A 57,671-nucleotide genomic window follows, 5' to 3' on the forward strand; every position below is an offset into this window, starting at 1 on the left:
AGTAGAACTCACTTCGCCGGAATCTGACAGAATATCGGTCGAATTTCGCGGCAAGAGAGAGGGCAAACAGATCGTGATCCGAATTCTCGAACTCGATGGCAAGCAGGATTTTGGGGAGGTGCGCGTGCTTGTATCTCAGGGTGACATTTCCAGAACATCAAAGACATCGACAGCGAGCACTGTCTCCTTCGAGCTGACCGATTCGGAATCAGAAGTCGATATCAGGTTATTCAGGTGAGAGCAATGTCCCTGTTAGAATTTGCCAGAGAATTTGCGCGCCTCAAGTCTGACCTGGCGGCTTGCAACATTCCTGATGTCCAGCTCGTCCGGCTTGTAGATTTCTGGCCAACCCTCCAGCAAAACGCTGACAATCCTTCCTATCAAAGCTATGTCGATGAGCTCGTACCCATCATATTGCATTTAATCAACGAAGAGAGCCTATATGATCTGACAATAGAAGAGTTGCAAACGATACAGTCGATGCTGCAGCAACTGCACCTTCTTGAACGGCTGACACCGCTTCACGACAGACTTGCTGAGCGCAACAGAACAGTCTCTGAGCAGTTGGCGATGCGATACTTCTACGCTGGGTCGATTGAAGATGGTCTGCACGTTGTCGCAGAGATGTCCGGCGGCACTATTCAGACCAGATTTCCGGAAGATGTCGACGACCTCAGCGAATTCGAAGCGTTCCAAGCGATGATGGAGCACGTACGCGGTCGACACAGCTCGCTCGACGCATTCCTGAGCAGTCTCCACGAGAAATGGCAAACGCAACGCGAGTCAATCTCTCAGGAGAGAATCTACGCGCTGTTTGTCGACAGAGACGATTCCGGCCGTGCATGGCGCGGAAGGATGAAAGCGTTGTCAGGAAAGGTAGAGCTGTTTGGGAAATCAGCGACTACCGACGAGATAACGTTCGATAATCAGATCAAGTCACCAGATGATCCGTTTATCGGGGTTGCATATCAGTCACTCGAAGCCGTGCGGCAATTGATAAAACGCTCTGGATTCAGAAGACAATGCGAAGCGTATTATCATGCGCATTTCGGCGTCAAGAATAGTAAGCAGACATTCACCGGCGATTCGATCGGTTTAGCGATTGGACTGCTGACATATACGCAGCTTCTGAAGCCTGAGATCCTGCGTCAGGATAACTTCATTGCATCCGATATCGCAGTTACCGGCAGTATCGACAGCGGCGGCACGGTCAACTCTGTCAATGACGCCACTCTCAATCTCAAGATCGAGCGGTCGTTTTTCTCTCCTGTAAGGCATTTGGTCGTACCCGATGCAAACTTGCCTGTCGTTCGGGATCATCTTGAGAAATTGCGCGAGCAATATCCACGACGCCGTCTGAAACTGATCGGAGTCGAATCCCTGACCGACGCAATCGAGAACCGAAATATCATCCGCGAAGAGAAAGTTGGCCTGGGGGTATATGTTGCACGGAAGACACTCCGCCGTACACGCTCAACCAAACTCCAAATCCCAATTCTTCTCGCCCTCGGCTATCTCCTGCTATGCTTGATATATCCGAAGGCGTGGGTGGGGTTTGATTGGAATCCGCAGTATGTGCGAGTCACGGAGAGGGGATTTCAGGCTTTGAACAGGGATTCGATAGAAGTCTGGGCCGTTGAATATGAATGCGAGTCAATTCGCGCAAGCTCCAAGTGGGAGATAGGCGATATTGATGGTGATCTACTAAACGAGATTGCGTTCATTCCAAATATTTCAGCAGCTAATCCCTGCGAGAGTAATACAATATTGTGGGTATATCAAGATGATGGCAGTCTCATGTTTCAACGCAGCGCCGTTTTGGCTGACAATATCCTCGGAGATTCAAGCCGCGAAGTGCCTTGGGCAGCTGGGGGAATCGAATTCGTTCAAGGCAAAGGGAATCATCTTGTAGTAGCATCCATCCTCAGGTCCTATCCGTCTCAAGCGCATATAACCCTCTGGAGTTTGAGAGGAGAACTGCTGGGTTGGTATGTTCATCCGGGCATGGTGCAAGTCAGCGAAGACCTGTTTTCGACAGAACGCACAGGGCAACTCGTTTTTCTTGGCATTAACAACGTCATGGGATGCGCATCAATGTTCGCATTACCGATAGACTCTACTGTCGGGTTCTCTCCGCCCCATGACTGTCGATATTACGATTCCTCCTCATTCGTGCCCGGCAGTCAATTGAGCTACATTCTCTTTCCTCAGACAGACCTCAGCACTTCATATCAGAATGAATATAATGGGCCAAACAAGTTGTGGGTATTCCAGAATGGCAGCACGGCAGCTGACATCACTGAACACATACCTGATCAGGAATCTAACATTTGCTATGACTTCGATGCGAGTTACAGGATTGCTGGCGTTTCAATTAGTGACGGGTTCAAACAGAGCAGAAATATCCTGGTAAGCGATGGGAAACTCAATCCTGTCGACTGGCAATCCTATTCAAACACCTTGCGAGACGCCGTTACTTATTGGTCCGCTTCTGGGTGGGTGACCGAGGGCAAACTCCGCGCTCTTGAATCTCTCTCAAAATAGTTTCTACAGATTGTTCCTCTGGTACCTATGCATATGGTAGAAGAAAGGCGCGCGCAAGGTGCTTGTACAACAAACTAACTACTGCGAGGAGGTATCAATGCAACACACTAAGATCCTTTCTATTATCTCTGCTCCGATTCCAGAGGTGTTGCTGGTACTCACGATTCTGTTTCTCGGTGCGCAGAGCGGCTATGCCGATGGCGCACTCTTCGACCCGGCAATCAACTATCCCGTCGGTAGCAACCCCATTTCAGTTCTTGCCGCCGACCTTAATGGCGATAGCATTCCTGACCTTGCTGTGGCCAATCACCACTCAGATAATGTATCTATCCTGCTCAACAGCGATAGTACGTTTCAGGCAGCCATCAACTATGCAGCCGGTAATGGACCCTTTTCAGTCTTCGCTGGCGACCTTGATGGTGACGGCTGTAAGGACCTGGCCGTTGCCAATGCCGTTTCAGACGACGTGTCTATCCTGTTGAACAACTGCGAAGGCATATTTACTCAGAATGGTGCATACGCAATTGGTGATCACGCCTATTCGGTTTTCGTTGCTGACCTTGATGGTGACGGCCATCTTGACCTGGCCGTGGCAAACGCAGCGGCGGGCACCTTGTCCATCCTAATCAACAACGGTGACGGCACATTTCAAGATACTATCAACTATCCAGTTGTTGGTGGCCCCTATTCGGTCATTGCTGCCGACCTTAATGGTAGCGGCCATCTTGACTTAGCGACGGCCAATCCCGGGACGGACAACGTGTCCATTCTCTTCAACAACGGTGATGGTACCTTTCAGGATACCATTAACTACCCAGTCGGTGATGCCCCCTTTGATGTCTTTGCTGCCGACCTTGATGGTAACGGCCATCTTGATCTGGCGACGGCCAATCAACAGTCGGACAACGCATCGGTACTGTTGAATCATGGTGACGGTACTTTTTCGGATGCCGTCCACTACCCAGCGGGTGATGGGCCGCAGGGAGTTACTGCCGCCGATTTTGACGGCGACGGAGATTCTGATCTGGCGGTGGCGAATCCTTTGTCGGATGATGTGACTATCCTATTGAACAACGGTGATGGTACATTTGCTCTGGATTCCGCGTACACGGTCGGTAGCCATCCCTGGGGTATCTTTGCTTCTGACCTCGATCTGGACGGTGATTCCGACTTGGCGGTGGCCTGCTATTACGACAACAGTGTCTCGATTCTTGAAAACCTGACCGGGCCGTATACCCGACCCGACACCCTCTTCGTCGGTAATTCGGCTATCGAGCCGAGTTGTATGGAAGCTGAATTGCCAATCTATCTGGCCAACCAGGAACCGGTTAGCGCGGGACATATTGTCCTCGACTATAGTGAAGCTGGATGGCCGTTCCATCCGTCAGATGTTAGTTTTGCTGGTACTCGTGTGGAGTCGTGGAACCCCACGCTGGGTGTAATCGATTCGACAACAATGACTATCGACATTGGATTTTTCAACTTGAGCGGAACCCCTCTCGATCCTGCCGACGAGATTACGAGAGATATTCCGATCGCTAAGATCATGTTCAATGATGAGTGCGCATTCGCAGGTGAGATGTGGCTGCAGCCACCGGATACAACGACTCTGTGTGCTGAATTCGATTGCTTCAGCACTTCGCTCGTTGATACGCTCGGTGTACTATATGCGCCTGATGTCACATTCGATTCAACTAAGATCTCCGGCTATGTGCCCGGTGACGCCGACGGTTCATGTACTGTTGACATTGATGATGTTGTCTATGTAATCAACTACATCTTTATGGGCGGACCAGCGCCTGTTTGTGAAAGCAAAGCAGGTGACGCGAACGGAAGCTGCGGCATCGACATCGATGATGTTGTCTATCTCATTGCATACATCTTTGCAGGAGGGCCGGAGCCGGTACCGTACTGTTATATCCCACTGCCATTCGAAAAGACCATCGTCGGTAACGCAAGCCTCTCCATCGCAGGCAATGCGAACGAAGAGAGTTCCACAATCTCTCTCACCGCCGACCGCGATGTGCAGGCTATTCAGCTTGAGTTTGCTGTCGGTCATGACGTTGTGAATGTTCGTGTCGAGAGTCTTGTCGATGGTATCGAGACGTTCTACGGATATTCTGGTGGTGTGCTTCGTATCGGGCTGCTCGATCTGTACGGCACCCACATGATTCCGGCTGGAAGCAATGACATAGTCCAAATCACCGGTGCAAATGGCAAGCTGGAATTGACAAATTCGATCATCGTCGCAAAGGGGGGCGGGCATCTGAATTCATCTGTGAGCGAGCAGGCATCAAGTGGAATCCTGCCGCTTAATTTCGCGCTGAATCAGAACCACCCCAACCCATTCAATCCAACAACCGAGATCAGCTTCAGTCTGCCATCCGACTCATACGTCAAACTCGAGATTCACAACATCATGGGTCAACGCGTAACAACCCTCGTAGATGATTACAAACAGGCTGGTTATCACACAGTGACATGGAGTGGTCGCGATGATGGCGGAGCATCTGTTGCTTCGGGAGTATACTTCTATCGAATCGAAGCTGGAGAATACTCTGATTGCAAGAAGATGCTGCTGATGAAATAAAGTCCCTGGGGAACCGGGACGTCCTGCGTGAGGCAGGGACAATGCGGCGGGCTGGTAACAGCCCGCCGCAGCCATTCAAGCAAGCTTTGCGAGACTGTTCGCACGAGCTGCTGTCTCATTATCCACAAATTCAGGCGGCGTCAATTTGTGGACTCGAACTCCGCTATCGCCGCCTCTTACTGCAACTACAGTGGAAAGCGCGTGACAGTCAGCGAGTTGCGTTGACGGAGACCCCACAACTTCCTGAACCGTGCCAGTTTTGTGACCAGCTGACAGCATTTTTCTGAAAATCTTCCGATGTCGCAGCAGGAACCAGGAGTGGCTTCCGAAGATTCAGCATAGTCTGTTTCAAGCTCGCAGTGTCATCCATAATGCGAAATTCGACCGATAATGAAAAAGCCGGCAAATAGCGCTTGACTGGGATTGTCGACCTTCCTCCGTTAATAATCTTACACGCTGGCAGATTTGCCGCTTGGCGTACAATTATATGCTTTGAACCGGTGGGGACCTGCGTCAACCGAAATTCACAAGTGTGATTTGGCAAAACTGATGAATACAATCTGCAGGCAGATTCACTTACGGTCATAACGAGATCTCACCACTATAATGACTTGACTAACAGCTGATTAGTTCTTAATTTTGAATAGATAAACTTGTCCGATATTTATCACGGCAGGAAAAGCTGACTTATGATCCACGGATCTTCCGCTCGATACTTACAGTCAATCGACAGGATTATGTTGATGGCGGTTGCCATCGTTGCTGTTTCGCCAATGATGTCATCGGCCGCGGTAGAGCCATATGACCTCAATCTCATACAAGTCTACGTCACACGCAATCATGGAAACTTTCTGGTAGCGGACTTTGATGGAGATTCACAACCTGAATTTCTGGAATTGAGCAGTGATAGGCAGACATTTTGTATCAGAGAGTTCAGCTCCACAGAGTTTCTCGCCAATCGTTGGCTTCATCACGGTGAGGAGGACCCCAACGTGTTCATGAAACATCTCCTTGCGGCTGATGTGGACGGTGAAAGGGGGGATGAGCTAATCAGCCTGATGCAGGACATAAGCGGGGACAGCGCTTGGATCAGAGTAACCTCTTATTCAGACGAACAGCATCACGTAATCTGCAAGACAAAGGCGATCATAGGGAGCGACATTCGGTCCCGAAAATCATGGCGTGGCCCGGGCTGGGATGGTGAGTTAGATGCCTGCTATGTGGTTGATCTCGAAAATGACGGTGACAAAGAACTTGTCGCTGTCTGCGCGGTAGGCTTCGACTGCTATCCGAGAGGCCTTTTCGTTTATGATTTTCCTTCAGGAGATTTGATCTGGTCCTTCCCGACCGCTTCTAATATCGGACAAGTGGAATTCGCGGATGCCGACGGCGATGGAGAGTCCGAGGTTTATCTTGGGACTTATGTTACCGCGAATGGATGCTTTGCCCGCGAAGTAACGGACAATTCAGAATTCCTATACGCGGTTGATTATAATGGTGATTCTCTGTGGGCAGAGGATCTCGGCGGAAGCATGGATTTTCATGCCAGTAGATTTGCAATTGCTGACGGGGATGGAAACGGCACAATTGAGCTATATATGACTCACTTGCTTGATAAGGCATCAGGGTTTGACGAACATGTCAGGAAACTCAGCATATTGGATTTGAGGACCAGCCGGCAGTTGGCTCAGCATAGCTTCGATCCTCCAGATGCTTTCGGAGATCTCGTCGTTGCCGATCTTGATTTGGACGGCACGATGGAAGTCTTAACGAACAACGGCCCGACCGTGCTCGATGGAACAACTCTGAATCAGATCTGTCAAGGAGAATCCATCAGATGGAGAATCCTCGGCGTCGTGGATATCGATGGTGACACGACAAACGGATTGGAAACCGTTCTAAGGCGCGAAGATTCATTGGTAATCCTTGACAGGAATATGAAGCCGCTTGTCCGTTACACGACCGATGGTAATGACAGAATCGAGCTCGCAATCCATTTTGCAAATGAGAATGGCGAGCATTTCTTGGGAGTAGTTACGGGTCGGCAAGTGGAAGAATGTTTCGGAGAGGATCTTCGGGTTTTCAAGATCGAGAAGTATGTGGCTCCGGAGACTCTCCTCGGTTATGATAAGTGGCGCATGCCGGACTGGTTTAGTGTCTCCATTGCGCTTATCATAGGCGCAATCGCCGGTGTCTTTCTAATCAAAGTAAACGGTCGACTCAGAACTCGTTTTAGGCGATCTGAGGGAATCGGCGAGTATGATTCATTGCTCGATTCACTGGCGACGTTTGAGCATGGCCAGTCGGCAGGACGGAATCTTGAGCGCATCGAATTCCTTCTCAACAATCTTCCGCCAGATGATGCCAGACTGAAGCCGATCGTGCCGCGTGTAATGTCTGCGCTTGAGACTTACAGTTCATTCACGAGTGGGCAATTGCGTGATGTGGTTGAAAGATCAGCGAGATGTGAAGAGTTTGCCGTCAAGGCGGCAGATATTCACAACCTGGATCTGGAGCTGACCGCAATACTGTCAGAATTCGACATAGCCGATCCTATCTCCGGATTCAGATTGAGAAAAGAGGAGATGATCGATTTGACCGTCAAACTGAAACAGTCGGTTCGCGATATCAGAATCGGAGTGATGTCGAAGTTGTCGGTCGATCTTGTGGAAACGGTGAACAACGTGATTGGTTCGCTGTCGGCTCAACTCAAGAATAGCGGCATCAGCATCACAAAACTCGGCGTGACGGGGGATATAAGCCGTGCGGTCTTTTTTTCTCGGCCTCATCTGGTCTCGATAATCGAGGAGATATTCTCGAATGCTTCCGCAAGCATGCGGGATTCATCGGTCAGGAACATCGGTATCGCAATCTCGATCGTCGCTGATACGGTTGCGTTGTCGATTTCGGACACGGGCGGCGGGATTCTGGCTGAGAATGCGGAGGTGCTTTTTGACAGGGAGTACTCTACGAAGCAGGATAAAGGTGGCTATGGCTTGTTCTATGTCAGACAACAAATCGAGCGATTCGGTGGAAAAATCACCATTCGCAACAACAATGACCGTCCCGGGGCAACTGTGACAATAACGATGAAGCTGGTTCCTAATGAATGATCGCAACTTGAGAGTCCTCATTATTGATGATGACGCAGACTTTCGCGAAGATCTTAAATTGCTTCTGCCGGCCGCTTTCGAATCATTGATGGCTTCGTCCCTGGCAGCCGCCACAAAGCTGCTCAATGATCGCGAGATAGACTTGGTGTTTCTCGACATTGACCTCGGCGGGGATATCAATGGTCTGGAGTACCTCAAAAAGATCAAAGCAGACCAGCCGTACCTTCCCGTTATCATGGTTACCGCTGATCGCAGTGTAGACTCGATCGTTCAGGCAATGCGGCTTGGCGCCTCCGATTATGTCGGCAAAAGCCCCGATCTCGACAAGCTGGAATTGTCAATCACAAGAGCGCTATCTGAAAGCTCGCTGCTACGCAGGCTGGACCTGCTCGAAAGTGACCTCGGACATCGTGTCGGAGATCTCATAGGTGAGAGCGAAGCTATCAAAACGATCCTGAAGGAAATGAAAAAACTCGGTGCTGTCCCATCAAATGTCCTGATTACCGGTAAGAGTGGTACGGGCAAGGAGCTTGTCGCAAGGGGCATTCACAAGCTATCTGACCGCCAGAAGCAGCCGTTTGTAGCCGTCAATTGTGCTGCCCTATCGCGCGAACTGATTGAAAGCGAGCTGTTCGGCCATGAGAAGGGAGCCTTCACGGGAGCTGTTGGGCGAAGATCGGGGAAGTTCGAGCTTGTCGGCAGCGGCACGTTGTTTCTCGATGAGATCACCGAGATACCGGTCGAACTTCAGGCGAAACTTCTTAGAGCGATCCAGGAGCGAGAGTTCAGCAGGGTTGGTGGCAACAGCATTATCAAATTCGCAGGTAGGCTACTGGTGTCTTCTAATCGAAACATCCCTCAGGCGATTTCAGATGGACACTTTAGGGAGGACTTGTACTATCGCATAAATGTTTCCTCAGTGTACATTCCGCCACTTGCCGACAGAAAAAGCGACATCCCGGTGCTTGCCAAGCATTTCGTTTCCAAGTTCTCCAGGGAGATGAAAAAACCTATCTGCTCCATCAGTGAGAGAGCTGTCGAACATCTTTCGAGTTATGACTGGCCGGGAAACGTAAGAGAGCTAGCAAACGTCATCGAAAATGCAGTAGTGCACTGCGACGACTCCGAACTGGATCTGCACCACTTCGGTCCGTTCATCTCTCACTGCGAATCACTACCGGAGAGATATGAAGAGGCTAAGCAGCTCGCTCTCTCCCGGTTTCAGAGGGATTTCATCTCGGCTGCTCTCAGTAGACACGGCGGAAACGTGACAAAAACTGCCGATGAGATTAGTGTTTCTCGACAGGGACTTATCAAAATGATGGAGACATGCGGGCTTTCGACGAAGTAGTCTGTACCCGCAGTTTGAACTTCCTTCCCGGTTCTGCAATCAACAGTGGCATCTCCACAGATTAGAATTGTAAACTGCAGTTTCCATATCGTCCACTTCAGTTGACAATCTTAAGCAAATAACGGCAGACATCATCTGACCACCTGATTGTTAGTCTGCTCTAACTGTATGCCATCTAGTGCATTGCTGAAACCCCCTGCCTTTGCTTCGCCCACCTCCGTGTTCGGCACAGAGTTTGCAAAGAATGAAAATCAAGAGGAAGTGAGATGAAACTTGAAAGACATACAGGAGGTGAGATTCAAAAAACCAGGTTTTGAGATTACCGGATGAGTGAAAACAGGAAAGTAAGGAGGAAGGAAAGATGTTAGCAACGGATTATCAATGGGTAGGATCACAGCTGAACAGACTACCGGGTATCCTGACAGTGCTTGTCAGTTTCGTCTTGCTGTCTCTTTCGGGAGTAGCTTTCTGCGAAACTGATTTCGATTTGGTGGAGACTATCGGCATAGAAGACAAGCCAGAGGCAATGGTGATTGCCAACCTGGACAGTGATCCGGAAACCGAATTCGTCGTCGTGCTTGGCTGGAGCGGAATTGTGAAGGCCTACGACAATGACGGGACCATACTCTGGACACAAACTACCGGATGGTACGGGTCGATCAATGCCGGTAATCTTGATGGCGATCCGATGGATGAGATCGCGGTCAGTTCGGCCGATCATCATTTGTACGTCTATGATGACGATGGTTCAGTAATCTGCGTGCAAGCAATTGACAGGCTCGGCCATGACAAAGCAAACTTTGCGGACATCGATGGGGATGGCGATAACGAACTCGTGTTCAGCGAGTGGGACAGTAGTGTCTATTCAGCGAGTCCGGCAAAAGTATATGCCTTCGATCCGGAGACATGCACGATCATCTGGACATACACGCTTCCTGATGATGCTGTCACCCATTGCAGTGACATAGATGGTGATGGCGCGGCAGAGATCGTTGCGTCGAGCAGAGGAGACGCAATCTCACCGGTCATGGTCCTTCTTGAAGGAGATGGCACACCAGTCTGGACAAAACCGGGTCAGGCGTGGACTGTCCGGTTCTGCGATATGGACGGGGACAACGAGAACGATCTGGTGACCAACGTTGGTGGCATCAGCGCTTACAATTATGATGGTGTTGATCTCTTCAGTTCAAGCGCAAAGGGTTTTCTGGTTAATATGTTCGATCTTGATGGTGATGGCGAGATGGAATTCCTCGGCATCGGTTTGTCCTCGCGTGATTCTATCTATGCAACTAACCTCGACGGAACTGAACTCTGGTCCGCCACCCTCTCATCACAAGTGGGATATGCCGAACCTATATCTCTCGGAACAGGGTCGACAGCCGGTGTCACAGCTGCGCTGCGCGATGGCGATTCACTGTTCGTGCTCTCTGGCCTTGATGGTTCCGTTCTTTGGAAGAATGCACCGGATGGTGCTACGGAACGTTTTCGAATCCCATCAGGCTCAGCGGATTTTGATGGTGATGGTCTCACTGATATGATTGTCGGTAATGATAACGACCTGATCTATATGTTTCATCAGAGTAGTTCGAGCACCCTTCTTGGCTGGCCAACGCTTTGTCACGATCTGCAGCACACGGGCAGCACTTCTGACTCACTGCAACCCCCGCTCACATTGCTGGACAGCTTCACAGTCAGTACGGGAAGCGCGTCGTTCTTGTCGGGAGAAGTGATTGTCGATGGAATGGCCTATGTCGGGGGAATTTCAGACTGCGTTTACGCGTACGATCTCACAACCAACGAGATCGTATGGGATTTCTGCGATAGCGAGAGACGAATAAGGACCCCATGCGTGACTGGTGAGTATGTTTATGTAACAGCTAGCAAGACAGCCTCCTCGGGCAGCAGGCTCTATAAACTCGACAAAGGCACTGGCGCTCTTGTCGATTTTGTGGATGTGCCGGGCGAGCCGGAACCCCCTTGTGTGGCCAATGGCATCGTTTATGTTGGATACTCGCACTACTGGTCGGGGCCGTTCGGTTTGCTTGCAGTGGATGCAAACGATCTTCATACACTATGGAACTACACAAATCCGACCAATCACGGTTTCAGCCAACCGGCTGTTTCAGACGATGGATCGAGACTCTTCGTATCTGACGGAGGGGGCAGACTCCTGTGTCTCGATGCGGCCACTGGTGTGCCGTCCTGGTCGTTCTCTTCCGGTCACTCTTGGGGCGTGAATACGCCAACATATCATAATTCGACGGTGTACATGGTTGCCGGGTATAGTAACATCAATGTATACGCCCTTGATGAATCTAACGGAAATCTCTACTGGCAGAAACATCTTGTGTCAGCGGGCTATCCTTCTCAAACGCAGGCACTATATGACGGTAAGTTCTTCGTGAGCGCAAACGAGACATTGTACGCCCTTGACTGCGATGACAACGGCGAGATTATCTGGACATTCCAGAGAGACGGTGGATGCTACTCACCATCGGTGGCTTCGGGTATTGTCTATGTCTCGACCGACAGTCCGGCAAAGCTCTACGCACTGAATGCGTACACCGGGGACAGTCTGTGGTGTCATTCCAGCGGACAGACGGGCCCGCAGATGTCTGGACCGGCTATCGACGGCGGGCATCTTGTGACATGCTTCTCCAACAGCAATCAGTGGAGCGTGTATCATTATACGGCTGACCTTCCGATCCCACCTATCTCTGCCGAGACTGAAATGACTCCAGATCCAGTGTACATATACTGGGAATTTGCTATGGATCCGAAGATGGACACGATATATGTCGGCAATTTCAGCGGTGGCTACTCCGCGTCAGACGTCGATACGACGAGCCTGCTGCTGAACGGTTCGATTGCACCGATCGAAGTCAACACTGTTCCTGCAATGAGTGGGTACACTGGCGAAGTCCTCGAATTGATTTTCCCGCTAGCCAATGTGATCTCCTGCTATCCGCCGCCTTTAGACACAACGATTCAGGATTACACAGTAACAGCGCAACTGAATGATGATCGCAGCCTGAGCGCATCGGGATCCTTCACGTTCATCGGCAAGATTCGCGGTGATGTGAACTACGACATGCATGTGAATCTTCTCGACATCACGGTTCTTGCCAGCTACATTTTCAAGAGCGGCAATCCACCATGTCCAATCGAATCCGGCGATGCTGATCTTTCAGGTGATATTGATATTGATGACGTCGTGTCTCTGATTGCCTATATCTACTGCGGAGAGCCATGGCCTGCCCGGATTGAACACGCTATCAACTCAGAAGCGAAGGACGCTTTCGCCGCCGCTCAGATTGTTGTGATCCCTGAAGATAGCTATACTCGTTCCTCTCAGATGATCAGTGTGGATTCAAGAGTAGCGGTGCGTGGTTATCAGTTCGAATTTGAAGGAGCGGATTTCCGAGGTGTTTCTGTCAGGTCTTTTGTACCGGGAATGGAGTTGTTCTATGGAATTGTCGATGGTCGCCTGAAAGTCGGTCTGTTCGATATCGAAGGTCAGGCTATATGTCCCTCTGGAAATCACGACGTGATTGAAGTTGAGAGTGCCGCCAATTCAAGAGTAAAGCTTCTGAAAACAATACTCGCCTCGGATGGTGGCGGCAGCACAACCGTTATTTACAGGGATGCATTTGATCAGCCCGTGCTACCGTCGGGATATAAGCTGAACCAGAACTATCCGAATCCGTTCAATCCGGTTACGATGATCAGCTTCTATATGCATAAGGCGGGCAACTATACGCTGACCGTATACAACGTTGTGGGGCAGATAGTCGACAAGATCGAAGGCACCGCGACCCAAGTCGGCGAAGTCTCTGTCGAGTGGGATGGTCACGATAAGGCCTCAGGCATATATTTCTACAAACTCGATACTGAAGGCTTCAGTGAAACCAAAAAGATGGCCCTGGTGAAGTAGCATCGGTCGAGCTACAGCTCACCTGTGGTAAGGCACCGGCGGCGCCGACATGGCGTCGCCGGCCATTAGTTGCAAGCAAACAGAATCTGAGACTCAATAAACGATGGAAACCTCATGAAAGATGAATCTACCGTCAGGGAGTGCTCGATTCTTGTAATTGACTCCGAGCCTGAGTTTGCAGAGGATCTATCCGTCTTGCTTCCTTCAGAGTATGATGTCGAGATTGCCGGCGGGTTGGGTGCGGCAATCAGGTCAATTCGTGACCATCGCCCCGACTGTGTACTTCTGGATGCACAAACACCTCTGGAGAAGGACGGCGTAAGATGCTTCGAAGGGATGGATCAAATTACGCTTCTTAGAGAGAAATGTACGGATATGGATATTCAGTGTCCGCCTCTCATATCCATGTCGGCACGCCTTGCTGACGTCGAAGACGCACCACTTGAGGCTAGACCAGAGGCCCAGATAGGAAAACCGCTCGACATTGATGAGCTGAAAAAGATAATCAAGAGGCTGACGACGTTCTAATTGTGAAGCAGAATATGGCCGAATCAAGCTCATAGTACATCTTACAGTTGATTTGGCAAGCTTAGCTGACTTCACAGAACCTCCACACTTCTGCGTTATAGAGATTGGAAAGGTCACCCATTTGCTCAATACGCGTTGACAGCGCCAGTAAATCCCGCAACGACCTCATGGCTGCCAAATTCACTCTGTCCTTCAAATCGTCCCCAAAACTCGCCTCACTTCCGACCAACGATACCGAAAAGTTCTCTCGGTGAACCGGAGCTCACCATTGGGCTTAACCTCGTTCAATTTCAATCCTAAGGCTGAGCCCTCTATTCCATCAATTTCCCAAAGTCCAAATTATAAGATATGCACATCTGCCCCAGAAATCCCTTGCAATCCCGATTCAACATCACGTATATTATGTGGAAGTAAATATGCGACGACCGTTGGGGGTGGCGCAAAGTCATCGCCTGAGATCATACCCCCCAACCTGATCCGGATAATGCCGGCGGAGGGAAACGGTGTCATGAGTGTGATTACTGTAAATAGTCCGTCAATTCTCTCATTTGGGAGAAGGCGGATTTTTTTTTGGAGGTGTTATGTTTAGAGCGATCGCAACCATTGTACTGATGCTTGCCGCTTTCGCCAATGCGAGTGGTGAGGCAATATCGGGAGTTGTAACCGATGCCGACGGCAACCGACTTGCCAATGTCAATATCACGATCGGTGGAACCAGTTACAATCCGACTGCCGAGAATGGACAATTTAATATCGAACTACCGGGCGCCGACGGTTTGAATATCACGTTTTCGCATGTCGGTTTCAGGCCTGTGATGAAGGAGGTCAATCTGGATGAGGCGCTCTACATCATTCTTGAACGTTCCACCTATGTCGCCGACGGTGTCACCGTACACGCAAGCAGGCTTGATGATTCGAATCCTGCGCGACCATACACAGATTTCACCAGCGATCAGATCAATCGCGACTATCTGATCAGCGAGTTTCCACTTCTACTCGAAAATACGCCGAATCTCTTCTCGTACGCTGATGCCGGTGGTGGGATGGGTTACAGCTACCTCAAGATTCGTGGCTTTGATGATAAGAGAATTTCTGTCTATATCAACGGTGTACCGCTCAACGATCCCGAGGACCAGGCGACATATTTCGTCGATCTGCCCGATTTCGCCGCAGAGGTGACCGACATCCAGATCGAGCGAGGCATAGGAAACTCGTCCTATGGAGACGCCTCATTCGGCGGGTCGGTCAATATAGTGTCAGCTGCGCTGGACCGTCCGCGAAAGGTCTCTCTTTCCGCCGGTTACGGAAGCTATCTGCACGATGGTGCGGTGATTGGCGATGTCCGCAAGCAGGCATTCGAATATTCATCCGGTCTGGTCGATGGCAGGTGGAGTTTCGCTGGACGATACTCGAAGATGTTCAGTGACGGGTACCGCGAGAACTCGTGGTATGATGGCTGGTCTTACTTCCTGTCTGTTTCGCGACTCGATCCGAATATGACGACAACATTCAACACATACGGCGGTCCAATGCAGATGCACCTTGCCTACTATGGCAGTGATCGTGCGACGCTCGATGCAGACCGCCGGGATAACTATCTGACATACCCGAACGAGACCGACAATTTCAATCAGCCGCATTATGAGATTCACAATGCCTATCATCTTAACGAAAGGATGACTCTGAGTAACACTTTGTACTATATAAGAGGGCGCGGTTATTACGAGCAGTACAAAGAGAGTCGAGATTTCGAAGAGTACAATATCCCGCCCATAATTTATGAAGATACCAACGGGAGCCCTTCATCAGCATATGGTGAGGGTGATCTCGTTCGTCAGCAATGGGTTGTAAAGAATCAATACGGCCTCAATCCACGGCTCGACATCAAACATGATTCGGGCGAGTTTTCGGTCGGGGGCGCGTTTTATCTCTTTGACTCGGAGCATTGGGGCCAAGTGGTGTGGGCCGAGGGTGTGACATCAGATATGATCAGTCCGCGCCACAAATACTATGAGTATTTCGGGGACAGATTCTCCGGATCGATATATGCCAGCGAGAGATACGATCTGACAGACAAATTCAATCTGAATGCGAGTCTTCAAGCGAGATTCATCCAGCAAACCTTCGATCAGACTCTGATGGGTGCTTTTGTCAGCGACAATGATTATGATCTCAACTGGCTGTTTCTATCACCCAGGGCGGCGATCAGCTACAAACCGGACAATCGGTTCACATTCTCGGTCAGTGCCGCTGTCTCATCGCGCACACCGGACGATGCTTCTATATATGATGCGAATGATCCATATGCTGTGCCGTCGCTCGGTATCAAGCCTGAGCGAGTTTACGATTTCGAGCTGGGTGGATCTTTCAGGACCGGTGTAGCGAATGCAGGCGTCAATCTCTACTGGATGGAATTCGGGAACGAGATAATCCCGGCGGGTGGATATACAGATGACGGGGTCCCGCTGACCATAAATGCGAGCAGATCGGTGCATGCCGGGATTGAGACGACGGCCGGATACAAACCCCTCGACTTTCTGTCACTCAGCGGCAATCTCTCCGTAACCTACGATAGGGCAAGAGATTTCAAGGTCAGCCAGATTCTCTATGATAATTCGAGCGACTGGAATCAACTGGGCACGGTCACAGTCGATTACTCCGACAACCCCCTGCAGGGATTCCCAACATATCTCGGGAATATTCTGGCTGACTTGCAGTTTGACCGGTATCGACTTGCTCTCAGAAGCAAATTCGCGGGAAGGCAGTACATCGACAACGCCGGTATCAAGGCGATATCGGTTGAACCTTTTGTGACATTCTCGGCATCAGCATCGGCTGCTTTGAGCAATCCCGCCGGAGTAGGACGGCTTCTGCTGTCAGGGAGAGTAGACAATATTTTCAACCGCAAGTACGAGACTTCGGGATTCTGTGAATTCTACTCTTTCCGGGATTCACCCGCCATCACAGGCGCATACTACATCCCTGCGGCGGAGACGTCATTTTTTGTGCAACTGAAGCTCGAACTGGAATAGATATTGACGGCAATCGATTATGCAATTGTAGTTGCCTATCTTGTCGGGCTGGTCGCCGCAGGACTCATCCACCGAGCACGCAGGGATGAGAGCGCGGCGTCGTTCATAATCGGCGGGCGTACTCTGACTCTACCGGCATTCGTTGCTTCTCTTGTCTCGACATGGTATGGCGGAATTCTCGGTGTTGGAGAGTATTCATACCTGTACGGCCTGTCGACCTGGCTGGTGTTTGGCTTGCCGTACTATATTGCGGCGCTGATATTTGCAATCTTCCTTGCGAGGAAAGCGCGCGAATCCGAAGCACTGACCATTCCCGACAGACTTGAGAAGACATATGACAAGAGAGCCGCCGGAATCGGTTCGGTAATCCTCTTCATCATGACCGTACCGGCGGCATATGTACTCATGATTGGCATACTGGCAGAGGTTCTGTTCGGTTGGCCACTCTGGGTCGGCATCGTTGCGGGGACACTCTTCTCATTAATATATGTCCATTTTGGAGGATTTCGCTCGGTCGTGCGAACCGACATATTGCAATTTGGGCTGATGTTTATCGGATTTGCGGTCTTGCTGATAGTAGCGGTCACTGAATTCGGTGGCCTCGGATATCTGCGGAGCCATGCACCGGCAGATCACTTCACATGGAACGGCGGGAACAGCGGGTGGTATGTCGCTGTCTGGTATGTGATTGCGATGGCCACTCTCATAGAGCCGTCGTTCTACCAGCGCTGCTTTGCGGTTCGTAAGGTCTCCACAGCTCGCAATGGTATTCTGATTTCGATAGGATGCTGGGCGGTTTTCGATTTCATGACCACATCCTGCGGTATCTATGCCAGAGCAGCCATTCCGCAGCTCGAGAACCCAATGTCTTCGTTCCCGGAGTTGGCGTCACTGATTCTTCCGGCAGGCCTGTTGGGAGTTTTCATGGTCGCTCTCCTTGCGACCGTGATGTCGACTATAGATTCGTACTCGTTCATAGCAGCATCGACATTCGGAAGAGATATCGTATGGCGATTCTTCGGAGTACCTGATGGGAGAATCACCTACTGGACCAGATGGGGATTGCTTCTTTCGACTGTGCTATCAGTGGCAGCGGCGCTGTTCTTCGACTCCATAATTGATATCTGGCATCATTTCGGATCGGTCGGCACTCCGGCGCTGCTTGTTCCGCTGTTCACATCTTATGTGGGAAAGCGAAGGATGTCGCCTGAATGGACTGCAGTATCCATGATTTGCTCGGGGCTATTGTCGCTGGTGTGGCTTCTCTCCAAAAGCCTGATGGTATCCGGCGAGTACTGGTTCGGCTTGGAACCGATTTTCCCGGGGCTGGTGCTGTCTTTGCTTGTTTTCATGTTCAGAGCCCGATCTATTGAGTGACTCAGATTAGTCCCGGCCGATGGTGCCCGTAAGTTCAGAATCGCATTTTTCGATTCGAGAATGAAATGCGTCATGAGACTTCAGACAGCTTGACAAAATGGGAGAGATTTGTGTAACTTGTAATTCCTGGAACGAGGTGGCATATGTCCCCGCCTCGGCATGGAGGAAAATGTTTACTCTGGCGCATATATGAGGAAGAAGTAGATGAAGGATATGAAACCTGAAGATATCAAGGTCATTCTCGCTACTGACTGCGGCTCGACTACTACCAAGGCAATCTTGATCGAACTCCGGGACGGAGAATACCGACTGATAGTCAGAGGCGAAGCTCCAACCACCGTTGAGGCTCCGTTCGAAGATGTTACAATGGGAGTACTGAATGCGGTGCAGGAAGTCGCCGAACTCTCCGGACGAACACTCCTCGATGAGAATGACAGGATCATAACCCCACGGAATGATAACGGCACAAAAACCGGAACTGACATATACATCTCGACTTCATCTGCCGGTGGCGGTTTGCAGATGATGGTTGCCGGCGTTGTTCGTTCGATGACGGCCGAGTCCGCCGAACGAGCCGCACTCGGTGCCGGTGCGATTGTGATGGACGTGATCGCCTCCAACGACAAGAGACTTCCGCATGAGCAAATCGAGCGTATCAGACACCTTCGCCCCGACATGATCCTCCTTTCCGGTGGCATCGATGGCGGAACGACAACTCACGTCGTGGAAATAGCTGAGTTGATCGGCGCTGCCGATCCGAAGCCGAGACTCGGTTCCGGCTATCTGCTTCCGGTCATATACGCTGGCAATAAGGAAGCGAGAGATGCGATCACCAAGACGCTGGGAAAGAAAGTCGATCTCGGCATTGTTGACAATCTCCGCCCTGTACTTGAGAGAGAGAATCTGCTTCCGGCGCGCGAGAAGATTCATGATCTTTTCATGGAACACGTGATGGCTCAAGCACCCGGTTACAAGAAGCTGATGACCTGGACAGATGCTCCTATTATGCCGACCCCGGGAGCTGTTGGAGCGATTATCAAAACCATCGCTGATATCGAAGGCATCGAGGCTTTGGGCGTTGATATCGGCGGAGCGACCACCGACGTCTTCTCGGTATTCCAGGGAGTATTCAATCGGACAGTCTCCGCTAACCTTGGTATGAGCTATTCGGTATCAAACGTATTCAAGGAAGCGACGCTGCCGAATGTCATGCGCTGGGTGCCGTTCCACATGGATGAGCGCGACCTGCGCAACAGGGTGAAGAACAAAATGATCCGTCCGACCACGATTCCACAGTCGATGGAGGAGCTGATTTTTGAGCAGGCCATTGCACGGGAAGCACTGAGGCTTGCATTCGTGCAGCACAAGAGTTTCGCGACTGTGCTCAAAGGCGTCCAGCAGCAGCGTACTATCGCCGATGCCTTCGCTCAGAGTTCATCGGGTTCGACTCTTGTCAACATGATGTCGCTGAACATGCTCATCGGCTCGGGTGGAGTTCTTTCGCATGCTCCCAGACGGCAACAGGCGGCCTTGATGATGGTCGACGCATTTCAGCCGGAAGGTATCACGCGACTCGCAGTCGATTCGATCTTCATGATGCCGCAGCTCGGCGTGCTATCTGTAGTGCACAAACATGCCGCAACTGAGGTGTTCGAGAAAGATTGTCTTATCCATCTTGGGACATGCATCGCTCCGGTCGGCGATCACAAAGGCACAAAGGCCCTCTTGAAATATCGCTTCGAATTGCCGGGTGGCAAGACGGAAGAGGGTGAACTGAACGCCGGCGATCTGAAACTCATCAAGCTCGGCTTTGACGAGGAAACGGGCCTGGCATATAAGGCTAAGGCTGTCCTTCAACCCGAACGGTCCCAGGATGTTGGGGCGGGTAAAGGACACGATGTCGAAACCACTGTCTCGGGTGGAGTGGTCGGGATAATCCTCGATGGCAGAGGTCGGCCATTCACCCCGCCGGAAGAAGACAGGATGAGAGTCGAAAAGCTCAAAGAATGGATCACGGAGTTGAATATATACCCCAATGAGGCAATTGAGCGCGGTTAGTCCTACTGGGAGATCTTTCTGATGTCGAGCTTTTGATGAATTTGATAATATTTCGTCCATGCTGAATAGGAGATTGGATAATGACACACGCATATACGCCCGGTTTAAAGGTCACCGAAATGGTGACCATTTCAAAACGGCGGATTCTACCGCTGAAGGGCGATGTTGTTGTTAAGGTCGGCGACAAAGTTGCCCCAGACGATGTGGTGGCTCGCACCGATCTTCCGGGAAATGTCGAGCCGATAAATATTGCGAATATCCTCGGTGTGCCGCCGGAAGATGTTGGTGAATGCATGCTGAAGAAGGAGGGGGACCAGATCGCGAAGGGCGAGACTATCGGTATGACCAAGAGTTTCTTTGGTCTTTTCAAATCTGAGGCAAAGTCAAAGATAGACGGTTCCATTGAAAATATATCCAATATCACCGGGCAGGTATTACTGCGCGGCCATCCGATTCCCGTTGAGGTGAAAGCTTATCTCGACGGTGTCATCACTGAAGTCATTCCCGAAGAAGGCGTGGTTGTTGAGACCAGTGGGTCCTTCATCCAGGGTATTTTCGGCATCGGCGGAGAGACTCACGGAGAGATCAAAGTCGTCGCTGAGAACAACTCTGTCGTTTTGACCGAGAGTCTGATCGATGCTTCCTGTGAAGGGAAGATAGTCGTCGGGGGTTCGATCGTGACCGCAGGAGCGATCAAGAAAGCCATCGAAGTGAAGGCGAAGGGGATTGTTGTCGGTGGACTCGACGACAAAGACCTGCGTGAGTTTCTCGGTACAGATATCGGCGTTGCCATCACCGGTTCGGAGAACATCACCGTAACGGTTGTTATCACCGAAGGCTTCGGTCAGATCAGTATGGCAGGCCGTACGTTTGATCTCCTCAGATCTAGAGAAGGCGAAATGGCATGCATCAACGGCGCGACTCAGATCAGGGCCGGTGTGATTCGTCCAGAACTTGTGATTCCGTCGAAGAATCCTGATGCAGATAAGGCAGCCGGGCGCACAACCGAGTCAGTTGGGTTGGCTGTGGGCTCGCCTGTTCGTGTGATTCGACAACCGTACTTCGGTCAGCTCGGAACAGTGGTCGACCTTCAACCAGAGTTACACCAACTCGAATCTGAATCGAAAGCGCGCATTCTCACAGTGCAGTTCAGCGAAGGTAATAAAGTGATCGTTCCTCGTGCCAATGTCGAGCTAATCGAAAGGTAGAGACTGATTTTTGACTTGACTTAAGATTTGCCGAGGCATAGATTGATCTAGCTTTGGGACGTCTCTTACTAAGAAAGTGTTACAGTGGAATATTTCATTCTCGTTTTATCAACTGTGAACTGCTGACTTTGCTAATATCCGACCGTCGAGATAACTTCGACGGTTATTTTTGTGTGGCGACTGTATGCCTATGAAAACTTCGACACTACTCGCGTTGCTTCTATTGTTGCTCACAACTTCTGCCTTCGGGATTATTGTTGATGAGGATACTACGGATAGCATCAGCGCACCCGTTTCGATGGTGACTGAGGAGGCTGTCCGTCCCCAGCCGGCTCTCAACGTCATTGGCAAGGATACCCCGAACGACAATGGCGGATCGATTCAGGTGAGTTGGGATCTTTCGCCGGATGATGCCAAAGGGATGGTCGCTCGTTACGACGTCGAGCGGAAGCCCGTTGGAGCTCCTGATTCTCAATACGAGGTCATCGGTGATGCCACCGCCGGAGGAACATCAATCACCGACAATTATCCCGAGAGCGGTAAGAGTTATGTTTACAGAGTAGCTGCGGTTAATTTTGCGCCAACTGTCGCCGGCGGGAAGGTTGAAGTCACTTCGTTCTCCGCTGAGTCTGCTCCTGCCAAAGCTTCGGCACAATGGTTCAATACCAATCGAACGGTCGTTTTGATTTTTGCGATTGTGTTGGGATTCTTGATTCTGTGGTATATCGCTCAGGCCAAAGCCGGCAAAGAGTTGTTTATCCGCAGGATTGCGGGGCTGGAGGCTGTCGATGAAGCGGTTGGACGCGCCACTGAGATGGGTAAGAAAATTTTCTACATTCCAGGCACACAGGACATGGAGAATATCCAGACGATCGCCGGTGTGACGATTCTTGGCCGCGTGGCGAAACTCGCAGCCGAGTATGAGACCCAACTCGATGTGCCTGTTTCGAGATCGCTGGTTATGGTGACCGCTCGTGAGATTGTCAAAGAAGCGTATTTGAATGCGGGGCGCCCGGACGCGTTCAACGAAGATATGGTTCATTATCTCACCGACGATCAATTCGGTTATGCCGCTGCTATCGACGGCATGGTGGTCAGAGAGAAACCGGCGACGATGTTCTACATGGGCGCGTTCTATGCCGAGTCTCTGATTCTTGCCGAGACAGGTAATTCTATTGGCGCAATTCAAATTGCCGGAACGGCGATGCCTGCGCAGTTGCCGTTCTTCGTCGCCGCCTGTGACTACACATTGATCGGCGAGGAGCTGTTCGCGGCGTCGGCATATCTATCGAAAGAGCCGAAACTTCTCGGGTCGCTTAAAGGTCAGGATGTTGGCAAAGGTTTGATTCTGGTTGTGATTTTGATCGGCGTGATAATCCAGACACTCGGTGTCTATGACGTCCAGAGTCTTCTCAATATTGTGGCGGAATAGAATATGAGACGAGAGATTCCTCTGGTAATAACTTCGGTAGTAGGGATTGCATTTGTGATCCAGTATTTCATTCCGCACAGCCCGTTTGACAGATTTGAACAGTTGTTTTCCGATTGGTTCTTTATCATTGCAGCTTGCGCCATATGGCTCGGCGCTCTCAATCTTCTCAAGCTTTCAATAATCAAGATTCAGAAGAAGAAGAAGGACTGGCAATATGCGGTGATTATCGTTGCCTCCTGGTTGGCGATGGCGATCGCTGGATTCGCCGGTGGCAGAGATTTCCAGATTCCCGGGACCGGATTTGACTGGCTCTATGTGAATATCTATACGCCACTTTCGGCGACAATGTTCGCGATCCTGGCGTTCTTTGTAGCGTCCGCATCGTATCGAGCATTCAGAGCAAGGAATGTTCAGGCGACTCTTCTGCTCTTGGCGGGTTTTCTTGTCATGATGGGGCGGGTTCTGTTCGATGACATCCTGTTTGGTCCGTTCGTGCAGGATTTCACACCCCTTTCCGATATTTCCTCATTCATTATGAACTACCCGAATCTGGCCGGCCAACGTGCTATTATGATCGGAATTGCACTTGGAACCGTATCTACCGCATTGCGGATTATGCTCGGCATTGAGAGGTCTTACCTCGGAGGAGGTGACTGATGGGTTTCTGGAATAAGATGCTGATGATCGACCGCAGGTGGATATTTCTCCTTGTGGGACTATCACTTTTGATACCGATGTTTCTTTCGTCAGACTTCAAACTGTCGATTTCGGACGAGGTGCGGGGCATTTTCGACGCTATGGAGAAGCTTCCCCCCGGCTCCAGAGTGCTGATGACATTTGATTACGATCCTCCATCGGCGCCGGAACTTCAACCGATGGCTGATGCGGCAGTGAGGTACTGTTTCAAGAAGGATCTGAAGATCATAATCATGGGTTTATGGCCACAGGGGCCTCAGCAGGCGGAAATGTCCCTACAAAGGGCATTTGAAGTCCCTGAGATCGCAGCAAAGAATCTTCAATATGGTGTCGATTACGTCAATCTCGGATTTCAAGCTGGCAACGAGTTCGTTATTCAGCGCATGGGCACAGATTTCAAAGAGGCGTTTCCGAAAGATGTTCGCGGAACAGTCTACGAAGATATTCCTATGCTGAAAAACGTCAAGAATTTCTCGAACGTAGATTTTGTATTCAACCTCTCTGCCGGTTATCCCGGTACGGTCGAGTGGGTGCAGATCGCCGCGGACAGGTTTGATGTCCTTCTCGGTGCAGGCAACACAGCCGTACAGGCTCCTCTCGCATACCCATATCTCGGTGGCGGCCAGCTTGTCGGGTTGCTCGGAGGCATGCGTGGTGGTGCTGAGTTCGAAAAAGTAACAGGATTTAAGGCAAAGGCGACCACTTTCATGCTGTCACAAACATTTGCGCATGGAATCGTGATTTTCTTCGTCGTGATTGGCAATATAGCCTATTTCATGACCCGCGGAAGGCAGGAGTGAGGAAGCGATGCATTTTGACATAGGCATTTGGATCGGAGCATTTCTGACTCTCGGGATAATCTCCTTCCTATATAAGGATAATCCGTGGTACAAGATCTGCGAGGCGATATTTATAGGCATCTCTGCAGGTTACTGGATCGTGTCGCTCTGGTGGCAGAATCTGGTGTCGAAACTATGGGACAATCTCTGGCCTGCGCTGGTCGCTCTCGGTCACGGAGAGATTCAGTATAATCTGCTCTATTTGGTGGCCGGGATTCTCGGCATCATGATGCTGATGCGGCTTGTGCCGCAAATCGGATGGATATCACGATGGCCTCTCGCGCTCGTGATCGGCGCAACCGCAGGCCTGCAATTCGTAAACTACCTCGTCTCCAACGGTGTTAAACAGATATATAATACGATTGTCCCGCTCTTTGGACCGATATCCGATGCGGGAGGGATTGCCCCTGTCGCGAGTGTCTGGGCCGGTCTCGGAAATACTTTGATTCTGGTCGGGACATTCACAGGACTGGTCTATTTCTTTTTCTCGAAAGAACACAAAGGTCTTTTCGGTGGTGCGGCGAAGGTCGGCACTTGGTTCCTTATGATAACCTTCGGTGCCTCTTTCGGCTACACCGTGATGAGTCGTATGTCGCTCCTGATCGGGCGCATAGACTTTCTGGTGAACGACTGGATTCGCGGAATTTTCAGCTAATCCGATGCATCGTAAGAATAAAACAATCATAGTTTTGGGCATTGTCGCATTTGTGGCATTCGCTTGTCCCAACCTTTTAGCCCAGGATATGCCCGACAGTGCGGCTGTCGATTTGACGCTCGACTCAATAGCAGTCCTTGATGATGTGCAGGTTGCTACTGGTCCGGCGCCGGCGAGACTCGACATCGTGCGTGATGCCGAGGGGGATCAGGGCAGCTCCGTCACTCTGACATGGCATCTATCACCCGATGACGGATCCGGGGCAGACAACGTCACTGGTTATGAGATATTCCGAGCCGAATCTCCCGAAGGTGAGTTCGAATCCGTCGGCACTGCCTCGAAAGGGATGTCGCAGTTTGAAGATGCGACAACCACTGACGGAGTTACATATTACTACTATGTAGCAGCATTCTCTGACGCGGGATCGACGCCCTCCGAAATATCTGCGGGCGTGCGGTCATCACCGCAGTGGTTCAATTCCAAAGATGCTAACACGCTTGTAATCGGCTTAATCATTTGCCTCTCCGTCATCTATTTCATCTTCCATGCGCAGAAAGGGAAGAAATTCTTTTTGCGGAAAATTGCCGGCCTTGAGGCTGTCGATGAGGCAATTGGTCGCGCAACAGAAATGGGTCGCCCGATTCTCTTCATCCCCGGCATTATGGATATGGATGATGTCCAGACTGTTGCAGGGATCACTATACTGGGACGCATTGCGCGTACAATAGCAGATTACGACACTAAATTGAATATGCCCGTCTCGCGTTCAATCGTTATGACTACCGCACGCGAAACAATCAAGCAAGCGTATGTCGCTGCCGGTCGACCCGATGCATTCTCCGATGACATGGTTCACTATCTCACCGACGAGCAGTTCGGATATGTAGCTGCGGTCGACGGGATCATGGTTCGTGAAAAGCCGGCGACATGTTTCTATCTCGGAGCATTCTATGCCGAGTCTCTTATCATGGCAGAAACGGGTAATTCGATTGGAGCGATTCAGATAGCAGGAACGGCTATGCCGGCGCAGCTGCCGTTCTTTGTTGCTGCGTGTGATTATACGCTTATCGGAGAGGAACTATTCGCAGCGTCAGCTTATCTTTCAGGTGAACCGAAGCAGCTCGGATCACTCAAGGGGCAGGATGTCGGCAAGATCATCGCCATGGTTGTGATTTTGATTCTGTGTGGACTTTTCACCTTGGCGGCGATAACCGGTTCGGCGGACATTCTTGAACTCGGAAACACTCTTCAGGGCTGGTTCTCAGCAAGTTAGCAGGTTATGCGCAGAACAGTACCATTATTTATAACATTTATCGTCGGCACAGTGCTCGTGCTTGCCGAGTTCATCCCACACAAGCCGTTTGGTAATCTCGGTGATGACTTCTCGCTCTATTTTGATATTATCGCAGTGTTCGCATTCCTGCTGGGTGGCGGTAATCTTATCAGAGTGCATGTCACCAAGATAAAAAGGAAGCGCAAAGACTGGATATTCTCGATTGTGACGCTCGGTGGTTTTCTTGTTATGCTCGCGGCAGGGCTTCTGAAGATCGGCAATCCGGGCGGCATACAGGGTGATGTCGCGGTAATTGGATCGCTGTTTAGCGATCTGTACATGTTCATCTTCACGCCGTTGCAGGCATCGATGTTCGCACTACTCGCCTTCTTCGTCGGATCGGCATCATACAGAGCATTCAGAGCAAAGAACAAAGAGGCTACGATTCTGCTGATAGCAGCATTTGTGATCCTGCTTGGAAGAACGCCGCTCGGCCTGTGGGTAACCGGCGGCCTTCAGGACACATCGCTGGCATTCCTGCAGATTCCGAATCTGGCTAACTGGATTATGGATGTGCCGAATCTGGCGGGACAGCGTGCCATTATGATTGGGATTGCGCTCGGAGTAATATCGATGTCTCTGCGCGTGATTCTTGGTGTCGAACGTACATATCTTGGACAGGATAATGATTAGAGACGATTGCCATGAGTAACGGAACAGAACAGAAAAGCATTGTAGAGCGATTACAGTTCATCGATAGGCGAATCATATTCGTCTTTATCGGACTTGCCGTCGTGATTCCGTTGCTGTTTGGCGTATCACTTGAAGAGGAGACGACTCCTATTGTCCAGAGGCTGTTTGATTTTGTAGATGCACTTCCGGAAGAGTCGAGAGTGCTGCTGTCATTCGACTATGGTCCGACAACGGCTCCTGAAATTCAGCCGATGATGGACGCTATCCTGCGACAATGCGCCGAACGAAAGGCGAAGCTATATATGATGGCTGTCTGGGCGACCGGTCACAACCTGACTGGCGAGACAATCGCTAAAATACTGAATCCGGAATATCCGGAATATCAATACGGCATCGATTATGTCAATCTTGGATACAAAGCGGGTAACCAGGGTCTGATTCGATTGCTGTATGTTGATTTTAAGAGGATGTATTCTACTGATGCCGCCGGAACTGCAATCGACTCCATTCCGATGATGGAAAACATCAACAGCCTGAAGAATTTTGATCTGATCATTTCATTCGGTGGCGGGTTCCCCGGAATCAAAGAGTGGATTCTGTATGCGGGCGATCCGGGAAAGATCCCGGTGGGCGGCGGGTGCACGGCTGTTTCCGCTCCGCTCCTATATCCGTACTACCCGAATCAGCTTGTTGGATTGCTGGGGGGAGCCAAGGGTGCTGCGGAGTATGAGGCTGCCCTGTTGAAAGCATATCCCAAATTCAGAGGCCGCAAGATGGCCGGCATGAGCCTGATGATGTCGCAGACAGTCGCTCATCTGGTAATCATGCTCTTCATCCTGTTTGGAAATACATTGTACTTCCTGTTAAGAGCTAGTGGGAAGGGGCGGAGTTGATGAACGGTAAGCAGGCGGCAAGTTATGTAGTTCTGGCGATTGTGATTGTCGCGTTTGCTGTGAGCATTGTCCTCAAAGGACTGCTCGTGACTGTCGGCGCATTCCTTACGCTGTTCATATTCTCATTTCTATACAAAGACAATCCGTACTATAAATTCGCTGAGCATCTATTCGTTGGCGTGAGCGCTGCGTATTGGATGTGCATGGGATTCTGGGGAACGATGGTTCCGAACCTGTTCGGCAAGCTCTATCCTCCAATGGTAGGGCCGGTCATGCCCGCACTCAAAGATAATGCCGCCGAGCCGTTCATGCTGATCCCGCTGATTCTCGGCATTCTTCTTCTGCTGAGGCTTTCATCGAGTGTCGGGTGGATTTCGAGATGGGCTCTGGCGTTCATTGTCGGCACGACTGCCGGACTGAATCTTATACGATACCTGAGGTCCGATTTTATCCAACAAATCAACAATACTACTTTTTCGTTATATGCAACCGGTGCTACCGGATTCAATCTTGGCGAGACCCTCTCCAACATCGCGATTTTCGTCAGCGTTATGACGGGGCTCATATATTTCTTCTTCTCCAAAGAGCACAAGGGTGCATTTGGGGTTGGCGCGCGCACCGGCATAATTGTTCTGATGGTTACATTCGGAGCGTCATTCGGTTACACGGTCATGGCGCGTATATCCCTGCTGGTCGGGAGGATGCAGTTCCTTTTCGGCGACTGGCTTGGCATGATGCAGTAACAAAACAGTCTTTTCGATAGAAGGTGCATATGGAGACTAAATGGAGACTCGCAGCAATTGTCATAGCACTCGTCATGATCCTGGCGCCGGCTCTTCCGGCTCAGGATGAAGGCGAGATGGCTGACAGTATGCCTGCCGAGATTCAGATGGAGCCGCCTCCGGCGCCGGAGCTTGTCTTGGGAGAGGATGTTCCAAACGACGGAGGCCACAAGCTCAAACTGACTTGGGGTTATCCTGCCGAATGGAGTGATTCCGTCGCCAGATTCCTGATCTTCCGTGGAGATGCTCCGGATGGGGAATTCAAGTCACTCGGTGAAGCTGCCAGAGGAGTCACGACGTATCTCGACATCGGCAGCAAGATCAAGGACAACTCGGATTATATGGCCAACGATCACGACTTTTATTACAAAGTTATCGCTGTTGCCAACAATGGAACTGAATCCGAGCCGGCAATCGGAGGGCCGTTCCAGACAAGTGGCCAGTGGTTCCACTGGGGCAAGGTTCCGGTTCTTGTAGGTGTGGTGCTATTCGGGTTCTTCACAGTCCTCTTCATTAACGCCGCTCGAAAGGGCAAAGAGCTTTTTGTCCGGCCATTGGCCGGGATCGAGGCTGTTGACGAGGCAATAGGGCGCGCAACTGAAATGGGTAAGCCAATACTCTACGTGCTCGGCATAGGCACGGCTGCCGATATTGCCACAATCGCGTCGTTTACGATTCTCGGAAGAGTGGCGAAGAAGGTGGCCGAATATCAGACCGATCTGATCGTCCCTTGTTATGAGCCGATTGTTATGAGCGTTGCACAGGATGTTGTCAAATCTGCCTATATGGAGGCCGGTAGACCGGATCAGTATAGCGACGACCAAGTTTTCTTCGTCACCAACGCTCAGTTTGCGTATGTCGCCGGAGTCAACGGTATCATGGTTCGTGATTTGCCTGCAACGAATTTCTACCTCGGCTACTTCGCCGCTGAATCTCTGATTCTGGCCGAAACCGGCAATTCGATCGGGGCGATCCAGATCGCCGGTACCGATCAGATCACTCAGATTCCATTCTTCGTAGTAGCGTGCGACTATACGCTCATTGGTGAGGAGTTGTACGCCGCTTCTGCCTACCTCGGCCGAGATCCGCTTCTGCTGGGGTCGCTGAAGGCCGAAGACTGGGGGAAGGGAATCCTGATGGTGCTGATGGCAGTTGGTGTTCTGGCCACCGCTTTTGGCTGGAATGCTATACGTGAACTTGTTAGAGTAATACTGTAGGGGAGGATAACTGAATGAAACGAAGAATCCCCCTGTTGATCGTGTTCCTGGTCAGTCTGTTTATGGTCGTCCAGTACTACGTCCCGCTGGATAGCTGGGCCTGGATGTATCAATATTTGATTGACTGGACGATCATCATCGGCGTGTTTGCACTGCTACTCGGCATCTGGTCTCTTTGGCGAGTGAACTTCAACAAGATTAAACAACGGGCGGAGAACTGGGAATATGCTGTCATTACACTGGCCGGATTGTTAATAATGATGATCGTCGGCTTTGTTCCAGGCTGGGGAAACCTTAACAACTATGTGTACGAACATTTCTTCTATTATATTCTTGTGCCGATTCAGGCGACCATGTTCTCGCTGCTGGCGTTTTTCATATCGTCCGCGGCTTTCCGCGCATTCAGAGCTCGGTCGCTGCTGGCGACGCTGCTGCTTTTCGCCGGTCTCGTGATCATGATCAGGTTCGTTCCGATGGGTCAGGTTTCGAGCTATATCTCGGATCTGTCGGGATGGATTCTGAGAGTACCGAATCTGGCTGCCAAGCGTGCGATCATCATCGGTATCGGGCTCGGCGCAATTGCGACCGCATTCAAGATAATGTTCGGAATCGAACGTGCCTACCTCGGCAGGGATTAAGGAGATATCAGCTATGAACATATTCGATAAGATGGTAGCTCTCGATCGGCGCTGGGTGTTCCTTTTCCTCTTTGTCGTAGTCGCTCTCGCCTATTTCTTGAGAAACCACTTCACGGTCGATATAGTGACCACAAGAGAAGTCAGGTCTATCTACAACTTCGTAGAGAACCTCGAACCGGGCGACAAGCTTCTGATTTCGTTCGACTACGACCCGAGTTCGCTGGCCGAACTGCATCCGATGTCCCGCGCGATTATCACGCAGTGCTACAAGCGTAAAGTGAAGGTTATCGGCGTTACACTCTCCCAATATGGGGCGGGGATGGTAGAAGAAATCTTTCGAGAAATCGGAGACGTTGCCGAGCAGGAGTATGGAAGGGAGATCGTTTACGGTGAAGATTACTGTTTCATCGGTTACAGGCCCTATCCTGCATTCGTGATACTGGGAATGGGAGAAAACTTCAGAGTCTTCTTCCCGCGCGATTACTATGACACTCCTCTTGATGATCTCCCGATTATGAAGGGTGTGAAGAACTACGATGATGTCAAAGCAGTACTTGCGATAACATCGGGTACGACCGCAGATTTCTGGGTGATTTACGGGAACGCCCGTTACAACATGCCGCTTGCGCTCGGAGTCACAGGTGTTATGGCGACCGACTACTATCCTTATCTCGGTAATGCCCTGTTTGGATTGATAGGCGGTTGGAAGGGTGCTGCCGAATACGAGAAGCTGGTCGGCAGGCCCGACAAAGCGACTGCGGGGATGCCCGCACAGGTCGCTGCGCACCTGACGATTGTACTGTTCATCGTGATCGGAAATATTGGATATCTCCTGTCACGCAAAACTAAAAAGAAGTTGGGATAGGGAAGGAGAATAGATATGGAAGACGGCGCGACAGTTGAATTGCTCTGGACGACTCTTGCAGTGTTTTTGACGCTGGCAACGTTCTCCTTTCTTTACAAGGACAACCCGTTCTACAAGTTCGCGGAGCATCTTGTGGTCGGTGTTGGTGCGGGCTATTTCGTGGTGCTTCTCGTTCTCACGAGCCTGAAGCCGAAGCTGTACGATCCGGTACTCGCGGGAGAATGGTGGTACCTCATTCCGGGTATCCTTGGCATGATGATGTGGATGAGATTTTCGAAGAAGCTCTCCTGGGTTTCGAGGTATCCGATTGCGTTCTATATAGGGACATCGGGAGTTGCTATTCCTCTCTATATGTACAACAACATCAATAGACAGCTATCATCGACGCTAGATCTCTCATTCGGCTTTGGATCTATGACCGAAGTCTGGAGTATATTCATAGTAATAGGTGTACTTACCGGCCTTATGTATTTTTTCTTTTCGAAAGAGCACAAAGGCTCGTTTGGTGGAGCTGCTAAGGTTGGTATTTACGTTCTGATGATTGGATTCGGGGCGAGTTTCGGCTACACTGTGATGGCGCGAGTCTCGCTATTTGTGCAGCGCATAGCGTTTCTTGAAGAGTGGAAGGATATGCTTATAAGATATTTCAGTTGAGTTTTTCGCATTGCGCATTGCTTGGACGAGGCTGTGCATGAAGGCAGGGTTGGCTCCTTTAGAGGGGGAGCTTCCGTATATTTCTCTCCTGCAGCTAGTTCGGGCTGCGATAATTTGATGCAAAAAAGTTACACTGCATTGCAGAATACTGTTGACAGGCTAAACACTTAGCCTTAAATTAGTTGAACAGCAAGGCTGCATTTTTGGGATTCTGTGCCGTAAGGCATTTGAGTGAGGGAGCTTAACGGTTTCCTGAATTGATCCAAAACCAAGGACGGTACTATGGGGAAAATCCACATTTCTAAGCCAAAGCGCCGTAAGAAGAAACGGATGACACCCGAGGAAGCAAAAGCCGCCCGCGCTGACTATCAAAGGAAGTACTATCTGGCACACAAGGAGAAAGCCAAAGAGTACCAGAGACTGTACAACCTGACTCACAAGAAGAAGCAGCGGCTTAAAGGCGCAAACGGGGTCGAGTACTCCAGGGAGAATCAGAAGGGGACTTTCAACACCCATGATCTGATGCATGCTCCTGTTGAAAAGACCCTCAAAATGCTCGAAAAAATCATTAACGGTGAGCGTTACTTCACTATGTAGTGATCTTGTGGCTGTGTAAGAAGGCAATCCAGCATCACCACATTTCCACTACTGTTCAGCTCAACATGTTTCTCTCTTCAAAAGAGGTATGGGTTATTGCGTGCAAAAACTGCTTGCGATAGTCTATGAACAAAGTTACATTTCGGCCGAAATCGACCTGGATGGCATAATTTATGGCATGGAGAGATACAGGTATGGCTAAAATATCTGCAAAGGGCACGGAAGGGAAGAGTTCTACAACTGTTCCTAAGGCTGCCCGGAAAACATCAGCCGCATCTAAAGCAGCACCTAAAATGGTCTATTTTTTCGGAGATGGAAAGGCTGACGGCTCTGGGGACATGAAGCTGGTGCTCGGAGGTAAAGGGGCAGGTTTGGCAGAAATGACCAACGCCGGAATACCTGTGCCTCCAGGCTTCACAATTACCTGCGATGCCTGCAGGGCGTTCTATGACAACGACATGTGTGCTCCGCCAGGACTTGATGACGAAATCAGAGCCAATATTAAGAAGCTGGAGAAGTCGACAGGCGCCGTATTCGGTGGTGTCGATAATCCACTGCTTGTTTCCGTAAGATCCGGTGCTCCGGTATCGATGCCTGGTATGATGGATACCGTGCTGAACCTCGGACTTAATGAGAATAGTCTCAAGGGAATGGCTGCCCGCACAGGAAACGAGCGATTCGCCTACGATATTTACCGACGATTCATTCAGATGTTCGGCAATGTCGTGCTCGGCATAGATAAAGAAGTCTTCGAGAGCGTAATTACAAAGAAGAAGCGTGAGCGGAAGATTCGCCAGGATTCCTCTCTTTCTGCCGAGGATTTCAAGGATATAGTCAGGCGGTTTAAATCGATCGTCAGAAGGAGATCGGGCGAGCCATTTCCGGATGATCCGAATGTTCAATTGGAGATGTCCAGAGATGCCGTGTTTCGGTCCTGGAATAATCCCCGCGCAATCACCTATCGGCATCTGAATGACATTGTCGATGATACGGGAACCGGGATCAACGTTCAGGCGATGGTTTTTGGCAATCTTGGTGACGATTGCGGAACGGGTGTGGGATTTACGAGGAATCCGTCAACTGGAGATAATGAGTTTTACGGCGAGTACCTCATCAATGCGCAGGGCGAGGACGTCGTGGCAGGTACCAGGACTCCCGAGCCGATCTCGACGCTCAAGGATGTCATGCCGAAAGTCTACAAGCAACTTCGCGCTATCACGAACCGCCTCGAACAGCATTATCGAGACGTGCAGGACTTCGAGTTCACTATCCAAAAAGGCACACTCTACATGCTGCAGACTCGTTCGGGCAAGAGGACCACTCCAGCGGCTGTCAAGATTGCTGTGGACATGGTGAAAGAGAAGCTTATCACGAGGGAAGAAGCTCTCCTAAGGGTTAGACCAGAGGATCTGGAACAATTGCTGCATCCCCGCATCAGTCCCGACGCCGTGTATGATGTTATTGCGCAGGGATTGGCAGCATCGCCGGGGGCCGCTTCGGGCAAGATAGTCTTCACTGCCGATCAGGCAGTCGAAAATGCTCAGGAAGGTCAGAAAGTCATACTTGTTCGCACCGAAACCAATCCTGATGATATCCACGGGATGGCAGCAGCAGCAGGAATACTTACCGCGCGCGGCGGGATGACATCGCATGCGGCAGTAGTTGCCCGAGGGATGGGTAAGAGTTGTGTGGCTGGCTGCGAAGATATTCGCGTCTATGAGGGCAGAAGGCAATTTGCCGTTGGCACGACTGTCTTCAAAGAAGGTGATGTAATTACATTGAATGGCTCATCCGGTGAAGTCATGAAAGGCGAGGTCAAGACAATCGAGCCGGAGCTTTCAGGCGAGTTCGGCGAGTTCATGGAGTGGGCCGATACATACAGAAAGCTCGGAGTGCGTACTAATGCGGATACCCCGGACGATGCGAAGGCGGCTCGCAGGTTCGGAGCCGAAGGTATCGGACTGTGTCGAACCGAGCACATGTTCTTCGCGGAGGATCGTCTGCCTATAGTGCAGGAAATGATTCTTGCCGAAAGCCAGGCCGATCGTCAGTCAGCGCTCGACAAACTAATGCCGTTCCAGAAAGCTGACTTCAAGGGAATATTCAATGCCATGCAGGGTCTTCCTGTTACTATAAGAACTCTTGATCCGCCGCTGCACGAGTTCCTCCCGAGGGTGGAGGAAGTTCAGGCGAAGATTGCTGAGCTCCTGGAAAAGAATGCTCCCAAAGAGAAGATCAAGAAGCAGGAAGATATCCTAAAACGAATACAAGATCTGCATGAGCAGAATCCTATGCTCGGCCATCGCGGTTGCCGACTTGGAATCACATATCCGGAGATCACGGAAATGCAGGTCCGGGCGATCATGTCTGCGGCATGCGAGCTGGCAAAGCAGAGCAAGAAGATCTATCCGGAGATCATGATTCCTCTCGTCGGGCATGTCAACGAACTGAAGAACCAGCGGGAGGTTGCGGAGCGTGTCGCTGAAGAAGTACTCCGTCAGTACCATGCGAAAGTCGAATACAAGATCGGCACCATGATCGAGATTCCGCGCGCAGCGCTTACTGCCGACGAAATTGCTGAATTTGCAGACTTCTTCTCATTCGGTACGAACGATCTTACTCAGATGGCGATGGGCTTCTCGCGCGATGATGCCGCAAAATTCCTCAAGTATTATGTCGAGAAAGGTATTTTGCCGAAGGATCCGTTTGTCAGTCTGGATCAAGCAGGCGTAGGACAGCTTGTGGAAATGGGTGTCAAGAAGGGGAGATCGGTCCGCAAGGATCTCAAGGTCGGTATTTGCGGGGAGCATGGCGGCGATCCGAGTTCGATCGAATTCTGCCACAAGATAGGCCTCGATTATGTATCCTGCTCTCCTTATCGAGTCCCGATAGCTCGACTAGCTGCGGCTCAGGTGGTCATCAGGGAGGGGGGCAAGCCGCATACCGTGGTTAAAGTGCCTCTCAAGAAGTCGCCCAAGAAGAAAGATGCTGCAGAGCCAGAAGCTGCCGCGAAGAAGACTGCGAAGAAAGCTGAGACGAAACCGGCAAAGAAAGAGACTCCGAAGAAAGCTGTCAAGAGGACAGCAAAGAAGGTTGTAAAGAAGACAGCAGCTAAGAAGAAAAAGAAATAGCTGATACAAGGGCAGGTTTCTCCGAAACCTGCCAGAGGTTTTGAATGTGGCAGGAGTGAGGGCACTCCTGCCTTTTCTGTCTGTGCGCCGTCTTACCGTTGAAAGGGCTTGTTGAAAACCCCAAATGATGTCATTGCGATCGAAGCGTGGCAATCTTCGCATCTCACAATAGCCTTGATTTACATAGAGATCGCCACGTCGCTTCGCTCCTCGCGATGACGACGTTCCGCGGTCCGCAACTTTTTCGACAGGCCTGAAAAACGGTATCCAGCAGAAATCGTCGAAACCACGCTTTGCGCTATGCGCATCGCTCCTGGGTTCGAACTACCTCACTCCCGGACGAACGTCCGGGGCACAGAATCAAGCAAACTGGGCTATCAATCTGCCGATATAGCTATTGAGAAATCGCTTGACAATAGCTGTATCCGGCATATTGTAGGGCGACTGTAACGGTATAACGGAGATATAGATGACAGAGAATATCAAGAAACGCCCGGAACAACTCGATTACATATTCAGACCGAGATCAATCTCGGTAATTGGAGCTACTCCCCGCAAGGGTTCAATTGGCAGGGAGATACTGCACAACCTCATCACGTATGAATTCAACGGCAAGATATTCCCGGTGAATCCGAATCACAGCGTCATTCATTCAATCAAGGCGTACTCCAGCATACTCGATGTGCCCGATTCTGTCGACTTGGCAGTGATCGTTGTGCCACGAGAATATGTCAGCGCGGTCGTGGATCAGTGCGGAGAGAAGGGAGTCAAGGGACTGGTCGTTATAACTGCCGGTTTCCGTGAGGTTGGACCTACAGGACTTCAACTCGAACAAGAGCTTATCGAGAAAGTCGATTATTGGGGTATGCGGATGATCGGCCCGAACTGCTTCGGGATCATAAACTCGAGTCCAAACATCATGATGGATGCCACGTTCTCGAAGATCTATCCGAAGAGCGGCAAGATCGGATTCCTGTCGCAGTCTGGTGCGCTGGGAGAGGCTATTCTTGCTCAGGCCACGGAGATGAACCTTGGTCTCTCGATGTTTGCCTCAATCGGGAATAAGGCGAATATAACCGGTAACGATCTGCTCGAATATTGGAAAGATGATCCTGATGTCGAGATCATTTTGATGTATCTCGAGAATTTCGGAAACCCGAGACGATTCACGGCTATCGCTCGTGAAGTTGCCAAGGTGAAACCGATCGTAGCTGTCAAATCTGGAACGACGACAAAAGGCGCTGCCGCAGCGTCATCGCATACCGGAGCTCTGGCTGGTGCCGAGGTTGCGGTCGATGCGTTGTTTGAACAGACCGGTGTGCTCCGGGTGTCATCAATTGAAGAGCTGTTCGATGCTGCTTCTGCATTGGCGAAGATGCCGGTACCGAAGGGCAATCGCGTCAGCATTGTGACGAATGCCGGCGGACCGGGTGTGCTTGCGACCGACGCACTCATAAATCTCGGGATGGAGATGCCGGAGTTTTCCGAAGAGACGAAGCAAGCGATCCGTCCACACATGCCGCCTGACGCTCCTATCAACAACCCACTCGATCTTGTGGCAGGTGCGGGACCGAAAGAGTTCAAGGCTGCGCTCGAAGCCGGGATTCAGGACCCCAATTTCGATTCGATGCTGTCGATTTTCGTTCCCCCCATCACTATCAATCAGATGGAAGTCGCAGAGGCGATTGTCGATGTCAAGAACCGATTCGACAGACCGCTATACGCCTGTTTCATGGGTGTGTCGTGGTATTCGCAGGGGTTCGAGCATCTCAAGGCAAACGGCGTCCCTGCATATATTTTCCCTGAATCGATCGCACACGCCCTGGCTAGGATAGATAAATACCGGAGGTGGAGAGATCGCGATGAGGGTGTTCTTCCCAGTTACAAGGTCGATGGTGCGGTGGTTCGACGAATAATCAAGGAATCACTGCAACGAGGCGAGAAGGAAATCGTCGGAGAAGAGGCTCTTGCGATTCTCAATGCCTACGGAATTGCGATTGCACCGTACCAATATGCTAACTCTGCCGAAGAGGCTATCGAAGTCGCAGGCAAAGCCGGTTATCCGGTAGTCATGAAGGTCAACACTCCGAAAATATTGCACAAAACTGAATTCGGTGCTGTCAGAGTGGACCTTCGCGACAGCTCAGACGTTACATCCGCATGGCATCAGATGGAAGAGAAAGTGCGGTCGGAAATGGGCGGCCACGAGAAATTCTCAGTAGTTGTGCAGAAAATGGTCAAGGGAGGTGTCGAGACCGCAATCGGAATGTCGACTGACCCGGCGTTCGGACCTCTCATAATGTTCGGTCTCGGCGGTGTATATGTCGAAATCATGAAGGATGTATCATTCCGTGTGAACCCGGTCACCGATATGGAAGCCCGCGAGATGGTTGAATCGTGCCAGGGATACAAGCTTTTAACCGGATTCCGTGGTTCCGAACCGGTCGATCTCGACCTGCTGACTGAGTCAATTCTCCGACTTTCGATGCTTGTGACAGATTTCCATGAGATCGATGAATTCGATGTCAACCCGTTTATTATAGCGTCAAAGCGCGAAAACACTGCTGCTGTCGATGCTCGGTTTATAGTCAGGCCGACAACGCCTTAGTACAAACTCCGAAGATCAATAAGATGCACCGTCAGGACATTGCTTCCTGGCGGTCTTTTCTTGCTGTTTCGCAGCTTATCAGTTATTATATAGTCCATGGAGCATTGGAATCACGGTCCTTATACATGGAGGTATTTATGAAAAAGGCATCAATCAAATCAACGTCAAGGTTCATCCTGCTTCTGGCGATGATCGCCTTAGTAGCGTTGATCACGAGCGGATGCGGAACACAAGTTCCGTCCGGAAGCAGCGGCGTCAAGTATTTCAAATTCGGTGATGGCACTGAGATGGGTAGAATCTACACGGAGGGGTTCAACTGGCACATGCCTTGGAATACGATCTTCGTCTATACCACCCAGACTCAGGAGACCAAAGAGACTCTGAATGTGCTGTCAGCGGATGGTGCTACGATTCAGCTTGAGGTCTCGGTATGGTATCGCCCGATCAATGATAAGCTTGACAGTCTGCAGATAACTGTCGGTCCTCGGTATCTTGAGGTAGTTATCAAGCCGGCGCTACGTGGCATTGCTCGCGGTACGTTGGGCCTCTATAGTCCGGAAGAAATCTACTCTACTAAGCGTGAAGAAATTGCGCTCAAGATCAGGGATGCAATGTATCTCGAGATGACAGAGAAGTTCATCGAAGTGCAAAATGTGATATTTAGAGACGTGATTCTCCCGAAGAAGATCACTGATGCTATCAATGACAAACTTGCTGCAGATCAGGACGCACAGCGCATGGAATTCGTGCTCAGGAAAGAAACTCAGGAGGCGGAGCGTAAGCGAATCGAGGCTAAGGGTATCTCCGATTTCCAGAAAATTGTATCATCGGGACTCACTCCTGAACTTCTGAAGTGGAAGGGAATCGAGGCGACCGAGAAACTCGCCGGGTCAGCGAATGCGAAGGTTGTGGTGATCGGGTCGGCCAAGGATGGACTGCCACTGATATTGGGCGGTAACTAGATTTCGTATGTTTTCGGTGTGTTTGGCGTACGTCTACGTACGCCAACACAGCCTTGTCGGTGAACGAGGAGGTACGCCGACCGCACGATTGAGAGCAATAGTCGTCAAATGCGCTGTCAGGAATCCCTTCCTGACAGCCGTTGCCACGGCTGCTCCAAGAGATGACTCCTCTGATCCTATGAGACAATCTCAGGACTTCTGCTGCACATTGAACGATGCTAGGGAATATTCTTGACAAAACTGGTGGCAAATACAGTTGTATAAGTATAAAGGGCTTGTAACCGGCATCTCATGAAACTCAACTGCCCTCTTGTCGTATACAGACTCATGGACCAACAGACTGCTTTATCGGGAGAAATGCAATGTTCAAGAAAATAACGATTATAGCCGTGATTGTATTAGTGGTAGCCACCGCCATCTTCTTTGTCTTTTCCGGTTCATCATCCAGTAATGAGCAGGAATTCACTTTGAAAACAGTCGAGAAGGGAAATGTAGTCGACAAGGCAATGGCTATAGGCCAGATCGAGCCAGAGCACGAAGTCATGGTCAAGTCTCAGATCTCCGGCATTGTCTCGAAGATGTATGCTGATGTCGGAGACAGAGTCGAAGTCGGTGATCCGCTGTTTGACATCGCCCCGCAGCCGACCCCGATCGAGTTCGCCGAAGCAAAGAGACAGGTTGAGCTAAGCGCGGTTAGCTTCGAAAATGCCGAGAAGAACTACAATCGCGTGAAGGGGATGTTTGAGAAGAACCTTGTTTCTGAGAGTGATCTCGACGACGCTCAGAATACTTACGAGCAGGCAGCCGTCCAGATCAATTCTGCGAAGGAGAAGTTATCGTTGATCGAGAAGGGGAAGACGCAGATTGCGGGACGTACGGTCGAGAATGTGATTCGGTCGCCAATTACCGGTATGATCCTGCAGAGGAATGTCGAAGAGGGCGATCCGGTCGTGCCGTTGACCTCATATCAATCCGGCACCGAGTTGATGACTCTCGCTCAAATGGATGATCTGATATTTCGCGGAACAGTCGATGAGATTGATGTCGGAAAACTGAAGCAGGATATGGAAGTGCAGCTTCAGATCGGCGCGATTCCTAAAGATACGATCCATGGAATACTGCGCAGAATATCTCCCAAAGCACGCAAGCAGGACAACACGACGGTATTCGATGTCGAGGTGACGATAACCTCAACGACTGAGAGTGTTTTGCGAGCCGGGTATTCGGCGAACGCCGAGGTAATTGTTGCGCAGAAGGACAGTGTTCTGGTCGTTCCCGAAAGACTCGTGACTTTTACAGATGATTCAACATTTGTCGATATTCAGGATTCGACGGGTGGAGTTGTGCAGCATCCGGTAGAGGTAGGGCTCTCGGATGGAATTTACATTGAAATAGTCTCTGGCCTTGAAGAGGGGCAGGAAATCGTAGAGAAGCCTCCGAAGACGATCGAATGAGTCTACCATGTATTTGATGTTCGTACGACAGATATTCCGGGATATGCGTGGCCAGAAGCTCCGTTCAGCTTTGACGCTGTTCGGAATATTCTGGGGCACATCCGCGTTGATTCTCCTCGGTGCATTCGGACATGGAATCCATGCTAACCAGGTAAAGCAGTTTAATGGTCTCGGTGAGCATATCGTGATCATGTGGCCGGGACGTACATCGATATCTTACGAAGGGCTCCCAAAAGGGAGATCTGTCTATCTCAGAGATTCTGATGTTGAGCTGCTCAGATCTCAAGTGCCGGAGCTTCAGAGCATTTCACTCGAATATCAAAACTGGAGCATACCTGTTCGGCGCGACAAGGTCATACTCTCATCACAGGTTGCCGGTGTAGCGCCCGAATATGGAGACATGCGGAATGTGATTCCTGACAGAGGAGGACGGTTCCTCAACGATCTCGATCTACGCCTCAAGCGTCGGGTTTGCTTTCTTGGTAATGACTTGAAGAATGATCTCTTTGGAGATGATGATGCAGTCGGGCAGATGATCGAGATCAGTGGCGTGCCGTTCACCGTGATCGGCGTCATGATCAAGAAAGGTCAGGATTCATCATACAGCGGCAGGGATGAGGACAAAGTATTCATGCCATATTCGACTTCGGCAATGATGTTTGGACATACACTTGCTGATGTTGTCGTCTGGAGAGCTAAATCTCTCAAGGTTCACGAAGTAGCAAAAGAGAAGATAGCGGCAGTCCTCGGGAAGAAGCACAAATTTGATCCATCTGACAAAGAAGCGATTTCACTTTGGGACACTACAGAGGCGATGGATTTTTTCGATTCGTTTTTCTGGGGATTCAGGATATTCCTGCTGATGATCTCGTTTGCAACATTGGTCGTTGGTGGGATAGGCGTGGCAAATATCATGTACGTAGTCGTCAAGGAGAGATCGCGCGAGATCGGTCTTAAGATGTCTCTCGGCGCCAAAAGAGGTTTCGTGCTGGTGCAGTTTCTCTGCGAAACGCTCCTGATTACGTTCATCGGGGGAGTCTCCGGTTTCTTGTTCGCGATGACTCTCATAGAGATTTTCCCGTCGTTTAATCTCGAGGAGTACGTCGGTGTACCGAGTGTTTCGACAGTCGAGGCAATAGTCTCTGTCAGCTTACTCATGCTAATCGGCCTTCTGGCAGGGTTTTTCCCGGCAAGGCGAGCCGCCAGTCTAAACCCGGTTCAGTCACTGAAGATGTAACGATGCTAGGGAATATTAAACTCATAGTCCGCCTGTTCTTGAGAGAGCTGAAGAGCCAGAAGCTCAGGATGTCGCTGACGATTCTCGCGATTATCTGGGGCACACTTTCGATTACGATGCTGATGGCGTTTGGCGAAGGGCTCCGGCGGCAACTTGCTATTAACAGGAAGGGACTCGGTGATGGCATTCTGATTCTGTGGGGCGGCCAGACCGAGAAACCGTACAAGGGACTCCCACGAGGACGTCAAATCAGATTTGCATCGGACGATATCGACTTCATCAAGAAACAGATACCTGAACTCGGAGCGGTAGGTGGCGAGTTCATAACATGGGGCCGTGAGATTACATATGGCGACAAGACCGTGAACGCGAAAGTGAATGGCGTAATGCCGGAGTACGAGTTCATGCGCTCCCTGTATGCTCAGGAGGGGGGGCGATTCTTCAACAGACTAGATATGGAGCACAAACGGAGAGTCGTGTTCCTCGGAAACGAGATGCGCGACGATCTGTTCGGAGAGCCCGAGTCGCCAGATTATGTCGATCCGATAGGCAAAGTCATCACTATCAGCGATGTCCAGTTCACGGTTATCGGAATTATGCAGAAGAAGCAACAGATGGGGATGTATTCCGGTCCCGACTGGAATACTGCCTTCATTCCGTTGACCACTTTCGAGACAATGTACTCGCGACGCACGCTGAGCAACATGGTGCTCAAACCGCGCGATATTAAACAGGTGGACTATGTTAAAGACAGGCTCTATCAGGTGATGAGCGGCAAATATCAGTTTCATCCCGATGATAAACGCGCCCTTTCGATCTGGGATGTGATCGAGACGGCCGAGGTCATGAACAAAGTTATGATTGGAATGCAGATATTCTTCGGCATAATCGGCGGGCTGACTCTTCTTGTAGCTGGAGTCGGTGTCGCGAATATTATGTATGTCGCCGTTCGCGAACGAACGGCCGAGATCGGCGTGAAGATGGCTATGGGAGCGAAGCGTGGTCAGATCATGACGCAGTTCATGCTCGAAGCTGTGTTGATCGCTGGAATCGGAGGAGGCATGGGGCTGCTGATCTCGTATACAATAGCTGGCGTTCTTGGCATGATTCCGATGGACAGTGATGCGATGCAGTGGCTCGGCAAGCCGACAATATCGATGCCGATTGCGATGACAACCATATCCGTGCTGGCAATGATTGGACTTGTGTCCGGTTTCTTCCCCGCAAGGCGTGCAGCCTCGGTGAATCCGGTCGAGTCTTTGAGATACGAGTAGCGAGGTGCTGACATGATCAAAATGACTGGAATACAGAAGATCTACGCGAAGGGCAAGATGAAAGTTATGGCGCTTAGAGGCGTTGACGTCGAAATCGATGCTGGTGAGTTTGTTTCTATTGTTGGACCGTCCGGATCCGGGAAATCGACACTCATGAATATCGCAGGATGCCTTGACGTGCCATCAGAAGGCGTTTATGAACTCGACGGCGAGCCGGTTGAAGGGCTGAATATGTCGCGGCTGGCCGAGATAAGAAACAAGAAAGTCGGATTCGTATTCCAGAACTTCAATCTGCTGCCTTATGCCACCGCTTTCGAAAATGTCGAGCTGCCGATGATATTTGGACGGATTCCGACAAAGACCCGCCGCAGTCGCACCACGGAGCTGCTCGAAAAAGTCGGCCTCAGCGACCGGATGGACCACAAGCCGACAGAGCTTTCCGGCGGTGAGATGCAGCGCGTCGCTATCGCGCGCGCGCTGTCGAATCAACCGAAGCTCATCCTCGCCGACGAACCGACCGGCAATCTCGATTCAACATCTGGCGCTGCGATTATCGATCTCTTCGAAGAACTGTGGCGGACAGGCACTACGATTCTGATGATTACTCACGATTCTACCGTGGCGTCGCGCACGAATCGCGTGGTCTTCTTGAAAGATGGTCTGGTTGTAACGAATGCTTCAGATATGGCTCGGGATATGAAGACATTCAAAGCGAGAAAGCGTCTCGACGCAATGTAGATAGCTTGCACCGCGTCATTACTTGGCGACGGCCGGACTTTGTATATGCCCGTCGGGGAGAAATCCCCGGCGATTTTGTTTTGATGCGAAGCAAATAGACAATAGAGAAGTCATTGAGGTGACAGGAACTTCAACGACTACTCATCAAACGCCGCCGGCTCTTCCCATAGATTGAACATGAAACCAAACGGGTCGCGGATGTAGTTGTCTTTGCCTTGGGCATTGCAAGTCATGACACCGCCAATGCGCCTCCAACCTAAAGCGAATCAAATCACAGATTCTTGAACGGCAGGAACGTCATGAAATCGGCGTGGTGCACGATGTATGCTTCGGTGGTGCGCTTGACCTGATCGCCTTCGCCGGCATGCGCCGCAATGATATGACAGACAGTCTCCGGCACGCCGCATTGCATCGCGAGTCCTACTCCTGAGAAGGGATGTCGTACATATTTGCCGTATTGGCTCGTGACGGCTTTACCGTCTTTCTTATCATATTCGAGAAGTTTGCCTACATCGGCAAGAATAGCACCTGCCACGACAACGTCCATGTCGATCGGCAGATTGCTGCCGAAGAACTTCGTCATGATTTTGGCTGATTCAAATGCAATGTGAACGACCGCGCGCTTGTGTTCCATGAATGTCACCGGGCAGTCTTTGAAAAGCAGTGTGAACGGTATCTCGTTGAGATCGTCTGCATCGAGCTTGCTCTGTTCGAGCGCAAGCGCCCATGTCTTTGTTGTTCTGTCTCGCAGGTCTGCGTCTTGTATCCACTCCAGTTCCGGCCAGAGTTCCTTCGCCGCATCCAGCATCAATAGCTCCTTCTGGTAATGTTCTTTTCAAACCGAATATAATGGTGCTGAGCGCAGAATGTCAATCAGCAAGCGTTCGCGCACTGCAGTGCAGATTTATGTTGTAATCAGGACTCCAGAAGGGTATATTGGAATTAGCCCGAGCGTCCCACAAGATATCCGCACTTAACCGAGGGAGGGTGAGTTATGCGTGTAAGCACATTGTTGGAGAGCAAGCCGAGAGAAGTGATCACTGTCTCCAGCTCGACATCAGTCGACGATGCGATGGACAAGCTGATCAGCAACAATATCGGCTGCCTTCCGGTGGTTGATGATGAGGGGAGTCTCATCGGTATTGTCAGCGACAAGGACATTTTTGCCAAGATCCATGAAACCAAAGGTGATTATCATAACCTGACGGTGAATGATGTAATGGAGAAAGCCGTCATCGTCGGCCTGCTCAGCGATGACATTTCTTACATTGCGTCAATCATGGACAAGAACTGGATTCGGCACGTTCCGATTGTCGAAGAGGATTCCCTTGTCGGATTGGTCTCGCTGAGAGATATTCTGAAGGCAAATACGCAGACGACAGCGATTGAAAATCGTTATCTGCGGCAGCATCTCGATGGCATGCACAGCCGTGATCGATCGGCAGACGTGTAGGCGGTTGCACTAGCATCCACAGAGGCATAGCCTCTGCTTGCACATGAAACACCGTCATCACGAGGAGCGGAGCGACGTGGTGACCTATCTGCTGACCAACTGAGCGGGCAGGAAAGGGTTCCCGCCCGCGCAAGAAAGTCATTGGTTATAGTACTGCCAGATACACATATGCTTATTCAACCAACAAAGCGGATACGGATATTGCCTTCTATACAGGGATAAAAGGAACGTCGTACGGGGCGTTGATAGGCTTGGGAGTCTTCTTAGCGGTATTTGTATTAACGGAATCCTTCGATTTTTGATAGTGATGCGCCTTGCCCGGACAAGGAGTCCATTCAGAAGCGCGGGCAGGAATCCTTTCCTGCCCGATTCAGTCGGCTGTCAGGAGGGGATTCCTGACAGCGCTGGAAAATCACCATTCGCAGAGCCGTCGGTCGGGATTCCTGACAGCGCGAGAAAGTCTATATGCTGAATGTTGATGTCGCCGGGCTAACCGCCTGAACCCTTCGGGATTTTCTTCTTCGGTGTATCGATCTTAATCTGCTGCGACTCGCTCGGGAGTTTGCTCATGTCCGCGGTCGGTTCAGCGGGTATAAACAAACCGAGTTGCGACAGAAATGCAACATTGTCCCACATCACCCATGATTCGGCGATCTTGCCATCTTCGAAGCGATGAATGATGAAGGTCTTGACATTTACGCTTTTGCCGGTCGCTGCATACGGTCCCATCTGGCCGGTGTGTGTGCCCGTGTCGGTGGTGATGTACGCGACCTTATCTCCGTCAGCCAGCATGAAGTCTATCTGCTCATTCCAGTCAGGGAATGCGGCGAAATGCTCGGCAAGGAACTTCTTCATCTCGTTGATACCGGTCATTTCCTGCAGCTCTGGCGGCATTGCCTGGCAGTGGCGAACATAACCGGGCGTCAACACATCATCCCATTTGTCGGGATTTTGCATGTTGACCCCCTGTTCGGTGATTTCGACGACCACGAGCTGGTTCTGTTCTTCCATTGACGCATTCTGATCACAGCAGCCTGCCATGAAACCAAAGCAGACGACGATAGTTAGCGACACAATAGCCAGCGCGTTCCGACTCATACCCTATCTCCTCATGATAATGACTTTGTTGGGGGAATAAGCAGAGATACACGATTCGGTGCAAGCTAAAACTGAGTGAGATGATTGCCGTCAGGAAGGGTTGTCCTTTCGACGCGAGGAATTTCGAAACCACGTTCTGCGCTTTGCGCTTCACTCAGGGGTTCGACCTACCTTTGCTCACGCAGTAATGGTGGCAACTAACTGATGTAGCACTGTCCTCTAGCAGTCGGGTATACTATTGTTGTCAGGATCGCCTGGCGGAGGACCACCGGAGAATATATAAGCGATCAGGTATACCACATCGTCAATATCAATCGCACCTGAGCAGTCCGCATCCCCTGCCTCGAGCGGGTCAGGAGCCGGGCCGCCTGCGAAAATATAGCTGATCAGGTACACGACGTCATCGATGTCGATTTCTCCGCTGCCATCGGCGTCGCCGACGATGTATCCGATATCGTTTAGCAGAACAGATATCGCATTCGAGCTGTGATCTGCTGTCGCAATGTCGATGTCGGCATCTCCGTCGAAATCAGCAGTGCAGAGCCAGTAGGGCTGACTGCCGGCAGTATACACGTCATCGAAGCTTATAAGACCGCCCCCATCGTTCAGTAGTATTGAAATATCGTTGGTGTTGATGTTCGACGTTGCGATATCCATGTCTCCATCGCCATCGAAGTCAGCAGCGGCAATGGCGCCGGGGGTGTTGCCGGAACCTATGTCGCAACTGTAACCAAACCAGAACGTTCCGCCGCCATAGTTGTAGATAACGGATACACTGTCGATCAGGCCGTCGGCAGTCACTAAGTCCACGAGTCCGTCGTTGTGTATATCAACCGCGACAATGCCGGATGGTCCACTACCGGTGGGGGATGTTACAAAACCTGGAAATACACCATTCCCGTCATTTAGCAGAACACAGACACTGTTAGCGGTGAAACTCGCTGTTGCGAGGTCGATGTCGTTATCGTTATCCAGATCCGCGGAGCAAATGACCCATGGATTATCATCTGTTACGTAAGTTGTCTGAGGCGCGAATGTGGCATCACCATTATTCAGCAGGATCGAGATATTGCCTGACTGATCATTTGCTGTCGCGATATCAAAATCTCCGTCGCCATCTAAGTCGGCAGCGCAGAGACTGGCAGGGCGATCATCAACATCGTACGTCACATGAGATCCGAATATTCCGCTCCCGTTGTTGATCAAAATGGAAACACCGCTCGCTGGAGCGAAAGCTCCATTCGAAACGGCCAGATCCATATCGCCATCGCCATCAAGGTCAGCGGCGCACACGCCTGTAGGCTGCTCGCCGACCGCATAGTTCACCTGAGCTGCAAAGCTGCCGCTGCCGTTATTTACGAAAACCGAAATGTCATCTGAGAAATAGTTCGCAACCATGATATCGGCGCTGCCGTTGCCATCGAGATCTGCTGCGACAACTCCGGAAGGGCCGGTCCCTGCGGTGTATACCGATCGACGCCTGAAGTCTGACGGTGCATCTGCAGACACGATAGTGAAGTTCGAAACAGAAGGTCTCGGCATAGCGAAGCCATCTTCTGATTCTATTTCCTTGGTCAGGACAACCGTGACAATTTCTCCAGGTGCGAAATCCACCGATCGATCAAACGTCAAAAGCCGATCGAGACCGTCGTAGGAGTAGGTGCCTCCCTTTCTACCGGATATCGAACCTTGCGTCACGAAAGTAGATGGATCGACCGTGCCCTCATCGAGATCGGCATCGAATGTGACAACGATATCGGCAGACGCAGCAACATTGTACTGATTCTGTTGCGGTGAGATACCTATTACATGAGGGCCTATCTGCAGTGGATTATCAATGTATGCATAGAGCTTGTCCCCGACAATCGAGTCGACCCTAACAGTAATGCCCGTCGGGAATGAATAACCATCGCTGGATGGATAGGTCGATGGTCCGAATTCCTCCTGACCGGGGACATCCGGATTGAAAGTAGCACCTTTTCTGGTCTCGTACGGATACCACCACTGTGCGCTATCGGTGACGTGTCCCTCGGGATTGCTCCACGCATCCATGGATGGGTTGTAGCCGGCATCTTCGACAGCGACCGTATAGTGTGGAAACTCGGGAGTCCCGTTGTTCACATCGAAATAGGGTGAGAGCGAGTCGTGAATGTGTGTAATGAGAAGTCCTCTGTCGAGCGTGTCACAGCCGAAGCTGAGATTGGGGCAAAGGAACACGCTGAAGTCAGAATCCATCTTGTCGTATTGAGCAGTCGACTGTGGATTGCGATATTCCAGCAGGAAGTACTCACCTTCGGGAGGATCGATTGGGATCTTGTAGAGCGAAGATTCGTTGGTTGTCTCAATGTTGTAGATTACGACATCCTCGTAAGTGCCATAAGGTAGCACAACCGGTTCGATCCAGCCGAGGCTTTTCTTGCTCCAGCCGCACATGTGCGAAGGCACTTCCGTGCCGAGTGAAAATATCCCGTAGCCATAGTAACCCATCACGCACCAATCCATCAGCGGGTGGTCATTGTCATCGTTTGGTGTCGTGTATGTAAGCACAGCGAGTTTGGAGTCGTAGTCGTACAGATCGGGCAGTCCAAGATTATGCGCCAGTTCGTGGCAGAATACCCTGATTCTATTGAGTGTGTCCTGACCCGAAAAAGGCATGGGGCAGAACGGAGCACGGAGCGGACGCAATTCTGGAGACGTATTCCATCTCGGTATGTGCATCCCGCCATCGTACGGTCCTGGCCCGTAGCCGAGGGGATAGATATACGCATACGACCAGATATCCCACGAATCCTGCGAATCTTCTTCGCCGGTGCCGGATCGAACGAATATTGCCGCATCGACATTGCCATCATAATCACCATCGAACTGGGTGTAGTCCACCATAAAGTCGAGGTAATCGAAGACCGGTTCGAAATCGAAGTAACCATTATATGTGCCCGCATTGTACCAATCGAGAACTTCACCAACGATCGTTATCTGACCGTACGAGATTTCATCATAGTAATCCGCGACCGATCCGCCTGGAAACACGTTGCGTGAGAAAAGCAAGCTGTCGATTGTCTCCCTTGAGTAGATCGCCAGACGGTTTGTCCACTCAACTGGAATCGCGAGGACTTTGAGCGTGTCACCATCGAAGCGAAAACCCGACATATCGGTCTTCTCCTGATGGGTCAGCCTGGTCGGAGGAAGTATGCCGATTTCTTCAGCGATTTTCTCGGCGGGCAGATCGAGCACGATAACTCTTGATCTGTCTGCGGCGTACAACTGACTCTGGCACAGCAGAGCTACAAATGCTACCGCTAAGATGCCGTATACGGTTCTGATCATGACTCCTCCAGAATAATCGTAGCTTCGATATACATTATCGGCGGCAGACAGAATAGATTCGGTGCTAAATCACAGATGCAGACCATACGAATCTTTAAATCCCTAAGAACTTATATGTAAAATATACCCCAATCGTTGGTTTTGTCAATCCGAATCCTGAGCTGAGCGCGATCGCCGGAGATAAATGAGGAGGGAATGTGTTCCGCTACAGCGCCGTAATTGCCTTCTGCGCGATCTCGACAGCGCGCTTCTCATGCTCCTGAGCCTGCATTACCGCCGCAGCGCCACGTTGTCTGCAGTTCTCATCATTCCAGGAATTCTTAGGCGCGATGCCCCGTAACCGATTCCGAACCTCAGTCAAGACATGTTTGTTGCGAATCTCGTTCTGAGCGCGGCGCAGCAAGTGATTGGATATGATGATTCCTGCTGTTATATTGAATCCCTACTTAGTCACATTAAGTCAAAATGAGGTAGCGATGGCAATTAATGAACTCCCAGTTTCAGTGATTGAGCGTATGGGCTTCTACGTCTATACATTAAGCGACCCCAAAACCGGTGAGGTATTCTATGTGGGGAAGGGGACCGGAAATCGTCTGTTTGCCCACATTAATGAAGCTATCGAGAAATCGATAGAATCTGACAAGTTAGACAGGATTCAGCAGATCCACGCTTCCGGGCGTAGCGTGAAGTATGAGATTATCAGGCACGGCCTGTCTGAAGAGGGAGCCTATGAGGTGGAGTCCGCTCTTATCGACTTCATTGGGCTATCCAGACTGACCAACATCGACGCTGGTCACGGCACAGACAACCGTGGCAAAATGACGATACCGGAGATCATCGCCACCTACCGCGCAGAACCAATTGTCATTAAAGAACCGGCACTTCTAATCATCGTCAACAGGCTGTTTGAGCGCAACATCAGCGTCGCACAACTATACGAAATCACGAGGGGCAACTGGGTGGTGGGTAAGAATCGAAACAATGCACAATATGCCTTTTCAGTATTCAAGGGTGTTGTGCATGAAGTTTACCGAATCAAGAGATGGTTGCCTGCGCCAGCCCGCAATCCGGATCAGAAGCGGACTGCGAGGTGGCGCTTCTCGGGTGAAGTTGCGAAAGAACTCCAACACTATATCGGCGGAAGCGTCGAGAACTATCTGAAGCACGGCGCACAGAATCCAATCAGGTATGTAAACTGTTAATATGAGTGGCCCATATCCATCCACTCCATCGCAACATTGCCATCTCGTTTCACGTTGATCGGGCGGAAGAGATCAAACGACTGAAGCTTAAGCTGGCTAGACTTCTCTGAGCTGATCCTGAGATCCACAAGTCACCGCGGAGCTCCGGATCAACGACATGGGGATATGTGCACCGCTGTCCTGACGGAAGATGATCGGGATAAAGACTCTCTGTCGGTTCGTGAGAATTTCTCCTTTCTACAAAGACAATTCCCGACTCCATGATATGTTCATCAGAATACTTGCAAAATGTTCTTAATTTCTAATGTATAGGGGAGCATAGTGAAATCGTACAACAATCTACGCTCACAGCTACCGGAGCAAACGCACCATTACGGGATTTCCGCTTACGCCGTCAACGAGGCACTGTTTCCTGCGTTCGAACGTGACGATTGGGTTGTTCGCTGGTGCACGAGAACGTATACCAGCCACATTAGGGTTTGGCTTATCTGTGCGATCTTTCACCTTGAACTCCATCTAACAAAATCAGTATAATTCTCTGATGTCGGGTGGAAATATCGACTGCGTTATTGCGAGCTAAGAGCGGCAATCTCTGTGCATCTGTCGAAAGATACTTGTTGCAGATCACCGCGTTGCTCTGTTCCTCGTGATGACGAGATCGAAACTTAGCGTGATTATGGAAAGCGACTGGACAAGAGGACAATTCTGAATGTCTAATATAGATGATACTAGTTTAGACGGCAGCAAGCAGAAGCTCTCTGCGATTGCGCTGGTCGCTCTCGGTGTGGTCTTCGGCGATATCAGCACGAGCCCGCTTTATGCAATTAGAGAATGTTTCCACGGTGAGTTTGGGATCGGCATTACCCATGACAGCATCCTCGGCGTACTGTCCCTCATGTTCTGGGCGCTGACAATAATCGTCTCCCTGAAATATCTTACATTCATCCTACGTGCTGACAATCGGGGCGAGGGGGGAGTCATTGCGCTGACAGCCCTGCTTATGTCGGCAGTCAAAATGCAGAAGAGACGCCGCAGACTTCTTATCGCAATCGGTATCTTTGCAGCTTGCCTGCTGTATGGCGACGGCATGATCACACCGGCGATCTCTGTTTTGAGTGCCGCCGAAGGACTTCGCATCATCACACCCCACTTCGAGCCGTTTGTTATTCCTGTGACCCTGCTGATTCTCGCGGGATTGTTCCTTCTGCAGCACCGGGGTACGGCCAAAGTCGGCTCGTTGTTCGGTCCTGTGATGCTGGCATGGCTTCTGGCGCTCGGCATTCTTGGCATCCGTCAGATTGTGCAGCACCCGAGTATCCTGCAGGCGCTTGCACCGTGGCATGGAGCGCGGTTTTTGATGAATTCCGGTATTCATGGTTTCGCTGTGCTCGGCGCAGTATTCCTGGTTGTGACGGGTGCTGAGGCTCTCTACGCAGATCTGGGGCATTTTGGCCGCAAACCGATACGTGTCGTATGGTTCGGTCTGGTGCTTCCCGCGCTGCTGCTCAACTACTTCGGGCAGGGTGCTCTGTTACTATCTCACCCCGAGATGGCTCATCATCCATTCTATGCTACCGTACCGGTCTGGGCTGTGATACCGATGGTGATCCTGGCTACCTGTGCGACAATCATTGCATCACAGGCCGTTATCACGGGTGTGTTTTCTCTCACAAAGCAGGCAGTGCAACTCGGATACCTTCCCAGAATGAACATTGTCCACACGTCATCGCGCCATTTCGGTCAGATTTATGTTTCTGAGATTAACTGGTTCATGATGGCCGCGACGTTGGCGCTTGTCCTCGGATTTCAGTCATCGAGCAAACTTGCGGCCGCTTACGGCGTCGCCGTAACGTCTACTATGCTGATCGCCACGGTGCTGTTCTATGTTGTGGCGCGCGAAAAATGGAAATGGAATATCATAGCTGCCGGCATACCGACAGTTGTTTTCTTTGTTGTCGATATCAGCTTCTTCTCAGCAAACATCACAAAGATATTTCATGGCGCATGGTTTCCACTGGTGATCGGTGGAGCATTTCTTGCTGTAATGATGACCTGGAAACGGGGGAGGAGAATTCTCTCGGGGCAGTTTCAGAAGATGTCGGTTCCCTTCGAGCAACTGCGGGCGAAATTGGAAGACGAGAATATCTTGCGAGTCAAAGGGTATGCCGTCTTTCTATCCGGTCAACCCGGAATGGTGCCGGTAGCGCTGACTCACAATCTTAAGCACAACAGGGTGCTTCACGCAAAAGTCGCATTTCTGCATTTTCGGAGAGCAGAGATTCCGCGAGTGCCGAATATGGAGAAGTTGACGATCAAGGATCTCGGTTCCGGGTTTCACGAGATCACGGTGTCGTACGGATTTATGGAATACCCGAATGTTCCGAACGCTCTCGTGTTGGCAAGCGGGCAGGGGGTTGATTTTCCGATCGAGGAGACGAGTTTCTTTCTGGGCAGAGAGAAGCTGGTTTGGGAGCAGGGGAACGGAATCTCACGCTGGCGCGCGCATTTGTTCGCGTTCCTGTCGCGAAATGCTTACGACGCCTCCTCATTCTTTGGGATTCCGCAGGAACAGGTCATGGAAGTCGGCGTTCGGTTGAAGATCTAGTCCGGTAGGTCAGCACCTTGCCTGCGTTGAGGAAAGCGACAGCAGATCCTGAACACTCACTTAATTGAAGCGAACCCCGAGAGACCGCAGCATCTCAAACGTGTCAACATAGGGAACATCAAAGGCTTGGCACACATTGGGGATTTTCACCTTTGCGCTTTCGGATGGCGCTAATTGCTCATGTGTAACCAAAGTATATCCTTTCACTCGGGCAATTGCGATCAGCCAGCCGTCAGCACTATTCGCAAATTGCGCTTTGGCTGACTCCGAGAACTGACTTTGGGTGCTGACCCAGTTCATAATGTCTCTGTATGACGAGACAATGTCATCCGAATCGGTAGACTGGAACGCGTGGTCAAAGTCATGGGTAGCCCATTCTGCCAGATCATCCTGACCTCTTTCCAGTTCAGTCTTTATTCGGTCAATGCTGCTGATTTTACCACTTTTTGCATTAGCTTCCAGACTCTGCCAGAATCCAGGTACCAAATCGAACGCGTAGTAACGACGCGCAGCTTCGATGAATACATTAGCATCTAGGATATATGTTGGGGAAGTACTCAACGAGTTATCCCAATTTTAGGCGTTCGGCATATTGTTCAAATGTCTTTCCGTATAGACCTGTCAATCTGTAAGCGTCACTGTATAAGAGCGTGCCTTCCTTCGCCGCTTGCAGGACGGAGCGAGCAAATCGCTTCCCTATACGAAGGTTCTGAGTTGCGTAGAAATCCCCACCGTCGGTAGTTGGCGCCTTGTCACGTATTCTATCTAGGTACTCTTGATAAAACGACAGGAAGTAGTCTCTGTTAATCAGGTCCAGGTCCAACACTCTACGAGCAGCAACAAGCTCGCTGACTTTGAACTGACGCGCAATATCCTGAAACGGGTTGGGAGATTCGCTGACTGAGGGCCAGGTCTGTCGTAGTTGAATCTCAGGCACAAGGAATTCAGCTGCAACCAAATTGCAGGCTCTTTCGGTCGGGTCATTCGCTGGCTCAAGCTTCCGAAGGTCAAAGGCTGCACTGCTTCCGAAAAACACGTGGGCTAGCTCATGTGCAAGCGTAAACATCTGGGCGGCTTTTCCGTCGGAGCCGTTTACAAATAGTAGAGGCGCGTATTCATCAACGAGAACGAAGCCTCGAAACTCCTCAACATCAAGCTTACGGTGCGTGTTATTTCCGACTACACCGTTAACGATAACTAATATTCCTGATGCTTCTATGCCCTCTCGGAGAGACTTAAGCGCATTTGTCCAAGACGATAGTTGAGATGCCCAGCTTTCTTCAAAACGCAGTGCTTGTCTTATTCTCTGAGCAATTACCTTAGGTTGCTCGGATATCCCTGCAGATCCCACAAATCGAATGGGAGCCATTCCTTGATCAATAAGAAACTCTCTCATCCAAAGCTGCCGCTGTTGCATAGTCTGAATAGTATCGATTAGATCAGGACTTGGTCTATCAGGTGCGTCCTCGCGGAGAGTCCTGAAGTGCGGTATCGGCAGGCTGTCTTCAGGTGGCCTGTTAAGAAAGAAATACCCGAGTGGAGTCAGGGTTGCCTTTGCCAGACTCTCTAATTGTCGAAGAGTCGGTTGACGCTCACCCGTAAACCAGTCTCCAATCTTGGGGAATCTGCCTCGAAGATCTTCTAATGTGCGACCACTGCGATCGACTGCCCACCTTAAGACCTCAGCTTTGACAACTACCCTACTCAAAATCCTGCTCCTGGGTCTCCGCCATCTACCCTCGTTACTGGTCTGCTACCAGCACCAGCATCAATGCTTGCTCAGGCTGACTTCAGCGCTCAATCCGTCGTTGTTCACAGTCTCTTCATGAAAATGATACATAATTATCGGAGAAAGTGCCATGAAAAGATTGCTAAGGGCACTACGCTGCGATCGCAATAGCAAAATTGGAGTGTTGCGACGACCTTGAAGGTACAAACCGGGCAGGTCTCGCCGAGACCTGCCCGGACTTCATAAATGGTAGGAGTGAGCGCACTCCCACCTTGCGTGTGATTGAGCGCGTGTCAGCTCGGCACTACTTTCTCGGACTGTTTATTCTTCTTCTCTTGTTTCAGTTTCCGCTTTTCTTTTGGAGTGTGCTGAGCTTTTTTCCGCTCTTCTTTTTTAGCCTTGTCTTTACTTCCTTTGTCACCCATCTCTGACTCTCCTTATCCAAAAGTGACCTGCCTGTCTCAGTCTTTCTGAGCGCAGTCTTTGGTTCTCCAGATATGCCAGCCTCTTCCAAATATACAAATTGAGGTTCAGTGCGGTACAAAAATGTTTGGGGATCGAGTTATAAATACGCGGGGACGTATATCAACCGCTAGTAGCGCCGACCTTACTTGCGGCCTGCCGACTGCCCTGCCAGCCAGCCGGTCGAAAACGCCGCCTGAAGATTGTAGCCACCGGTGTCGCCATCGACATCGAGGACTTCGCCTGCGAAATACAACCCCGGCACTATACGAGAGGCCATCGTACGGGGATTGACTTCGGTCAGACTAACACCTCCCGCAGTGATGATCGCCTCTCTGATTGGGCGATGTCCGGTAATGCTGAAACGAAAATCTTTGAGCCAGATTCGAAGCTTGCGCCTGTCCGTAGCGCTGATTTGATTGCAGAGCTTGGTCGATGGTATCCCCGCCAGGTCGCAGCAAATCGGGATCAGCTTGCTTGGAAGCAACCCTTTCAGCATCGTATGGAATTGCATCTTACCGTGCGCTTCGAGATCGCGCAACAATCGAGCATCGAGCTTGGCATCGTCGAGCGCAGGTTTGAGATTGATTGATATCGTGACTTTTTGTTTCTCTCTTAACGCATCGACGACGCGCCCGCTCAATGACAATATGATCGGCCCCGACAATCCGAAATGTGTGAAGAGCATCTCGCCGAATGCCTCGTGACGCTTCTTGCCATTGATGTACACTTTTGCAGCGACATTCTTGAGGCTCAGCCCCTGCAATCGTTGAGCGGCATTCCCAGCGGTCTCCAACGGTATCAGCGCCGGTCTGATCGGTACGACTGTGTGGCCGACAGATTCCGCAAGGCGGTAGCCGTCTCCGGTCGATCCGGTCAGCGGGTATGACGCTCCGCCCGTCGCAATGATGACCGCATCGCACGCAAGTTCTCCACCAAATAACTGCACTCCCAGAATGCCGTTGTTGCCGATCAGCAATTTCTTAACCGATGATCTCGTGCGAATTGACACGCCTTGTGACTTAGCCCACGTCAGCAGAGCGTTCGTAACTTGACCGGCATCTTCGCTTGCAGGGAATACTCTTCCGCCTCGCTCCTGAATGGTCTCGACGCCCAGCTTCTCAAGAAACGCTATGAGGTCCGGCGAGAAGTAGCTGTTGAATGCCTGACGCAAAAAGCGGCCGTTCTTCCCGAAGTGTGCGATGAAATCGGGCAGCGTTGCGATATTGGTCAGATTACAGCGACCCTTTCCGGTAATGCGCAGTTTGCGGCCGGGGCTTGTCTCCTTCTCAAGAAGTACTACCCTGGCGCCGAGTCCGGCAGCCTCTCCGGCTGCCATTAACCCTGCCGGTCCGCCACCGACTACTATGACTTTCTGATTTGCCACGTATTGTTCCGCCCATTTTCCCGCTGCGGCAATGC

The 57,671-nt window shown here is 50.8% G+C and carries 39 protein-coding genes, 1 pseudogene and 1 riboswitch (1 of these 41 only partly in view); of the genes and pseudogenes, 34 read left to right on the forward strand and 6 right to left on the reverse strand.

Annotated elements, in window-relative coordinates:
* The 31 genes and pseudogenes from KKH67_12205 to KKH67_12355 all read left to right on the forward strand — a co-directional run.
* Positions 1-238 carry the final stretch of a hypothetical protein gene (locus KKH67_12205; protein ID MBU1319942.1) on the forward strand. It extends 617 nt beyond the left edge of the window, so the window shows 238 of its 855 coding nt (coding positions 618-855); its start codon lies beyond the left edge, outside the window; its stop codon occupies positions 236-238.
* Between the two features lie 5 nt (positions 239-243).
* Positions 244-2,544: a hypothetical protein gene (locus KKH67_12210; GenBank protein MBU1319943.1), complete on the forward strand. Its 2,301-nt coding sequence runs from the start codon at positions 244-246 to the stop codon at positions 2,542-2,544.
* A gap of 97 nt (positions 2,545-2,641) precedes the next feature.
* On the forward strand, positions 2,642-5,134 hold the full coding sequence (locus tag KKH67_12215; protein MBU1319944.1) for a VCBS repeat-containing protein: 2,493 nt from the start codon (positions 2,642-2,644) through the stop codon (positions 5,132-5,134).
* Between the two features lie 743 nt (positions 5,135-5,877).
* Positions 5,878-8,247: a HAMP domain-containing histidine kinase gene (locus KKH67_12220; protein ID MBU1319945.1), complete on the forward strand. Its 2,370-nt coding sequence runs from the start codon at positions 5,878-5,880 to the stop codon at positions 8,245-8,247.
* The gene (locus KKH67_12225; protein ID MBU1319946.1) at positions 8,240-9,598 is read left to right on the forward strand and encodes a sigma-54 dependent transcriptional regulator; all 1,359 of its coding nucleotides are present in this window, start codon (positions 8,240-8,242) and stop codon (positions 9,596-9,598) included. Before KKH67_12220 ends, KKH67_12225 begins: the two co-directional genes overlap by 8 nt.
* Positions 9,599-9,959: 361 nt before the next feature.
* Positions 9,960-13,532: a PQQ-binding-like beta-propeller repeat protein gene (locus KKH67_12230; protein MBU1319947.1), complete on the forward strand. Its 3,573-nt coding sequence runs from the start codon at positions 9,960-9,962 to the stop codon at positions 13,530-13,532.
* A gap of 114 nt (positions 13,533-13,646) precedes the next feature.
* On the forward strand, positions 13,647-14,060 hold the full coding sequence (locus KKH67_12235) for a hypothetical protein (protein MBU1319948.1): 414 nt from the start codon (positions 13,647-13,649) through the stop codon (positions 14,058-14,060).
* 420 nt (positions 14,061-14,480) lie between these two features.
* Positions 14,481-14,576, forward strand: a riboswitch (TPP riboswitch).
* Between the two features lie 65 nt (positions 14,577-14,641).
* Positions 14,642-17,092 (forward strand): TonB-dependent receptor, encoded by a 2,451-nt coding sequence (locus KKH67_12240; GenBank protein ID MBU1319949.1) that lies wholly within the window; start codon positions 14,642-14,644, stop codon positions 17,090-17,092.
* 3 nt (positions 17,093-17,095) lie between these two features.
* Positions 17,096-18,469, forward strand: a complete 1,374-nt coding sequence (locus tag KKH67_12245) for a sodium:solute symporter family protein (GenBank protein ID MBU1319950.1) — start codon at positions 17,096-17,098, stop codon at positions 18,467-18,469.
* 204 nt (positions 18,470-18,673) lie between these two features.
* Complete coding sequence (locus KKH67_12250) at positions 18,674-20,527, forward strand: glutamate mutase L (protein ID MBU1319951.1); 1,854 nt, start codon at positions 18,674-18,676, stop codon at positions 20,525-20,527.
* 80 nt (positions 20,528-20,607) lie between these two features.
* Positions 20,608-21,735, forward strand: a complete 1,128-nt coding sequence (locus KKH67_12255) for a hypothetical protein (GenBank protein MBU1319952.1) — start codon at positions 20,608-20,610, stop codon at positions 21,733-21,735.
* Between the two features lie 184 nt (positions 21,736-21,919).
* Positions 21,920-23,167, forward strand: a complete 1,248-nt coding sequence (locus KKH67_12260; GenBank protein MBU1319953.1) for a fibronectin type III domain-containing protein — start codon at positions 21,920-21,922, stop codon at positions 23,165-23,167.
* 3 nt (positions 23,168-23,170) lie between these two features.
* A complete protein-coding gene (locus KKH67_12265) occupies positions 23,171-23,824 on the forward strand; it encodes a hypothetical protein (GenBank protein ID MBU1319954.1) in 654 nt (217 codons plus the stop codon).
* Positions 23,824-24,663: a hypothetical protein gene (locus tag KKH67_12270; GenBank protein ID MBU1319955.1), complete on the forward strand. Its 840-nt coding sequence runs from the start codon at positions 23,824-23,826 to the stop codon at positions 24,661-24,663. Before KKH67_12265 ends, KKH67_12270 begins: the two co-directional genes overlap by 1 nt.
* Positions 24,664-24,670: 7 nt before the next feature.
* Positions 24,671-25,357, forward strand: a complete 687-nt coding sequence (locus tag KKH67_12275; protein ID MBU1319956.1) for a hypothetical protein — start codon at positions 24,671-24,673, stop codon at positions 25,355-25,357.
* Between the two features lie 4 nt (positions 25,358-25,361).
* Entirely contained in the window at positions 25,362-26,630 is a 1,269-nt protein-coding gene (locus tag KKH67_12280; GenBank protein MBU1319957.1) for a fibronectin type III domain-containing protein, read from the forward strand.
* Between the two features lie 6 nt (positions 26,631-26,636).
* Positions 26,637-27,323: a hypothetical protein gene (locus KKH67_12285; protein MBU1319958.1), complete on the forward strand. Its 687-nt coding sequence runs from the start codon at positions 26,637-26,639 to the stop codon at positions 27,321-27,323.
* A gap of 11 nt (positions 27,324-27,334) precedes the next feature.
* On the forward strand, positions 27,335-28,216 hold the full coding sequence (locus KKH67_12290; protein ID MBU1319959.1) for a hypothetical protein: 882 nt from the start codon (positions 27,335-27,337) through the stop codon (positions 28,214-28,216).
* Positions 28,216-28,959 carry a hypothetical protein gene (locus tag KKH67_12295; GenBank protein ID MBU1319960.1) on the forward strand — a complete coding sequence of 248 codons (744 nt, stop codon included), beginning with the start codon at positions 28,216-28,218 and terminating at the stop codon, positions 28,957-28,959. The genes KKH67_12290 and KKH67_12295 overlap by 1 nt, the downstream gene beginning before the upstream one ends.
* 29 nt (positions 28,960-28,988) lie before the next feature.
* A complete protein-coding gene (locus tag KKH67_12300) occupies positions 28,989-30,215 on the forward strand; it encodes a hypothetical protein (protein MBU1319961.1) in 1,227 nt (408 codons plus the stop codon).
* A gap of 14 nt (positions 30,216-30,229) precedes the next feature.
* Entirely contained in the window at positions 30,230-30,853 is a 624-nt protein-coding gene (locus KKH67_12305; GenBank protein MBU1319962.1) for a hypothetical protein, read from the forward strand.
* Between the two features lie 13 nt (positions 30,854-30,866).
* Complete coding sequence (locus KKH67_12310; GenBank protein ID MBU1319963.1) at positions 30,867-31,718, forward strand: hypothetical protein; 852 nt, start codon at positions 30,867-30,869, stop codon at positions 31,716-31,718.
* Between the two features lie 15 nt (positions 31,719-31,733).
* On the forward strand, positions 31,734-32,372 hold the full coding sequence (locus KKH67_12315) for a hypothetical protein (GenBank protein MBU1319964.1): 639 nt from the start codon (positions 31,734-31,736) through the stop codon (positions 32,370-32,372).
* 282 nt (positions 32,373-32,654) lie between these two features.
* Positions 32,655-32,969 carry a hypothetical protein gene (locus KKH67_12320; GenBank protein ID MBU1319965.1) on the forward strand — a complete coding sequence of 105 codons (315 nt, stop codon included), beginning with the start codon at positions 32,655-32,657 and terminating at the stop codon, positions 32,967-32,969.
* 194 nt (positions 32,970-33,163) lie between these two features.
* Positions 33,164-35,896, forward strand: a pseudogene (gene ppdK, locus KKH67_12325) (pyruvate, phosphate dikinase).
* 673 nt (positions 35,897-36,569) lie between these two features.
* Entirely contained in the window at positions 36,570-38,708 is a 2,139-nt protein-coding gene (locus KKH67_12330; protein ID MBU1319966.1) for an acetate--CoA ligase family protein, read from the forward strand.
* Between the two features lie 137 nt (positions 38,709-38,845).
* Positions 38,846-39,670 carry a prohibitin family protein gene (locus tag KKH67_12335; GenBank protein ID MBU1319967.1) on the forward strand — a complete coding sequence of 275 codons (825 nt, stop codon included), beginning with the start codon at positions 38,846-38,848 and terminating at the stop codon, positions 39,668-39,670.
* Between the two features lie 362 nt (positions 39,671-40,032).
* Positions 40,033-41,124, forward strand: a complete 1,092-nt coding sequence (locus KKH67_12340; protein ID MBU1319968.1) for an efflux RND transporter periplasmic adaptor subunit — start codon at positions 40,033-40,035, stop codon at positions 41,122-41,124.
* A gap of 7 nt (positions 41,125-41,131) precedes the next feature.
* Positions 41,132-42,361 carry an ABC transporter permease gene (locus tag KKH67_12345; GenBank protein ID MBU1319969.1) on the forward strand — a complete coding sequence of 410 codons (1,230 nt, stop codon included), beginning with the start codon at positions 41,132-41,134 and terminating at the stop codon, positions 42,359-42,361.
* 2 nt (positions 42,362-42,363) lie between these two features.
* Positions 42,364-43,635, forward strand: coding sequence for an ABC transporter permease (locus tag KKH67_12350; protein ID MBU1319970.1), 1,272 nt, complete (start codon positions 42,364-42,366; stop codon positions 43,633-43,635).
* Between the two features lie 12 nt (positions 43,636-43,647).
* Positions 43,648-44,373, forward strand: coding sequence for an ABC transporter ATP-binding protein (locus KKH67_12355; protein ID MBU1319971.1), 726 nt, complete (start codon positions 43,648-43,650; stop codon positions 44,371-44,373).
* 271 nt (positions 44,374-44,644) lie between these two features.
* Here the strand turns inward: KKH67_12355 and KKH67_12360 are convergent, their stop codons facing one another.
* On the reverse strand, positions 44,645-45,181 hold the full coding sequence (locus KKH67_12360; protein MBU1319972.1) for an HD domain-containing protein: 537 nt from the start codon (positions 45,179-45,181) through the stop codon (positions 44,645-44,647).
* 186 nt (positions 45,182-45,367) lie between these two features.
* Here KKH67_12360 and KKH67_12365 point away from each other — a divergent pair, with 186 nt between their 5' ends.
* Positions 45,368-45,826: a CBS domain-containing protein gene (locus tag KKH67_12365; GenBank protein MBU1319973.1), complete on the forward strand. Its 459-nt coding sequence runs from the start codon at positions 45,368-45,370 to the stop codon at positions 45,824-45,826.
* 489 nt (positions 45,827-46,315) lie between these two features.
* On the opposite strand, the gene KKH67_12370 is transcribed toward KKH67_12365, so the two are convergent.
* Together KKH67_12370 and KKH67_12375 are read right to left on the reverse strand one after the other, a co-directional pair.
* A complete protein-coding gene (locus KKH67_12370) occupies positions 46,316-46,924 on the reverse strand; it encodes an ester cyclase (protein MBU1319974.1) in 609 nt (202 codons plus the stop codon).
* Between the two features lie 219 nt (positions 46,925-47,143).
* Positions 47,144-50,251, reverse strand: coding sequence for a VCBS repeat-containing protein (locus tag KKH67_12375; protein MBU1319975.1), 3,108 nt, complete (start codon positions 50,249-50,251; stop codon positions 47,144-47,146).
* Positions 50,252-50,727: 476 nt separating this feature from the next.
* On the opposite strand from KKH67_12375, the gene KKH67_12380 reads away from it, so the two are divergent.
* Together KKH67_12380 and KKH67_12385 are read left to right on the forward strand one after the other, a co-directional pair.
* The gene (locus KKH67_12380) at positions 50,728-51,453 is read left to right on the forward strand and encodes a hypothetical protein (GenBank protein MBU1319976.1); all 726 of its coding nucleotides are present in this window, start codon (positions 50,728-50,730) and stop codon (positions 51,451-51,453) included.
* A 709-nt stretch (positions 51,454-52,162) separates the two neighbouring features.
* Positions 52,163-54,058: a potassium transporter Kup gene (locus KKH67_12385; GenBank protein MBU1319977.1), complete on the forward strand. Its 1,896-nt coding sequence runs from the start codon at positions 52,163-52,165 to the stop codon at positions 54,056-54,058.
* A 60-nt stretch (positions 54,059-54,118) separates the two neighbouring features.
* Here the strand turns inward: KKH67_12385 and KKH67_12390 are convergent, their stop codons facing one another.
* The 3 genes from KKH67_12390 to KKH67_12400 form a co-directional block, all read right to left on the reverse strand.
* On the reverse strand, positions 54,119-54,619 hold the full coding sequence (locus tag KKH67_12390; protein MBU1319978.1) for a DUF4411 family protein: 501 nt from the start codon (positions 54,617-54,619) through the stop codon (positions 54,119-54,121).
* A 4-nt stretch (positions 54,620-54,623) separates the two neighbouring features.
* The gene (locus KKH67_12395; protein ID MBU1319979.1) at positions 54,624-55,766 is read right to left on the reverse strand and encodes an ImmA/IrrE family metallo-endopeptidase; all 1,143 of its coding nucleotides are present in this window, start codon (positions 55,764-55,766) and stop codon (positions 54,624-54,626) included.
* Positions 55,767-56,394: 628 nt separating this feature from the next.
* Entirely contained in the window at positions 56,395-57,669 is a 1,275-nt protein-coding gene (locus KKH67_12400) for an NAD(P)/FAD-dependent oxidoreductase (protein ID MBU1319980.1), read from the reverse strand.
* Positions 57,670-57,671: the final 2 nt, after the last annotated feature.

Source organism: Candidatus Zixiibacteriota bacterium, from assembly GCA_018820315.1.
Lineage (GTDB): Bacteria > Zixibacteria > MSB-5A5 > JAABVY01 > JAHJOQ01 > JAHJOQ01.

What these genes read in the sequence shown, in the direction of transcription:
- KKH67_12210 (MBU1319943.1), top strand. Translation starts at nt 244, where the DNA reads ATGTCCCTGTTAGAATTTGCCAGAGAATTTGCGCGCCTCAAGTCTGAC.
- KKH67_12215 (MBU1319944.1), top strand. Translation starts at nt 2,642, where the DNA reads ATGCAACACACTAAGATCCTTTCTATTATCTCTGCTCCGATTCCAGAG.
- KKH67_12220 (MBU1319945.1), top strand. Translation starts at nt 5,878, where the DNA reads ATGGCGGTTGCCATCGTTGCTGTTTCGCCAATGATGTCATCGGCCGCG.
- KKH67_12225 (MBU1319946.1), top strand. Translation starts at nt 8,240, where the DNA reads ATGAATGATCGCAACTTGAGAGTCCTCATTATTGATGATGACGCAGAC.
- KKH67_12230 (MBU1319947.1), top strand. Translation starts at nt 9,960, where the DNA reads ATGTTAGCAACGGATTATCAATGGGTAGGATCACAGCTGAACAGACTA.
- KKH67_12235 (MBU1319948.1), top strand. Translation starts at nt 13,647, where the DNA reads ATGAAAGATGAATCTACCGTCAGGGAGTGCTCGATTCTTGTAATTGAC.
- KKH67_12240 (MBU1319949.1), top strand. Translation starts at nt 14,642, where the DNA reads ATGTTTAGAGCGATCGCAACCATTGTACTGATGCTTGCCGCTTTCGCC.
- KKH67_12250 (MBU1319951.1), top strand. Translation starts at nt 18,674, where the DNA reads ATGAAGGATATGAAACCTGAAGATATCAAGGTCATTCTCGCTACTGAC.
- KKH67_12255 (MBU1319952.1), top strand. Translation starts at nt 20,608, where the DNA reads ATGACACACGCATATACGCCCGGTTTAAAGGTCACCGAAATGGTGACC.
- KKH67_12260 (MBU1319953.1), top strand. Translation starts at nt 21,920, where the DNA reads ATGCCTATGAAAACTTCGACACTACTCGCGTTGCTTCTATTGTTGCTC.
- KKH67_12265 (MBU1319954.1), top strand. Translation starts at nt 23,171, where the DNA reads ATGAGACGAGAGATTCCTCTGGTAATAACTTCGGTAGTAGGGATTGCA.
- KKH67_12270 (MBU1319955.1), top strand. Translation starts at nt 23,824, where the DNA reads ATGGGTTTCTGGAATAAGATGCTGATGATCGACCGCAGGTGGATATTT.
- KKH67_12275 (MBU1319956.1), top strand. Translation starts at nt 24,671, where the DNA reads ATGCATTTTGACATAGGCATTTGGATCGGAGCATTTCTGACTCTCGGG.
- KKH67_12280 (MBU1319957.1), top strand. Translation starts at nt 25,362, where the DNA reads ATGCATCGTAAGAATAAAACAATCATAGTTTTGGGCATTGTCGCATTT.
- KKH67_12285 (MBU1319958.1), top strand. Translation starts at nt 26,637, where the DNA reads ATGCGCAGAACAGTACCATTATTTATAACATTTATCGTCGGCACAGTG.
- KKH67_12290 (MBU1319959.1), top strand. Translation starts at nt 27,335, where the DNA reads ATGAGTAACGGAACAGAACAGAAAAGCATTGTAGAGCGATTACAGTTC.
- KKH67_12295 (MBU1319960.1), top strand. Translation starts at nt 28,216, where the DNA reads ATGAACGGTAAGCAGGCGGCAAGTTATGTAGTTCTGGCGATTGTGATT.
- KKH67_12300 (MBU1319961.1), top strand. Translation starts at nt 28,989, where the DNA reads ATGGAGACTAAATGGAGACTCGCAGCAATTGTCATAGCACTCGTCATG.
- KKH67_12305 (MBU1319962.1), top strand. Translation starts at nt 30,230, where the DNA reads ATGAAACGAAGAATCCCCCTGTTGATCGTGTTCCTGGTCAGTCTGTTT.
- KKH67_12310 (MBU1319963.1), top strand. Translation starts at nt 30,867, where the DNA reads ATGAACATATTCGATAAGATGGTAGCTCTCGATCGGCGCTGGGTGTTC.
- KKH67_12315 (MBU1319964.1), top strand. Translation starts at nt 31,734, where the DNA reads ATGGAAGACGGCGCGACAGTTGAATTGCTCTGGACGACTCTTGCAGTG.
- KKH67_12320 (MBU1319965.1), top strand. Translation starts at nt 32,655, where the DNA reads ATGGGGAAAATCCACATTTCTAAGCCAAAGCGCCGTAAGAAGAAACGG.
- KKH67_12330 (MBU1319966.1), top strand. Translation starts at nt 36,570, where the DNA reads ATGACAGAGAATATCAAGAAACGCCCGGAACAACTCGATTACATATTC.
- KKH67_12335 (MBU1319967.1), top strand. Translation starts at nt 38,846, where the DNA reads ATGAAAAAGGCATCAATCAAATCAACGTCAAGGTTCATCCTGCTTCTG.
- KKH67_12340 (MBU1319968.1), top strand. Translation starts at nt 40,033, where the DNA reads ATGTTCAAGAAAATAACGATTATAGCCGTGATTGTATTAGTGGTAGCC.
- KKH67_12345 (MBU1319969.1), top strand. Translation starts at nt 41,132, where the DNA reads ATGTATTTGATGTTCGTACGACAGATATTCCGGGATATGCGTGGCCAG.
- KKH67_12350 (MBU1319970.1), top strand. Translation starts at nt 42,364, where the DNA reads ATGCTAGGGAATATTAAACTCATAGTCCGCCTGTTCTTGAGAGAGCTG.
- KKH67_12355 (MBU1319971.1), top strand. Translation starts at nt 43,648, where the DNA reads ATGATCAAAATGACTGGAATACAGAAGATCTACGCGAAGGGCAAGATG.
- KKH67_12360 (MBU1319972.1), bottom strand. Translation starts at nt 45,181, where the DNA reads ATGCTGGATGCGGCGAAGGAACTCTGGCCGGAACTGGAGTGGATACAA.
- KKH67_12365 (MBU1319973.1), top strand. Translation starts at nt 45,368, where the DNA reads ATGCGTGTAAGCACATTGTTGGAGAGCAAGCCGAGAGAAGTGATCACT.
- KKH67_12370 (MBU1319974.1), bottom strand. Translation starts at nt 46,924, where the DNA reads ATGAGTCGGAACGCGCTGGCTATTGTGTCGCTAACTATCGTCGTCTGC.
- KKH67_12375 (MBU1319975.1), bottom strand. Translation starts at nt 50,251, where the DNA reads ATGATCAGAACCGTATACGGCATCTTAGCGGTAGCATTTGTAGCTCTG.
- KKH67_12380 (MBU1319976.1), top strand. Translation starts at nt 50,728, where the DNA reads ATGGCAATTAATGAACTCCCAGTTTCAGTGATTGAGCGTATGGGCTTC.
- KKH67_12385 (MBU1319977.1), top strand. Translation starts at nt 52,163, where the DNA reads ATGTCTAATATAGATGATACTAGTTTAGACGGCAGCAAGCAGAAGCTC.